This is a genomic window from Streptomyces sp. 5K101 (assembly GCF_046506645.1).
Lineage (GTDB): Bacteria > Actinomycetota > Actinomycetes > Streptomycetales > Streptomycetaceae > Streptomyces.
In genome coordinates, this window is record NZ_JBKFFO010000024.1 from 1 (window position 1) to 57,671 (window position 57,671).

General features: G+C 68.8%; 47 protein-coding genes and 2 pseudogenes (1 of these 49 running past the window's edge). 30 read left to right on the top strand and 19 right to left on the bottom strand.

The window, feature by feature from the left end; all coding sequences use genetic code 11:
- Positions 1-493: 493 nt before the first annotated feature.
- The 4 genes from ACLB9X_RS30050 to ACLB9X_RS30065 all read right to left on the bottom strand — a co-directional run bounded on the left by ACLB9X_RS30050 (position 494) and on the right by ACLB9X_RS30065 (position 4,074).
- Positions 494-1,174: a phospholipase D-like domain-containing protein gene (locus tag ACLB9X_RS30050; protein ID WP_410363582.1), complete on the bottom strand. Its 681-nt coding sequence runs from the start codon at positions 1,172-1,174 to the stop codon at positions 494-496.
- Between the two features lie 23 nt (positions 1,175-1,197).
- On the bottom strand, positions 1,198-1,683 hold the full coding sequence (locus ACLB9X_RS30055; protein WP_410363583.1) for a hypothetical protein: 486 nt from the start codon (positions 1,681-1,683) through the stop codon (positions 1,198-1,200).
- 124 nt (positions 1,684-1,807) lie between these two features.
- Complete coding sequence (locus tag ACLB9X_RS30060) at positions 1,808-2,143, bottom strand: helix-turn-helix domain-containing protein (protein WP_410363584.1); 336 nt, start codon at positions 2,141-2,143, stop codon at positions 1,808-1,810.
- 1,061 nt (positions 2,144-3,204) lie between these two features.
- A complete protein-coding gene (locus ACLB9X_RS30065; RefSeq protein WP_410363585.1) occupies positions 3,205-4,074 on the bottom strand; it encodes an IS5 family transposase in 870 nt (289 codons plus the stop codon).
- A 418-nt stretch (positions 4,075-4,492) separates the two neighbouring features.
- Here ACLB9X_RS30065 and ACLB9X_RS30070 point away from each other — a divergent pair, with 418 nt between their 5' ends.
- From ACLB9X_RS30070 to ACLB9X_RS30160, 19 genes are all read left to right on the top strand, one after another.
- Positions 4,493-5,140, top strand: a complete 648-nt coding sequence (locus tag ACLB9X_RS30070; RefSeq protein ID WP_410363586.1) for a GntR family transcriptional regulator — start codon at positions 4,493-4,495, stop codon at positions 5,138-5,140.
- Between the two features lie 302 nt (positions 5,141-5,442).
- Positions 5,443-6,663 (top strand): amino acid ABC transporter substrate-binding protein, encoded by a 1,221-nt coding sequence (locus ACLB9X_RS30075; protein WP_410363587.1) that lies wholly within the window; start codon positions 5,443-5,445, stop codon positions 6,661-6,663.
- 48 nt (positions 6,664-6,711) lie between these two features.
- A complete protein-coding gene (locus ACLB9X_RS30080; protein WP_410363588.1) occupies positions 6,712-7,596 on the top strand; it encodes a branched-chain amino acid ABC transporter permease in 885 nt (294 codons plus the stop codon).
- Positions 7,593-9,422, top strand: coding sequence for an ABC transporter permease subunit (locus ACLB9X_RS30085; RefSeq protein ID WP_410363589.1), 1,830 nt, complete (start codon positions 7,593-7,595; stop codon positions 9,420-9,422). Before ACLB9X_RS30080 ends, ACLB9X_RS30085 begins: the two co-directional genes overlap by 4 nt.
- On the top strand, positions 9,419-10,150 hold the full coding sequence (locus ACLB9X_RS30090) for an ABC transporter ATP-binding protein (protein ID WP_410363590.1): 732 nt from the start codon (positions 9,419-9,421) through the stop codon (positions 10,148-10,150). Before ACLB9X_RS30085 ends, ACLB9X_RS30090 begins: the two co-directional genes overlap by 4 nt.
- Positions 10,147-11,097 carry an NAD(P)-dependent oxidoreductase gene (locus tag ACLB9X_RS30095; RefSeq protein ID WP_410363591.1) on the top strand — a complete coding sequence of 317 codons (951 nt, stop codon included), beginning with the start codon at positions 10,147-10,149 and terminating at the stop codon, positions 11,095-11,097. Before ACLB9X_RS30090 ends, ACLB9X_RS30095 begins: the two co-directional genes overlap by 4 nt.
- Complete coding sequence (locus tag ACLB9X_RS30100; RefSeq protein ID WP_410363592.1) at positions 11,097-12,833, top strand: dihydroxy-acid dehydratase; 1,737 nt, start codon at positions 11,097-11,099, stop codon at positions 12,831-12,833. The genes ACLB9X_RS30095 and ACLB9X_RS30100 overlap by 1 nt, the downstream gene beginning before the upstream one ends.
- Positions 12,830-13,738: a fumarylacetoacetate hydrolase family protein gene (locus ACLB9X_RS30105; RefSeq protein WP_410363593.1), complete on the top strand. Its 909-nt coding sequence runs from the start codon at positions 12,830-12,832 to the stop codon at positions 13,736-13,738. The genes ACLB9X_RS30100 and ACLB9X_RS30105 overlap by 4 nt, the downstream gene beginning before the upstream one ends.
- A complete protein-coding gene (locus ACLB9X_RS30110; RefSeq protein WP_410363594.1) occupies positions 13,735-15,342 on the top strand; it encodes an FAD-dependent monooxygenase in 1,608 nt (535 codons plus the stop codon). Before ACLB9X_RS30105 ends, ACLB9X_RS30110 begins: the two co-directional genes overlap by 4 nt.
- A gap of 56 nt (positions 15,343-15,398) precedes the next feature.
- The gene (locus ACLB9X_RS30115; protein WP_410363595.1) at positions 15,399-16,187 is read left to right on the top strand and encodes a hydroxypyruvate isomerase family protein; all 789 of its coding nucleotides are present in this window, start codon (positions 15,399-15,401) and stop codon (positions 16,185-16,187) included.
- 624 nt (positions 16,188-16,811) lie between these two features.
- Positions 16,812-18,062, top strand: coding sequence for a hypothetical protein (locus tag ACLB9X_RS30120; protein ID WP_410363596.1), 1,251 nt, complete (start codon positions 16,812-16,814; stop codon positions 18,060-18,062).
- Between the two features lie 276 nt (positions 18,063-18,338).
- Positions 18,339-18,962 carry an NADPH-dependent FMN reductase gene (locus ACLB9X_RS30125; protein ID WP_410363597.1) on the top strand — a complete coding sequence of 208 codons (624 nt, stop codon included), beginning with the start codon at positions 18,339-18,341 and terminating at the stop codon, positions 18,960-18,962.
- 59 nt (positions 18,963-19,021) lie between these two features.
- Positions 19,022-20,053, top strand: a complete 1,032-nt coding sequence (locus ACLB9X_RS30130; RefSeq protein ID WP_410363598.1) for a Rid family hydrolase — start codon at positions 19,022-19,024, stop codon at positions 20,051-20,053.
- The gene (locus ACLB9X_RS30135) at positions 20,007-20,360 is read left to right on the top strand and encodes a RidA family protein (protein WP_410363599.1); all 354 of its coding nucleotides are present in this window, start codon (positions 20,007-20,009) and stop codon (positions 20,358-20,360) included. The genes ACLB9X_RS30130 and ACLB9X_RS30135 overlap by 47 nt, the downstream gene beginning before the upstream one ends.
- 19 nt (positions 20,361-20,379) lie before the next feature.
- A complete protein-coding gene (locus tag ACLB9X_RS30140; RefSeq protein WP_410363600.1) occupies positions 20,380-22,131 on the top strand; it encodes an FAD-dependent oxidoreductase in 1,752 nt (583 codons plus the stop codon).
- Positions 22,128-23,768 carry an ABC transporter substrate-binding protein gene (locus ACLB9X_RS30145; RefSeq protein ID WP_410363601.1) on the top strand — a complete coding sequence of 547 codons (1,641 nt, stop codon included), beginning with the start codon at positions 22,128-22,130 and terminating at the stop codon, positions 23,766-23,768. Before ACLB9X_RS30140 ends, ACLB9X_RS30145 begins: the two co-directional genes overlap by 4 nt.
- A gap of 43 nt (positions 23,769-23,811) precedes the next feature.
- Positions 23,812-24,765 carry an ABC transporter permease gene (locus ACLB9X_RS30150; protein WP_410363602.1) on the top strand — a complete coding sequence of 318 codons (954 nt, stop codon included), beginning with the start codon at positions 23,812-23,814 and terminating at the stop codon, positions 24,763-24,765.
- Between the two features lie 184 nt (positions 24,766-24,949).
- Complete coding sequence (locus ACLB9X_RS30155) at positions 24,950-25,678, top strand: ABC transporter permease (RefSeq protein ID WP_410363603.1); 729 nt, start codon at positions 24,950-24,952, stop codon at positions 25,676-25,678.
- The gene (locus tag ACLB9X_RS30160) at positions 25,675-27,309 is read left to right on the top strand and encodes a dipeptide ABC transporter ATP-binding protein (RefSeq protein ID WP_410363604.1); all 1,635 of its coding nucleotides are present in this window, start codon (positions 25,675-25,677) and stop codon (positions 27,307-27,309) included. Before ACLB9X_RS30155 ends, ACLB9X_RS30160 begins: the two co-directional genes overlap by 4 nt.
- Positions 27,310-27,844: 535 nt before the next feature.
- Here the strand turns inward: ACLB9X_RS30160 and ACLB9X_RS30165 are convergent.
- Positions 27,845-28,480: a GntR family transcriptional regulator gene (locus tag ACLB9X_RS30165; RefSeq protein ID WP_410363605.1), complete on the bottom strand. Its 636-nt coding sequence runs from the start codon at positions 28,478-28,480 to the stop codon at positions 27,845-27,847.
- 120 nt (positions 28,481-28,600) lie between these two features.
- On the opposite strand from ACLB9X_RS30165, the pseudogene ACLB9X_RS30170 reads away from it, so the two are divergent.
- Positions 28,601-28,793 (top strand): annotated as a pseudogene (locus tag ACLB9X_RS30170) (IS256 family transposase); the annotation flags it as partial.
- A gap of 40 nt (positions 28,794-28,833) precedes the next feature.
- On the opposite strand, the gene ACLB9X_RS30175 reads toward ACLB9X_RS30170, so the two are convergent.
- Positions 28,834-29,802 carry a hypothetical protein gene (locus tag ACLB9X_RS30175; protein ID WP_410363606.1) on the bottom strand — a complete coding sequence of 323 codons (969 nt, stop codon included), beginning with the start codon at positions 29,800-29,802 and terminating at the stop codon, positions 28,834-28,836.
- 119 nt (positions 29,803-29,921) lie between these two features.
- Between ACLB9X_RS30175 and ACLB9X_RS30180 the strand changes: the two genes are divergently transcribed.
- Positions 29,922-30,416, top strand: a complete 495-nt coding sequence (locus tag ACLB9X_RS30180) for a MarR family winged helix-turn-helix transcriptional regulator (RefSeq protein ID WP_410363607.1) — start codon at positions 29,922-29,924, stop codon at positions 30,414-30,416.
- A 380-nt stretch (positions 30,417-30,796) separates the two neighbouring features.
- Positions 30,797-31,382, top strand: a pseudogene (locus ACLB9X_RS30185) (IS6 family transposase); the annotation flags it as partial.
- Between the two features lie 330 nt (positions 31,383-31,712).
- Here ACLB9X_RS30185 and ACLB9X_RS30190 read toward each other — a convergent pair.
- From ACLB9X_RS30190 to ACLB9X_RS30215, 6 genes are all read right to left on the bottom strand, one after another.
- Positions 31,713-32,564, bottom strand: a complete 852-nt coding sequence (locus tag ACLB9X_RS30190) for an alpha/beta fold hydrolase (protein WP_410363608.1) — start codon at positions 32,562-32,564, stop codon at positions 31,713-31,715.
- A 443-nt stretch (positions 32,565-33,007) separates the two neighbouring features.
- Positions 33,008-33,583, bottom strand: coding sequence for a Dps family protein (locus ACLB9X_RS30195; protein ID WP_410363609.1), 576 nt, complete (start codon positions 33,581-33,583; stop codon positions 33,008-33,010).
- An 855-nt stretch (positions 33,584-34,438) separates the two neighbouring features.
- Positions 34,439-35,065, bottom strand: coding sequence for a hypothetical protein (locus tag ACLB9X_RS30200; RefSeq protein ID WP_410363610.1), 627 nt, complete (start codon positions 35,063-35,065; stop codon positions 34,439-34,441).
- A gap of 39 nt (positions 35,066-35,104) precedes the next feature.
- Positions 35,105-36,403, bottom strand: coding sequence for an ABC transporter permease (locus ACLB9X_RS30205; protein ID WP_410363611.1), 1,299 nt, complete (start codon positions 36,401-36,403; stop codon positions 35,105-35,107).
- Positions 36,400-37,086 carry an ABC transporter ATP-binding protein gene (locus ACLB9X_RS30210; RefSeq protein ID WP_410363612.1) on the bottom strand — a complete coding sequence of 229 codons (687 nt, stop codon included), beginning with the start codon at positions 37,084-37,086 and terminating at the stop codon, positions 36,400-36,402. The genes ACLB9X_RS30205 and ACLB9X_RS30210 overlap by 4 nt, the downstream gene beginning before the upstream one ends.
- On the bottom strand, positions 37,083-38,525 hold the full coding sequence (locus tag ACLB9X_RS30215) for a peptidoglycan-binding protein (protein WP_410363613.1): 1,443 nt from the start codon (positions 38,523-38,525) through the stop codon (positions 37,083-37,085). The genes ACLB9X_RS30210 and ACLB9X_RS30215 overlap by 4 nt, the downstream gene beginning before the upstream one ends.
- A 226-nt stretch (positions 38,526-38,751) precedes the next feature.
- On the opposite strand from ACLB9X_RS30215, the gene ACLB9X_RS30220 reads away from it, so the two are divergent.
- Positions 38,752-39,432 (top strand): response regulator transcription factor, encoded by a 681-nt coding sequence (locus ACLB9X_RS30220; RefSeq protein WP_410363614.1) that lies wholly within the window; start codon positions 38,752-38,754, stop codon positions 39,430-39,432.
- Between the two features lies 1 nt (position 39,433).
- Positions 39,434-41,218 carry a sensor histidine kinase gene (locus tag ACLB9X_RS30225; RefSeq protein WP_410363615.1) on the top strand — a complete coding sequence of 595 codons (1,785 nt, stop codon included), beginning with the start codon at positions 39,434-39,436 and terminating at the stop codon, positions 41,216-41,218.
- 189 nt (positions 41,219-41,407) lie between these two features.
- Here the strand turns inward: ACLB9X_RS30225 and ACLB9X_RS30230 are convergent, their stop codons facing one another.
- From ACLB9X_RS30230 to ACLB9X_RS30250, 5 genes are all read right to left on the bottom strand, one after another.
- Positions 41,408-42,952 (bottom strand): FtsX-like permease family protein, encoded by a 1,545-nt coding sequence (locus ACLB9X_RS30230; RefSeq protein ID WP_410363616.1) that lies wholly within the window; start codon positions 42,950-42,952, stop codon positions 41,408-41,410.
- Positions 42,949-43,668 (bottom strand): ABC transporter ATP-binding protein, encoded by a 720-nt coding sequence (locus ACLB9X_RS30235; RefSeq protein WP_410363617.1) that lies wholly within the window; start codon positions 43,666-43,668, stop codon positions 42,949-42,951. The genes ACLB9X_RS30230 and ACLB9X_RS30235 overlap by 4 nt, the downstream gene beginning before the upstream one ends.
- Entirely contained in the window at positions 43,665-44,201 is a 537-nt protein-coding gene (locus ACLB9X_RS30240; protein WP_312870161.1) for a PadR family transcriptional regulator, read from the bottom strand. Before ACLB9X_RS30240 ends, ACLB9X_RS30235 begins: the two co-directional genes overlap by 4 nt.
- Before the next feature lie 303 nt (positions 44,202-44,504).
- Positions 44,505-45,158 carry a response regulator gene (locus ACLB9X_RS30245; RefSeq protein ID WP_410363618.1) on the bottom strand — a complete coding sequence of 218 codons (654 nt, stop codon included), beginning with the start codon at positions 45,156-45,158 and terminating at the stop codon, positions 44,505-44,507.
- An 11-nt stretch (positions 45,159-45,169) separates the two neighbouring features.
- Positions 45,170-45,766, bottom strand: a complete 597-nt coding sequence (locus ACLB9X_RS30250) for a sensor histidine kinase (RefSeq protein ID WP_410363619.1) — start codon at positions 45,764-45,766, stop codon at positions 45,170-45,172.
- A 119-nt stretch (positions 45,767-45,885) separates the two neighbouring features.
- Here ACLB9X_RS30250 and ACLB9X_RS30255 point away from each other — a divergent pair, with 119 nt between their 5' ends.
- Positions 45,886-46,509: a VanZ family protein gene (locus tag ACLB9X_RS30255; protein ID WP_410363620.1), complete on the top strand. Its 624-nt coding sequence runs from the start codon at positions 45,886-45,888 to the stop codon at positions 46,507-46,509.
- 166 nt (positions 46,510-46,675) lie between these two features.
- Here the strand turns inward: ACLB9X_RS30255 and ACLB9X_RS30260 are convergent, their stop codons facing one another.
- Positions 46,676-48,661, bottom strand: a complete 1,986-nt coding sequence (locus ACLB9X_RS30260) for a BTAD domain-containing putative transcriptional regulator (RefSeq protein ID WP_410363622.1) — start codon at positions 48,659-48,661, stop codon at positions 46,676-46,678.
- An 85-nt stretch (positions 48,662-48,746) separates the two neighbouring features.
- On the opposite strand from ACLB9X_RS30260, the gene ACLB9X_RS30265 reads away from it, so the two are divergent.
- Positions 48,747-49,679 (top strand): alpha/beta fold hydrolase, encoded by a 933-nt coding sequence (locus tag ACLB9X_RS30265; protein WP_410363623.1) that lies wholly within the window; start codon positions 48,747-48,749, stop codon positions 49,677-49,679.
- A gap of 328 nt (positions 49,680-50,007) precedes the next feature.
- Positions 50,008-52,881, top strand: coding sequence for a helix-turn-helix transcriptional regulator (locus tag ACLB9X_RS30270; protein WP_410363624.1), 2,874 nt, complete (start codon positions 50,008-50,010; stop codon positions 52,879-52,881).
- A gap of 110 nt (positions 52,882-52,991) precedes the next feature.
- Here the strand turns inward: ACLB9X_RS30270 and ACLB9X_RS30275 are convergent, their stop codons facing one another.
- Complete coding sequence (locus ACLB9X_RS30275; protein WP_410363625.1) at positions 52,992-54,278, bottom strand: MFS transporter; 1,287 nt, start codon at positions 54,276-54,278, stop codon at positions 52,992-52,994.
- Positions 54,279-55,171: 893 nt separating this feature from the next.
- Between ACLB9X_RS30275 and ACLB9X_RS30280 the strand changes: the two genes are divergently transcribed.
- The 3 genes from ACLB9X_RS30280 to ACLB9X_RS30290 all read left to right on the top strand — a co-directional run.
- The gene (locus ACLB9X_RS30280; protein ID WP_410363626.1) at positions 55,172-56,185 is read left to right on the top strand and encodes a helix-turn-helix domain-containing protein; all 1,014 of its coding nucleotides are present in this window, start codon (positions 55,172-55,174) and stop codon (positions 56,183-56,185) included.
- 52 nt (positions 56,186-56,237) lie between these two features.
- Entirely contained in the window at positions 56,238-57,098 is an 861-nt protein-coding gene (locus ACLB9X_RS30285) for a helix-turn-helix domain-containing protein (protein WP_410363627.1), read from the top strand.
- Positions 57,099-57,570: 472 nt separating this feature from the next.
- On the top strand, positions 57,571-57,671 hold the 5' end (the start) of the coding sequence (locus tag ACLB9X_RS30290; RefSeq protein WP_410363628.1) for an alpha/beta hydrolase. Its footprint extends 871 nt past the window's final position; only the first 101 of its 972 coding nucleotides appear in the window; the start codon lies at positions 57,571-57,573; its stop codon lies off the right edge, out of view.

A 57,671-nucleotide genomic window follows, 5' to 3' on the forward strand; every position in this document is an offset into this window, starting at 1 on the left:
CGCCACTCCGCGAACGGGCAGCTCAGCCCCGTGGACTTCGAACACCGGCACCAGCAGGAGTCCGCTAGGCTCACGCTGGCCGCATGACAACCCCGAACGCGTGTCCACTTCCGCGGGGGAAGGCCCGAGCGCGACTGAACATAGGGGCACCCGATGAAAGGATGATGAAACGGAATCGACGAATTTGATCACGCCGGGGCGGAATAGCTGGTTCTCGGTTGGTACGCGCGGGCGTTGCCCGAGTTCACCGTGCTGTCCGTCCAGCATGCGGCCGGCGGGCGCCGAGAGCGCCGGGAGCGGGTACAGCAGCGGAACGACCGGGGGTCTGCCGGACGCGGCAGACAGGGCACGGACCTGACGAGGGGGCATACCCCGCGCGCCAGCCCGGGGATTAAAGCCGCCCCGTCTCTTCAGGCTCGGGACAAAGCGGTCGGCGCGGTCTGTCGGCTGCCGGACGGTTAACCGTCCGGCAGCCGACAGACCGTCTGCCCCGCTACTCGGCGTCGCACGCCCGAGGATTCGCCCACATCTTCTCGAACTGGTCGATGTAGCGGTTGGTCACCCAGCCGTTGACGACCCGCAGCATCGTGTCGTTGGCGCTGCGCAGCGAGTTTTGGGTGATGTTGTACGAGCCGACGAACACCGCCTTGCGCCACTCCCCGGCGTACTGCGCGTCAATCAGGAGGAGTTTGTTGTGATGCTGCCCGTCACACCTGACTCCGCCCTGGAACCCGTAGTTTTCCAGCAGCAGGGGATTCGTCAGAGTGTTTACACCAGACTGTTTCTGGAGGATGACCCTGACGTCGCAGCCGAGTGCGTGCAGCCGCTTCAGCTCGTTCGCGATCTCCCGGGAGTATTCGCTCTTGTCGAAGAGGCTGGCTTCCACGAAGACGCGGTCGTTGCCGGGTGCGCACGCGGTGACGTTCTGTAGAACGCCGACCAGCGGCTGCTTCTCCGGCATGGGGTAGAAGTAGACGCGGGAGAGGTCGTTGGTCCCGTAGCGGGCCCTGTCGGCTTCATTCCAGGTTTGCCCGTCCCAGGTCCAGCTGTTGACGTACAGGCGCCGCCAGTGGTTGACGTAGTGCGAGAACAGTTCGGGATCATCTCGGCTGACCAGCAGGTTCTGCGCGTGCTCGCCCTGAGAGTCGGTCAGGTTGGTGGACGTCTGGAGCACCAGTTCGGTGGTGCCCTTCTTAATCAGGAAGAACTGTTGTGATTGGTTCCACCAGGTTCCTCAGTGCAGGAGCCGCTGCACTTCTCGACGTCGATGCCAACGCCCTCGAAGTAGGCCTTCGCCTGGTTCACCGACTCGCCGCTGAGCACCACGCGGACGCTGACACCGTTGTCGTGGGCGGTCTTCAGTGAACCCGCGATTGCCTTACCATAAGTGGAGTTGATGTCCCATTCGTACATGGAGACCCGGATGTAGTCATTGGCGCCCGGCGAGCTGGCCGTCGCGTCGAGCTTGCCCTTGATCCTCTGGTAGATCAGGTTGTCGGGCGTGCCCTTGCCGGCGTATGTGACGCAGACCTCGTAGCTCCCGTACTCGTCGCATTTCCCAGGATTGGCGGGCTCGGCCGCGTTGGCTGGCGGTGTGGTGAGCGCCGTCATCACAAGGGCCATGATGAACATCATCGTGGCCTGTATGGAGCGGCGCGGTGCGATGCGTCTGTTCGTGATCACGGCCGCATGGTAGCGGCCGGTTGGCGCGGAGTTGATCAACAACGGATCGCCGCAGCAGCGACGGTGTCCCGGCGACGCCCACGAGATGGGTCCCCCGTGGCGCTCGACTCGCCGTACCGCGAAATCAGGAGCCCGGCCCTCGATCACATCTGCCGGTCCGAGCAGGCCCTGGCTGCGCGCCCTGCTTGTCGACGGTCGGCTTCTCGGGCAGGCCCACGATCTGCAGGTCGTCACGGACGCCGATCAGGACGGTGCCGCCGTCCTGCGATGCGAAGGCGGCGATGGCCTTGAGCATCTTTTTCCGTGATTCGCCCTCCGGGACCTCCTGTTTGCACTCCAGGTGCTTTCCCTCTCCGTTCGCCAGGAGGATGTCCAGCTCCGGGCCGGGCTGCTCCCAGACGACCGAGGCATCGCGGGCGCGCCCGTACGTGGGAGCCGGGAGGTGGCGCAGTCCAGCCACTGATCCTCGCGGCGGAGCATCAGCAGGCTGTCGTGCGCGAGGCCGTTGGGCAACGCGAAGCGGTAGGCGCCGGTGCCGTCGACGGACTGACGCTCGTTGCCCGCCGCCCAGCTCAGCTCGAGTACCGCGCCGTCCAGGGCCTCGTCGTCGACTCAGCAGGTCGGGCCCGATGGTGATCTGTGAAAGCCAGCCCGCGCGCTGCGGCAGGACGATGCGCCACAGGTCCGAGCGGCCCGCGTTGCTGTCGTGGGGGCGCTGGTAGAGGAAGGCGCTGAGGGCCTGGTCGAAGTTCAGGAAAGAGGCGCCGTCCCCGACCAGCAGGTCGTGGCCGGGCTGGAGCGTGTTGGCGTCCCGGTTGATGGTGCTCGGTGCGCGGCCACGGCGTGGTCACCCGGTTCCACTCTTGCTGGCCGCGCAGCCGAGAGGTGGAGGCGCTGGAGGGCGGCGGGCCGGGGGCGACGACGTGGAAACCGTGGATGTCCTGGTCGCCGCCCTGCAGCAGCGCGGCGACCGTCGGGCCGGGCAGGGGCAGTTCCAGGAAGCTCGCCGTGCTGTAGCGCCAGGCCCGCTCCGCGGGGTGTCGTCGTCCAAGGTGACCTGGCCATGGTGCAGTCGCCACTGCCTGTGCGTCCGCGACAGTGCCAGCCGAACGTTCACAGCGGCGCGCTCGCTGAGCATCGCCACCAGTACGGCCGTGTCCGTCTGCCCGTTGTTCGCCATGTCCGGCTTCCCTCTCCCCCGCAGCGTGTGGAGCCGAACCAGGCGCACCGTCACGGCCCGTGCTTCCGAGCAGGCTACGCCGGAGGCGCGTGAACGGGAGGCCAAGTGCTGCTGCTTCAGCTCAGGCGGTAGCCGAGCATCGCGAGGCCGGCGGCCGCGGCGCAGTGCGGCGTTGCCCACCGCGTGCGTTCGAGTCCGCGCGTCCGATTCGAACGATCTGACTCGAATTCGAGTCACGCGGACCCGGCTTTTGTGAGGACGCCAGTGCGAGGACGTTCCCATCAGCAAGATGGTCTTGTTGGGCGCAGTTGCGGCTTGAGAGGTCGTTTTCTCCCGTTGTTTCATCCCGGGATCGGGTGTTTGGTCTGCGGTGTCGGGTCGCGCCAGGAGATGGTGTTCTCGCCGGTGAGGCGGCGGGCCATGAGATCTGTCATGGCAATGTGGATCACGGCTTCGGAGCGAGTGGGCAGGGTTTCGTAGTCGCGGGCCAGTCGGCGGTGCAGCATGAGCCAGCCGTAGGTCCGTTCGACCACCCACCGCTTCGGTATCGGGGTGAAGCCCCTGGTCCCGGGCTTGCGGGCGGTGATTTCCATGTCGATGCCGAGAACGGCGGCATGCTCGACGAGGTGCTGGCGGTAGCCGCCGTCGACCCACACCTTGCGGATTCCAGGATGGTCAGCGGCGACCTGGTCCAGGAGCTGGGCGCCGGTGGCGGAGTCCTGCACACTTGCCGCAGTGACCAGCACGGCAAGCAAGAGTCCGAGCGTGTCGGTGACGATGTTCCGCTTCCTGCCCGCGATCTTCTTGCCGGCGTCGATGCCCTGGCCGGCGGCGGGGACGCTGGTGGAGGTCTTGACGCTCTGCGCGTCGATTACGCAGGCCGACGGCTCGGCGTCCCGTCCTTCCTTCTCCCGTAGAAGCTGCCGGAGAAGGCCGTTGAGCTGAGCGAACACACCCTCCTCCGTCCACTTCGCGAAGTAGCCGTAGACCGTGTTCCAGTGCGGAAAGTCGTGCGGGAGGTAGCGCCACTGCACTCCGGTGCGGTCCACGTACAAGATCGCGTCCATGATGTCGCGGAGGTCGCGCTCGGGCGGCCGGCCGAAGGCCAGGGCCCTGCCGCGGCGCTCGAAGCGCCAGGCGGCCAGCACCGGCTCGATCAACTCCCAGCGGGCATCGGACAGATCACTCGGATACGGGCGTCGCGTCGGCATGCTTCAGGCGTACCGCCGCGGACCGAGTGCGCCCAGGCGCCCAGCGACGACAACGGAAGCACGCGGCCGCGAAGGCCGGACGTCCTGGGATGTCGGCCTGTCCGTCACGGACGTGGCCGCCGTGTGCCCGCCCGGGCCGCGTGGACGGTGTCCGGGGCCGGGCATCGTCGCGCGAGCCCAAGCGCCGATTATGGCCCGGGCCTTCGCACGGCGCCGGACGGGCAGCGCTGGTGCGTACGATTGCCCAGAACAGGCACTGGCATGACAGGATGGTCGCCGAGCGGGGCCGTTCCTCGCGCGGGCCAAAGAGGTACGGTAGGGCGGTCGTGGCGCCGAGCACCCGTTGCCGCACACCCTGCACTCAATGTATACATAACGTATGGCGTCGCCCACAGACCGCCCCCACGAGCGCCCCGGGATGCACAACCAGGCCGAGCTCGCCTACCGCAGGCTCCGCGAGCGGCTCATCGCCAGCCGCTACAACCCCGGAGACAGGCTCACCGAGCTTGGCATCTGCGAGGACCTGGGCATGAGCCGCACCCCGGTACGTGAGGCACTGCGCCGTCTGCAGAGCGACGGCCTCGTCGCCTCCACGGGGCGCGGCGTGGTCGTCAGCTCCCTGTCCGAAGAGGACATGCGTCACGCGATCGATCTCCAAGGAGCCCTGGAAGCACTGGCTGCCCGGCTGGCGGCCACAGCCCAGCGCGATGGGCACCTTTCTCCCGCACAGATGCGGCAGTTCGAGGCAGCCGGCCGCCATGTCGAGGAGCGCGGGGCTGCCGGGGACGTGGAAGGCACCTGGAAAGCCAACCTCGACTTCCACATGATGCTGGCCCGCCTCTCGGGCAATCCGCTGCTGGAGGATGCTCTTGAGCGCATCTGGGCGCGGTTCTCCATCGTCAGCCGCAGCAACATCAGCCGGCGCACCCGGCTGAACGCCGTGCATCACGCGATGATCGTCCGAGCCATCAGCGAGGGCGATCCGGAGGCCGCCGCACATGCGGCGGCCGACCACGCCCGCGAGGCCTCGGTCACCTACAGCCGCAATCTCGCATCAGGCGACTGACCTGCACAGCACCTGAATCGCGCGAGCAGAATCTTCACTCCGACGCCTTGTCCCCCCCATTGCCTTCAATGTATACATTGAATATGAAGCCTGTGGGGCATGCCACACAGCCGACTGGGGCCGCTGTCACCGCAGCGGCGGCAGTTGATCTCTGCGTATCCGGACACGCGTGCCCGAACCGCTTGCACCCGCCACAGGGGGCAGGAACAACATCACCACCACGCCGAAAAGGGCCGGCAGCGGAGGTGTTGGGGCCGCGGTCCTCTTCACTCGCAATCACGATCACCGACTTGAGGTGAGTCATGCTCAGGTACAGCCGCAGCGGGCGACGCACGGCACTCTTCGGAGCGGTGGCCGCGCTTGTCGCCGCAAGTGCGTGCGGAACAGGAACAGGCGCGGGCAACGACACGGTCCTGATCGGCGCCTCGCTGCCGCTGTCCGGACCGGTCGCCGACTCCTCCAAGCCCGCTTATCAGGGCTACAAGCTCTGGCTCGACCAGCTGAACAAGAAGGGGGGTCTGCTCAAGCGCACGGTCGAACTGAAGGTCCTCGACGACGGTTTCGACCAGAACACCGTCATCACCAACTACAACCGGCTGATCGCCCAGGACCGTGTGGATCTGCTGCTCGGGACCTTCTCCTCAAAGCTCAACCTTCCGGCATCCGCGGTCGCCGAGCGGAACAAGATGCTCTACGTCGAGCCGTCCGGCGGGGCAACGGAGATCTTCGAGCGCGGCTTCGAGTACCTGTTTTTCGCGCAGCCCAGCACGTCCGTCGACATGCCGGAGCAGTTCGTCTCCTGGATCACGTCACTGCCGCAGAAGGACCGTCCGAAGACGGCGGCGTACCCCACGCAGGACGATCCCAACACCGACGTCGCCATCGCTGCCTTCCGTGAACAGCTCTCCGCACTCGGCGTGAAGACCGTCTACAGCGAGAAGTACGCACCGGAGACGGTGAACTTCGACACGATCGCAAACGGCATCGCGAGCACAAAGCCGGATCTGGTGGTCCACGGCGCTGTCGGTGCCGACGGCGCCGGCTTGGTCAAGGCTTTCCAGAAACAGCAGTTCAGCCCTTCCCTGCTGTTCCAGACGAACAGCCCCAGTCTGGTCGAGACCTACCCCAAGGCCGTGGGTGCCCGCAATACCGAGGGCATCCTCACCTCGGTGGCCTGGAGTCCCGAAGCAAACCATGCGGGTAACGCCGAATTCGTCCGGGCGTACACGAAGAAGTTCGGCACGCCGCCTACGGAGGACTCCGCCAACGCCTACACCGCGGGCCAGGTGCTGGAGGCGGCGGTGACCGCTGTCGGCAGCCTCGACCAGGACAAGCTGGCTGACTGGCTGCACACCCATACCGTCAGCACCATCGTGGGACCGCTGCGCTGGGACAAACACGGCGTGCCGGACGGCGACCTGCTGCTGGCGCAGTGGCAGAGCGGCGCCTTCGAGATCGTCGCTCCCGCCGAGCAGAGGACCACCCGGCAGTTCGTCAACCCCAAGCCGGCGTGGTCGTCGTGAGCCGGCATCCACAGCGGACGAACGCATCTCGCAGCCGAAGGGGATGCTGTGACTGAGCTGGTTCAGACTCTGGTGTTCGGCGTGCTGGTCGGCGGCGTCTATTCGCTGGTGGCCTCCGGCATGAACCTGGTCTTCGGGGTCATGAAGGTGGTCAACCTCGCGCAAGGCGCCATGCTCATACTGAGCGCCTACCTCACCTACTCCCTGTGGAAGGCCGTCGATCTCGATCCCCTGCTGCTGGTGCTCGTCACCGCACCGTCGATGTACGTCGTCGGATGGGCGACGTACTACCTGTTCATCGAGCGTGCCCGCACAACCGATCCGGCCATGGCTCTGGTCACCACCTTCGGCCTGGCCCTCATCGCCAAGGGGATCATGGCCCTGCTGTGGGGCAACGACCAGCATGCGGTGACGCCGGCGTACGCCAACAGGTCATTCACCCTAGGCAGTCTGCACGTTCCCCAGGCGCAGCTCTACGCCTGCCTGGTGGCGGTGGCCATCCTGGCAGGTCTGTACGCGCTGCTGCGGTACACCTGGCTCGGACAGTCGGTGCAGGCCGCCGCGTCGAGCTCGGACGGTGCCCGGCTGATCGGCATCGAGGTGCGCAAAGTGTGGGCCGCCGCCTTCGCGCTCGGTGTCGCGGCCGCAGGCGCCGGCGGTGCACTGCTCAGCGTTCTCTACCCGTTCACGCCGAGCTCCACCGACCACTGGATCGGACTCATGCTCAGCATCATCGTGCTCGGCGGGATGGGCAGTCTGCCCGGCAGCGTCCTCGGAGCAGTCCTCATCGCTCTGGCGGAGTCGCTCACGGCGACCTACATAGCGCCCGACTGGGCCACCGCCGTCCCGTACCTCGTGATCATCCTGGTGCTGCTGGCCCGCCCGCAGGGCCTGATGGGCATCCGCCTGCGAGAGGACATGAGCCGCGCATGACCACCACGCACGTACGGCGCAGCGTCATCGGCGCTGCGGCGGCCATCCTGCTGCTGTTCCCGGTTCTCTCGGACAACGCCTACTACCAGAACATGGCCATCATGGCGTTCCTGATGGCCATCATGGCCTCGGGATGGAACATCATCTCCGGGTACACCGGCTACATCTCGCTGGGGCAGAGCGCCTTCTTGGGCATCGGTGCCTACACCTCCGCGCTCCTGGCCATCCACCTGGACATCTCTCCCTTCCTCGCCGCTCCCGTGGGCGGAGTCGTCGCCGCCTTCTTCGCCGTGGTCCTGGCCCTCACCGGCCGCCGTACACGGGGCATCGCCTTCGTCATCGTCAGCTTCGCCTTCCTGGAACTGACCGGTCTGCTGGCTTCCAACTGGACGGGACTGACCGGAGGCAACCACGGCCTTCCGCTGCCTCTGCCCACGTGGGACCGGGACGTCCAGAACTGGCCGTTCTACTACTCCTTGCTCGTCCTGCTCGCTGTGACGGTGTGGGGCTCGTGGGCCATACGCCGCTCCAAACTGGGCATCGGCCTGCTGGCCATCCACGACGACGAGGCGAAGGCCGAAGGCGTCGGCGTGCGGGCAGACCGCTACAAGATGCTGGCCTTCGCGGCCAGCGCCTTCCCGATCGGGATCGCCGGAGGGATCTACGGCTACTACGTCTCCTTCCTGGAGCCTGCGGCCATGTTCGACATCGTCATCGCCATGCAGATCGTGCTGGCCGCTCACCTCGGCGGCGTGGGCACCCTGTGGGGCCCCGTCCTCGGCGCCTTCCTCCTGGAACCGCTGACACAGCTGACCAACCAGCAGCTCAGCGGCCCCGACGCGGGCGCATGGCGTCTGGTGATCTATGGTGCTCTGCTGGCCGCCGTCGTCCTGTTCTTCCCCAAGGGCGTGCTGGTGGAAGGCGCGAAGTGGTGGCGCCGGATCCGCGGAGGTGAACCGCAGGCAACCGCGGGGCGCCGGCTGCCGGACCTTCCCGCCACTCTGCCCGCATCCGTGAGCGAGCGGCTTCGTCCCTCTGCCGGCGACGGCGCCTTGGCCCGGCCGCTCGTCACGGTGGACGGCCTGCGCAAGTCCTTCGGCGGTGTGCACGCGGTCCAGGACTGCTCGTTCACCGTCGAACGCGGTTCCATCACCGGATTGATCGGCCCGAACGGATCCGGGAAGACCACCGTCTTCAATCTCCTGGACGGCAGTCTGCGGCAGGATGCCGGCACCATTCAGCTGTCCGGACGGATGGTTCACAATCTGGCCCGGTGGCAGCGCGCCCACGCGGGGCTCGCCCGCACCTACCAGGCCACGCGTGTCTTCCCCCACCTGACGACGCTGGAAAACCTGGCGGTTGCCAGTGACGCGTTCTCTCTGGGCCGCCTGCGCGCCAGCGCCATCAGCGGCAGCGAGGCCAAACGAGCCCGCGAGTGGCTGGACTTCGTCGGGATGGGCGCGTATGCCGACCATCCGGCAGGACAGCTCTCCTACGGGCAGCAAAAGCTCGTCGAGCTCGCCCAGGCGCTGATGCTCGAGCCGCAGCTGCTGCTTCTGGACGAGCCCGCGGCTGGTATCAATCCCGCTCTGGTGGAACGCCTGAGCGCCATCATCCGGCAGCTGAACAGCTGCGGCATGACCGTGCTCATCGTCGAACACAACATGCCCATGGTGCTGTCGTTGTGCGACCGCATCCATGTCCTGGCGCAGGGCAGGGTCCTGGCCAGCGGCGCGCCCGGGCAGATCGAACGCGACCCGGCGGTCCTGGACGCCTATCTCGGCGGCCATTCCGCCCACGGTGCAACATCCGGAGCCACTTCGTGATCACTTTCAAGGGTCTGGTCGCCGGTTACGGCCGCGCCGGTGACATCCTGCGCGGCGTCGACTTCGCCGTGGCCGAGGGCAGCATCACCTGCATCGTCGGACCCAACGGAGCCGGGAAGTCGACGGTGCTCAAGACCTGCAGCGGGCTGTTGCGGCCGCGCAAAGGCCAGATACTCCTCGGCAGTCAGGACATCGGTGGACTGACCCCGGCCGCCATCCTGCGGCTCGGTGTCGTCCAGGTGCCCCAGCACCACGGCCTGTTCCCCACCCTTACCGTTCGGGAGAACGTCCAGCTGGGCGCCTATGTCAACCGGCGTCAGCGCGAGCGCAACCGCGCCCGCTACGAGGAAATCGCTCAGATCTTTCCTCTGATAGCCGAGCGTGCCAACGACCGGGCCGCGTCCCTTTCGGGCGGACAGCGCCGCACGGTGGAGTTCGCCCGGGCTTTGATGCTCAACCCCAGCGTGGTGTTGCTGGACGAGCCGTCGCTGGGGCTGGACCCCAAGGCGTGCCGACAGCTCGCCAGCTCGGTGAAGGCGCTCAACCAGCAGGGCGTCACCGTGCTCATCGTCGAGCAGAACGTGCGCTTCGGACTGTCCATGGCCGACAACGGCGTCGTGCTGGAAGGCGGACGGGTCCTGCATACCAGCGGGGCCGCCGAACTGCTGGCCGATCCCGACATGGGAGCTTTGTTCTTCGGCGGGACGACGCGGGAGACGCAGCCGTGACCGCGACCAGGAAACCCCGCATCGGTTTCGCCGGCGCAGGCGTCATGGGACGGCCCATGGCCCATCACCTGCTGGCCGCCGGCTACCCCCTGACCGTGCACGCACGCACTCCCAAGAAGGTCTCCTCCCTGCTCGAGGCGGGTGCAGCGCTTGCCACGACCCCGCGCCAGCTCGCCGCCCATGCCGACATCATCATCGGCTGCCTGCTCGACGAAGCCGCCTTCCACGCTGTCTACTTCGGCGACGACGGGCTGCTGACCGCAATCCGCGAGGGTCAGATCCTGATCGAGCACGGCACGCACGCCCCCCGGCTGGCACGCGCTGCGGCCGCCCGCCTCTCAGCCTGCGGTGCGGAACTCCTCGACATCCCCGTCACAGGAGGACCGCGACGTGCCGACGAGGGAACGCTGACCGCAATCGCCGGCGGGCAGGCGGACCACCTGGACCTCGTGCGCCCGCTGGTGGGGATGTACTGCTCCCAGATCGTTCATGTGGGGCTGGTCGGGGCCGGGCTCGAACTGAAACTCGTCAACCAGCTGCTGGTCAGCATCCACGTCGCGGCCGCCGCCGAGGCAGCCGCGCTCATCGACCGGTTCGCGCTGCCCGCCGAGCAGAGCAAGGCGGTGCTGATGTCCGGCTGGGCGGCCAGCACCATGCTGGACTATTGCCTGCCTGCGGCCCTGACACCATCCGATGCACCGTCCGGATCCACCGTCGGCGGACTCCACGCCGTGCAAGACCTGGTGGCGGATGCGGCGCGTGCCCTGGAGCTTGACCTGCCGGTCTTCGCATCCGCGCAGCGCCTGTTCGACTCCCGCCTCCAAAGCGGCGCGGCGTACCACGACATCGCCCAGCTCGCTCGGGCGTATGACCGGCACGGCAGTACCGGCGCTGAAGGCCCCGGCCAGCCGCTGTCTGCCGGCGCAGCCTGCAAGGAGTCGCCCTGATGTCCCAGAACGGAACGAAACCGACCGGTGGTGAGGCCTTCTCCTCAGGTGACCGGGACGGGTTCATTCATCGCGCGTTCATGCGCGGCGCCGGGCACTCCGCGGCGACGGTGCGCCGCCGGCCCGTCATCGGGATCTGCAGTGCATGGAGCGAGCTGAACCCCTGCAACAGCGGTCTGCGGGATCTTGCGGAGTCCGTCAAGCGCGGAGTGACGGCGGCCGGGGGGTTCCCACTGGAGTTCCCCACCATCTCCCTGGCCGAGCCGTTCATCCGTCCCAGCACCCTCTACCTGCGCAACCTCATGGCGATGGACGTCGAGGAAATGGTCACGGCATCGCCCATCGACGGGGTGGTCCTGCTGGGCGGCTGCGACAAGACCCTGCCCGCGCAGCTCATGGGCGCGTTGAGCGCCGGGAAGCCCGCCATCGCCCTGACGGCCGGCCCGCGGGCAACCGCACGGTGGGAGGAGGCCCCGCTGACCATCGACGATCTGTGGGCGTTGTCGGACCGGCGGCGCGCCGGTGAGCTGGACGATGCCGCATGGGAATCGCTGGAAGGCAGACTGGTCCCCGGCATCGGCACGTGCAACGTGCTGGGCACCGCAGTCACCATGGCCATGCTCGCCGAGACGCTCGGGATGAGCCTGCCGGGCTCCAGTCTGCTGCCCGCGGCCGGAGCCGCCCGCAAGGCCATGGCGGAGGAAACCGGCAGGAGAGCGGTCGAGCTCACCCGCTCGGGACAACCGCCCAGCGCATACGTCTGTGCCCGGTCACTGGAGAACGCCTTCCGGGTGCTGTGCGCAGTGAGCGGATCGACCAATGCCGTCATTCATCTCGAGGCCATCGCCGGCCGCGCGAACCTGCGTATCGGGCCGGAAACCATGGACGAGTGGAGCCGCACCACCCCGGTCCTCGCCGATGTGCGGCCATCAGGGCCTCATCTGCTGGAGGACCTGGAGGACGCCGGCGGGCTGCGTGCGGTCATGACCGAGCTGCGGCATTTGATCCACGGCGACGCTCTGGCCGGCACCGGCGAGCCCTGGGCTCGTGTTCTCGACCGCTTTGAAAGACGGGCCAGTCCCGCCCTGCGCAGTGCGGCAGACCCGGTTTTCCCCTCGGGCGGGCTGGTGATGCTGAAAGGCACGCTCGCTCCCGACGGGGCGGTCATCAAGCGGTCCGCGGCCGATCCGCGGCTGTGGCGCCATCGCGGACGTGCTGTGGTGTTCGACGGCGTCGCCGACCTGAACGCGCGGATCGACGATCCCGGTCTGGACATCACCGCGGACTCCGTCCTCGTCCTGCGCGGCGCCGGTCCCGTGGGCGGCCCCGGTATGCCGGAGGTCGGCCAGTTGCCGATTCCCAAACGGCTGCTGCGTCAGGGCGTCACCGACATGGTGCGTATCTCCGATGCGCGGATGAGCGGCACCGCCACCGGCGCAGTGGTCCTTCACGTCGCTCCCGAATCCGCCGTGGGCGGGCCTTTGGCCCTGGTCCGCGACGGCGATCCGATCGTTGTGGACACCGAGACAGGCCGCCTCGACCTGGACGTCGATTCGGCCGAACTCAAGCGGCGTACTCCGACAAGCCCTCCCCCGCGCCCTGCGCGCGGTTACGCATCGCTGTACGACCGGCACATTCAACAAAGCCCTGAAGGCTGCGACTTCGACTTTCTGTCCGCAGGCCCCGGTGCGCCTGTCATCTCTTCGCCTCTCACGTGCCAAGGAGACTGTTCATGAGGATCGTCAGTTTCGGACCTGCGCGCAGCGAACAGCCCGGTGTGCTGCTGGACGATGAGCACATCGTGCCGCTGGCGCCGGTGCTGATGCGTGCGGGGCTGCCCGCTCTGGACATCAACAGCATCCTCGCCTTGCTCGACTATCTGCAGCCGCTGATCGAGGAGCAGTTGCGCAGCGACGTCGAGGCGGTGCCCGTCTCCGCGACCCGTCTGGGCGCTCCGGTCCCCCGCCCCGAGAAGATCATCGTGGCGGGCGGGAACTACCAGTCGCACGTCGATGAGGCCGTCGGCATGAAGGACGCGCCGTCCCCGTCCGAGCCGCTGATCATTTTCAAGCCGTCCAACACCGTCATCGGCCCGCACGACGCCCTCGTGCGGCCGGCCCAGTCGCAGCAGTTGGACTACGAGACCGAGATCGCTGTCGTGATCGGGCGCGGCGGACACCACATTCCCCGGGGGCGCGCCTTCGACCATGTCGCCGGCTACATGATCGGCAACGACGTCACAGCACGCGACATGGCGTTCAAGGACATCGAACTAAGCCCTCTCTACTCGCAGATCACCCGGGCGAAGGGCATCCCGACCGGGGCGCCGTTCGGCCCCTGGCTTGCCACCAAGGACGAGATCCCCGACCCGCACAACCTGCGCCTGCGGTGCTGGATCAACGACGAGCTGCGCCAGGACGGCTGGAGCTCGGAGATGATCGTCGATATTCCCGGACTGATCGAGGACTTCAGCAAGGTCCTGGAGCTCTCGCCGGGCGACATCATCTTCACCGGCACGACGACCGGCTGCGGCGCGTTCCAGGATCCCCCGCTGTTCCTGTTCGATGGCGACGTCGTCCGTATGGAGATCACCGGCCTCGGCGTCATGGAGACGCCCGTCATCGACGAGGTGGTCCGATGAAGCGCACCGAACTCCTGGTGATCGGCGGCGGGCCCGTGGGTCTGAGCGCTGCCCTGCTCGCCGCGCGCTACGGCGTCGCCTGCACCCTCGTGGAGCAGTTCCCCGCGCCCTACAACCATCCCAAGGCGCGCGGCGTGCGCAACCGCGCGATGGAGCTGTTCCGCTCATGGGGACTGGAGCAGGAGATCCGCGCCATGGCGCCGCCGGATCCCGCCTACGGGTTCATCTACTGCAACTCCCTCAGCGGCGAAGAATACGGCCGCACCCCCGCTGGGCCGGAAGAGACCGCGCTGAGTCCGACGGGATCCTGCCGTGTCCCGCAGGACGATCTTGAGCGGCTGCTGCGGGCACGCGTCAGTGCCACACCTGGCATCGACACGCGCTTCGGGCTGCGTCTGGAACAACTGGCCCAGGCCCCCTCCCAGGTGACCGCGACCGTGGTCGACCAGGACAGCGGCCGCGCGGACACCATCGTCGCCGACTACGTCATCGCGGCCGACGGCGCCGCCAGCGCCGCCCGCGCTGCTCTCGGCGTGCAGATGACGGGGCAAATGCTGGGCTACTGGCAGAGCGCGTACTGGCACGGTGACATCTCCCACCTCGTTCAGGAGCGCTCCGCCATCCAGTTCCTGACCGCCGATCCATCCGGCGGGTTCGTCACGGTCGCACCGGTCGACGGCAAGAAGCGCTGGCTCACCTTCCGGATGCCGGGCCCGGACAGCAACCATCCGGGAATTCTGTCCGAGGAACAGGCGAAGGCACTGATCCACACCGCGGTCGGTGTCGCGTGCGAGGCGGATGTCGTCAGCGCTGCCACGTACACGGTGGAGGCGAAGGTCGCCGACCGCTACCGCGTCGGGCGGGTCTTCCTGGCGGGTGACGCGGCGCACGTCTTTCCGCCCACCGGTGGGTTCGGGCTCAATACCGGAGTGCAGGACGTGCACAACCTGGTATGGAAGCTGTCGCTGGTCCGCGCTGGTGCTGCCGGGGATGCGCTCCTGAACAGCTACGAGACGGAGCGCCGGCCCATCGCTGTGTCCAACGCGCAGTGGAGCACCACCAACGCGGCCCGCTTCCGGGAGGTATGGGATCGCATGACGGCCGGGAAACCGGCCGGGGACGTCATGGCCCGCCAGCGCGCCCACGTGGCCGCGATCGAACGGGACCTGGCCTTCCGTTACACCCAGGGTGCGCTCGACGCCGGCAGCGGGGAGCCCTGCGCGGACCCCTTCGTCGCCGCGGTGGGCCGCCGGGCACCGCACCTGTGGCTGAGCGATGCTCAGGGCCGTCGGACATCGACGTTGGACCTCTTCGACGGCCGACTGACCGTGCTGCACGGCCCTGACGGGCAGGGCTGGGCCAAGGCAGCGCACGCCGCCGGCTCCGTGTATGGGGTGTCCCTGCACACCGTGTGCCTGCCGGAGGGTGATCTTCACTGCGACGCGGCAGACTTCGACCGTCTCTACGGACTGGCAGAGGCGGATGCCATGCTGATCCGGCCGGATGGTCACGTCTCCTTCATCGGCAGCGCGAGCGAGGGCAGGGACGTGGAGGAGCAGATGCTCGAAGCGGTGCGGCTGACGTTGTGCGCGGCTCGGGAGTGACACCTGGGCAGCCGGCCGACGGCTACGCGCTGAATCTCTCACTGGCCCTGGCCCAGGTGCCGGAGCAGGAGCGGCTTGCCGTGGCGCGAGAAGCTGGATTCCGACGTGTGGAGATGTGGTGGCCCTTCGCTTCACCTGAGGCTTCCGCTGATGAGATCAGCCGGCTGCGCGCTGCGCTGCAGCGGTCGGGCACCCGGCTTGTGTGCCTCAACATCGATGCGGGTGACTTCGCGGCCGGCGACCGGGGCATCCTGAGCGACGCCGGGCAAGTGGCGCGCTGCAGGCAGTCCATCGACACGGCCGTCGACTTCGCCTCGGAGGTGGGGTGTACACTGCTCAACCTTCCCTACGGCAACCGCCGTGCCCATCAGACGGAGGCGGCGCAGCACGAGGTGGCGTACCGCAACCTGCTGTATGCGTCTCAGCGAGCTCGTGCGTCAGGCGTTTCGGTGCTGGTGGAGCCCCTCAACGCCGAGGACAACCCCGGCTACCTTCTGCCTGACGTAGCAGCAGCATCCGTTGTGGTGGGCCGGGCGCGAAAGGAGGGAGCGGACAACGTGGGCATCCTGCTGGACCTCTACCACGTCGCCCGTTCCCGGCAGGACCCCTGCGACGTCATCGCACGCTACGGAAAGCAGATCCTGCATGTGCAGTTTGCCGACGTGCCCGGCCGCGGTTGCCCGGGCACGGGCATGCTCGACTTCCCGGCGATCATCCGTTCCTTGGTTGAGGCGGGCTATGGAGGCTGCGTGGGCTTGGAGTTCCACCTGACGCGTGGCCTTGAGGAACTGTCGGATGCGTGCCGCTTCGCCGACACGCATCCGCTGCCCCGCCCGTCGGCGTGACCAGACGCAACCATGAGCTTCTCTGCCTGAAGAATGCGTCTTTCACCTCCACGCGGGGCTTACCCCCGAAGCATGAACACCGTTTGCTATGCGGCGGCAAGTCAGCGTAACCAATGGCCGTTCGAAAGCGATCGGCTGATCTGACCGAGCAGTTGACGCGCCATCCGAGCCTATCTATAGCGGCTCCTGAAATATCAGGGGTACATCTTGCGCATCTCTCAGCCGTCTGACAGCCTTTCAATCACCCGCAGGCAGGAGTATTTGCCGGTTGTGTCGGGGCCAGGACGGATACGCCGTCCGTGCTCGGCCAACTCCTGCATCAAGAGCTTTTCTCACGTGGGTGATCTTCGCGGGCTTCTTGTAGCAGATCAGGGCGGCTGCGAGTCAGGAAGGCAAGGCAGTGAGATTCTCTTCGCTCGTATCGGGCGGTGAGCCGGCGGTAGGCGCGACCAACTCCCATAGACCGTCAGGAACCAGCCGCTGCGGCAGATCGACGGCCACAGCCGCACATCATGCCGGCAGGCAACCACGTGAGACGAGCACTGAAGGCTGCGTCCGTCAGCAGGTGGGATCCGTTGCTCGGTTCGCCGCCGAACCCGACCTCACCCAAGAGAAGGAGTCTCGATGTTCAGGTTCTGGCTCATTGGTGCCGCCGTCCTCGTGCTTGGTTCGCAGGCGTACGCTGCCGGCGCTGTCACGCCTGACCGGAGCAGCAGGGACGGCGTTGTCTCGGATCGAACCGCAGCCACCTCAATGCAAAGCAGCCGGGGCCCGTCGGATGAGGTGCTCTTGCGCTTGAAGGCCAAACTCGGAGAACCACGTCGCTATTGCGTTGACATCCCCGGCTATCCGTCGTCTCGAGACATCGCGAACCATCGCGAGGCGCAATGGGCGCTTGAAGCGCATACATGCAAGGTCGGCGTTCCGAACCAAGACGCGGCCATTCTCGACCAGGTGATTTCCCGTAGCGGCCTGGCCGACGGAGAGATTCGCTTCTCGAGGACTGCCGCCTGTGTGGACGTCACGTTCCTGGGCAACGGCTTCCTCCGAGAGGACGCCCCCATGGTCGTCAACGACTGTTCGGATGCGGCCAGTCAAGACATCATGTTCGGGGACGATGGAAGGATTCGGCCCCGCAATGCTCCCGACAAGTGTCTGACGATCGGAACCCGGGCACTGGAAGCGGGAGACCGTGCCTCGGGCGAGCACTGGTACCGGCGTCCCCTGACATTCAGCACATGTGACGATTCGTCGCCGCGTCAGGTCTGGGAGACGGGGCGGGTTCCGGTCGAGGCGAGGCCCTACCGGCCGGCCGAAGACCGCCAGGCACCCAGTGCGGAGCAGCAGGAATGGGCCGTCGCTCCCATGCCAGGGGACGCAGGCGGCGACGAGGTTCTCATCCAATTGGCGACCGAGCTAGGGGAGCCAAGGCACTACTGCGTCGACATTCCCGGCTACCCGTCCACACTCGACATCCATCAGCACCGCGAGGCGCTATGGGCGCTGGAGGCCCACACGTGCAAGACCGGGATCCCGAACGAGGATGCGGCACTGCTGGATCAAGCCACCTCGAGGAACGCCATCGCAGCAGGCGAGATCCGGTTTGCCCGGCTCGGCGCGTGCCTGGAGGTGAGCTTCTACCGCGACGGCATCGTGCGCGAGGACTCTCCGATGGTCGTCAACGATTGCTCCTCGGAGCCGAAGCAGGACATGATCTACGGCACCGATGGACGCATTCGGCCGGCGCTGGACCCAACCAAGTGTCTGACGGTCCACGGGGAGGCGTTCGAGGCCGGGGACCGTTCTGCCGGGGAGCCGTGGTTCCGCCGTCCGATGACGTTCACGACCTGCACTCCAGCGCGCGGGCTCTCCTGAGGCCTGGCAGATGACCAGGCCACATGGGATCCCGACCGGTGCTCGTCCGGGGCCGGGGTTGGTGACGAAAGACAAGGCTTCCGCCCCGCACACGCCGGGCTTGCAGTGGTGTCCTCACGGTGAGCCCCGTCAGGTTGGCAGGAGCGCGGAGACGATCAGCGGCTACACATGCCTGATCCAGGACTTCGGCAAGGTACTCAAGCCCTCGCCAGGTGAGTTGACCGTGACCGGAACGACGACGCGATGTGGGGCTTTCCACGAGGAGGTGCGACGGTGATGAGGGTTCTCGGCATCTCCGGCTCATTGCGGGCCGGCTCGTACAACAGCCTGATCTTGAACAGCCTGCCTCAGCTGGCCCCGGAAGGGATGAAGATCGAGAACTACGACGGTCTCTCCTCCCTCCCCCCCTACAACGAGGACCTGGACACCTCGACGCCGCCCGACGAGGTGGCGCGGCTGCGTGCGGCAGTCCAGTCGGCCGATGGTCTGGTCTGGGTCATACCGGAGTTCAACCACTCGGTTCCCGGGGTTGTGAAGAATGCGATCGACTGGCTCTCGCATCCGATTTCGCGGGCGGTCCTGCGCGGTGCGACGTCCGCCGTGATCGTCGCGACCCGGGGTCGGGGCGGATTCAGGGGAATGGCGGACCTGACACGGATCCTGCGGGACCTCGGTGGGTTCGTCGTTCCCGCGCCCGAGGTCTGCGTCCAGTTCGTCGATACGCGGATCAGTACCACGGAGGCAGGCGACATCCGCTATGCCGACCCCGCGACCGAGGGCCTGATCAAGGTGCTCCTTGCTTCGCTTGCCCGCGCCGCCGATGCAGGCCTCGGCGAGCACGCGGGTCGGGCATGGCTCGACACCTTGCATTACCTGCAGGGACGGGGAGGTGCCAGGTGACCTCGGGGAGGGGTGAGACGCCGGGACGTGGCGCCCGCCGCGTCATCGTGCCTTCGGAGGTGCCGGTGCTGCCGGGCAGCAGCGCAGCGGTCGCCGCTGGGGAGTTGGTGTTCACCGGCTCGATGCTCCCGATGGACGCGGACCATCGGTTGCATCCCGCTGCGGTCATCGATTCCGATGCCGTGCCTGGATCTGACCCACTGGAGCTGCAATCCGAGGTCCTGCTCGGCCATCTGCGCGAGACGCTCGCCGCAGCAGGATGCAACGTCGGCACCGACGTCGTCCGCATCTACCAATGGGCGCCTGCCCGCTACGACGCGAACCTGGACGTGCTCAGCGACGGAGCCTGGCCACGGTTTCATCCGGCCGACGGCTACGTCCGGGCGGCGTCACGGGTGCTGGACGGTGTGCGTACCTCCACCGGGATCGGGGTACGGCAATTGCCGGTAGCCGACGCTTTGTTCGCGGTCGAGGTGGTAGCGGTCCAGCCACAGCCCGGCGTCGTCAAGCAGGGATACGCCGAAGGAGACTCAGAGCGAGTCCTGCCCTTCGTGAGCACGGTGGGCGCCGGCGACTGGGTCACGCTGTCGGCCGGCCCGAGCGACTTCAAGGGCGACTGGATGTCCTCAGTGTCGATGGGAGAGCCGAGCTTCCTCGCACCACAGGCCCGCCCCAACCCCTACATCTGGCTCGGGTCCGAAATCGAGGCACAGACGGAGTACACCCTCCAGCGCCTGGCCAGAGCAGCCGAGTCCGCGGGAACGAGCCTGGACCGGTGCGTCCACGCGGACGTGACACTTGCTCACGCCAGTGACTTTGCAGGCTTCGAGCGGGTGTGGCGCCGTTGGTTTCCCCACCGGCCGCCCGCGCGGAATCTGGCCACCGGCGCACGATTGGTGATCAAGGGAGGCCGTGTCGAGGTGGGGGCGACCTGCCTGACGCATGACGCCAAGATCGAACCGGTCCGGATCGAGGACCCTCCCCCCACACGGGCACGCGCCAGATGGCGTTCGCGCAGGCGAGCTGCTGTTCATATCGACACGCATGCCCATCGATGCTTCCGGGCGTGTGCCGCCTCGAATGCGACCTGACCCCGCACGGTCATGGTTCAACCGCGCGCCCGCACGCGACCAGGTCCGGCAGGTGCTCGACGAACTCGCTGTCGTCTGCGCGGCGGCCGGTACCTCGCTCAGACACGTGTGCAAGGTCCAGGCATTTCTCAGTGACCTGGAGCATCTGCCGGAGTTCCTCGATTGCTGGCGGGACGCTTTCCCGGAACGACCCCCTGCGCTGGCCGTGATGAGGATGGGCGGCGCCCCAGCACTTCTCGCACCCCACGCGATCGTGATGGCCGGAGCAATCGCCTGGGTGCCGGCGACCAACTCGGACCACGACTGACAAGGACAGGGCAGCAACGATGCAGGAGACATACGACGTCGTCGTGATCGGTGCCGGCCCGGTCGGCCTGGCCACGGCGCTGCAACTCGGTCGGCGGGGTGTCGCCACCCTCCTTGTGGAGCGCCGCGACACGTTGTCGCACCATCCCAAGGCAGGCGGGATCCACGCCCGGACCATGGAGATATTCCGGCAGTGGGGGGTAGCCGACGCCATTCGAGAGGCCGGTCGCGGCGTCTTGCCGCCCTCCGCGAGCGGCCCGACGGGGTTCGGCTGGATGACGCGCCTGTCCGGGACCGAGATCGGCAGGATCTCCTTCGGTGCCTCTGCGGAGGACCGCGCGCGCTTCGCACGTCACTCACCCGAGTTTGCCTGTGGCTGCGGGCAGGACCTCTACGAGCCCATTCTGCTGGCCGAGGTACACAACCACCCCGCCGTGACGGTCCGATTCGGCTTGCGTGCCACCGTCGTCGAGCAAGACGACGTGAGCGTGCTGGTGGCGCTCGACGACCCCGGGGCGGACACCCTCATCGGCACCGTCAGAGCACGCTACGTCGTGGCATGCGACGGCGTGCGCAGCCCAACCCGCCGGACGCTGGGGATCGGGGAGCAAGGCGAGCCGGCATTCGGCAACTCGATCAACGTCCGGTTCCGGGCCGATCTCGAGCGGCACCGCGGCGGCCGGCGCTACGGCCTCTTCTGGGTGATCAACCCGGAAACCCAGGGGGCGTTCGGCTGGCGCCGCCGGCAGAACGAGTGGACCTACAACTTCGAGGCGGCACCCGGCGAGGATCCGGCCACCTACACCGCCGAGCGATGCGTCGAGATCGTGCGTCAGGGAATAGGCGATCCCGACATCGAGGTCGACATCGTCAGCATCCTCCACTGGAAACACGACCAGGCCGTCAGCGACAGCTGGCGCGCCGGCCGCGTTTTCCTCGCCGGTGACTCGGCCCACCGCTTCCCGCCGCATGGCGGGTTCGGGATGAACTCCGGTGTACAGGACAGCGTCAACCTGGTCTGGAAACTCCAACTCGTGCTGCAGGGCCTCGCCGATGAGTCTCTGCTGGATAGCTACCAGGAGGAACGCAAGCCCGTGGCGCTGTTCAACGGGGAACAGTGCCTGCTCAACACCAAGCGGATGGAGGAAACCGGCTGGCTGCTGCCCGACGCCACCAGCATCGCCCAGATCGAGGACCCGGGCCCGGCCGGACAGGCAGTACGCGACCGGATCGCTGCCGCGATCCCGCGGCAACGAGAGCAGTTCTACTCCCACGGCCAGCAGTTCGGCACGATCTATGCTTCGCGCGCTGTCATCGACGATGGAACCGAGCCCGAGTTGTCGACGATCAGCGAGTACCGGATGACCGGACAACCGGGTGCGCGTGCGCCGCATCTGTGGCTCAGCGCAGCCGACGGCAGCGAGATCCCGACGATCGACCTGTTCTACGACGGCTTCGTCCTGCTCCACCGCGGAGACCACCAGGAGTGGAGTGCCGCCGCGCGTGCGGTCACCCGAGCCACCGGCGTACTGATCGACGGGCACGCCATCGGCCCCGGCGGGCGATGGTTCGAGCGCAACGATCAACCCCGCTTCGCGGATCTCTATGGCATCGAGACCAGCGGCGCAGTGCTCGTACGCCCCGACGGCCACGTCGGGTACCGATCGGTCAAGGGCGAACCCGATCCCACCGTCGCGCTGGCCGATGCTGTGCGTCGCCTGCTCGGCAAGCACTCAAGACAGGCACCCAGTCCAATCAGGAGGAAGGCGTGAACGGACGACGACATCGCTCCGAGGCGCGGATCATAGCGCGCATCGCAGTGCTCACAAGCGTGGCAGTCTTGGCGAGCGGCTGCTGGGCCGCCGCTCCCCCGCAGTCGTCGAATGCCACAGGCGAGCGTCCGCCTGCGGGCGGTCCCCAGCGCGGCGGTCCCCAGCGCGGCGGTACACTCCGCATCGCGCTCGACCTCGACGCCGGCTGCCTCGACCCCGCGGTGCCGAGCTTCGTCCCCAGCATCACTCGCAACATCGCCGACTCTCTGACCGACCAAGACCCGGATACCGGCAAGATCGTGCCATGGCTCGCTACGTCGTGGACGGTGAACAAGAACGCGACGGCGTTCACCTTCACCCTCCGCACAGACGTGACCTTCAGCGACGGCACTCGCTTCGACGCCGACGTGGTCAAACGCAACTTCGATGTCGCCTCCGAACTGGGGGCACAGCTTCCGGCCGCTGCGACCGCGCTCGCCGGCTACTCCGGCACGACGGTGCATAACGACAAGAAGCTCACCGTGCGCTTCAACCAGCCCAACATCGGGTTCCTGCAGGCGAGCTCCTCGCGCGCCTTGGCGATCCTTGGGCCTGCGACCCTGGAGAAGTCGCCCCAGCAGCGATGCCAGGGCGAGCTGATCGGCACCGGCCCGTTCGTACTGAAGTCCTACGTCCCCGACCGGGGTGCGACACTCGTGCGGCGAAAAGGCCACACCTGGGGGTCGGCCGCGCGCGCCAATCGCGGGGCGGCCTACCTCGACAGCATCGAGTACCAGGTCATCGCTGAGGCCGGAGTCCGGTCAGGATCCCTCACCTCCGGCCAGGTCGACATCATCGACGTCGCCCCCCAGGACGAGGCGCGGTTCGAGACCGGCGACACCTACCTCGCCTCACACGTCCAAGCCGGTGTCGTGTCCACTTTCCACATCAACCACGACCACCCCATCCTGCGTGAGAAGGCCGTCCGCCGCGCGATGCTGATCGGAATCAACCGCAAACAGATCGTCGACACGGTATTCACCCCCCGGCATCCTGTCGCAACCAGTGTGCTGTCTCACACGCAGCCCGAGTACCTCGACCTGAGCGCCGCGCTGCGGTTCGACCCCGACAGCGCGAACGCACTGCTGGACAAGGCCGGATGGGTGCGCGGCCCCGACCGGATCCGCGAACGTGCCGGGCAGCGCCTCGAACTGGACATCATCCTCCGTGGCATGGCGCCGGTTGCCGAGCTGGCGCAACAGCAACTGCGCCGCATCGGGATCGCCCTGTCGATCCGGCAGCTGACCTCGGCGGAATACCGAGAAGCCGAAGACAACGGTCGATTCGCCCTGTCGTTCTCACAGCAGTCCCGCCCCGACCCCGACATTCTCCGCGCCATGTACTCCAGCCGCGACATCAACCCGTACGGCGTGGCGCCGAGCAAGCTTGACGACATCCTCGAGGCGCAAGCTGCCGAGTCCGACCCGCAGGCCCGCACCGCCCTCGTGCACAAGGCGCAGCGCTACCTCATCGAACAGGCCTACACGATCCCCCTCTACGAGGGCGTTCAGGTCCACGCCGCCTCCACGCGGGTGAACGGACTGATCTACGACATGTCCAGCACACACATCTTCACGGAGACCTGGTTGTCGTCGTGAGCCGACGATACGGGCCGGATCAGATGGAGGGGAGCGAACCGACGTGATCTGGTACCTCTTGCGGCGAGTGCTGCAGGCTGTGTTCGTCGTGTGGGCCGCCTACACCCTGACCTTCACGGTTCTCTTCATGCTTCCCAGCGACCCAGTGGCGATCATGTTGGGGGCCTCGAGCGGTGGCGAAACCACGGGAATCGATCCAGTCCAGATCGCCGCGCTCCGCGCCGAGTACGGGTTCGACCAGCCCGTCGTCGTGCAGTACCTCACCATGCTCGGAGACGCGCTGCGGGGGGATTTCGGCCAGTCGATCCTCACCGGTGCAAGGGTCGCGGAGCGGATCGCGACCGAACTGCCGCACACACTGGCCCTTGGGGGCCTCGCCCTGGTCCTCGCCGTCACGCTCGGATTCACGGTGGGCATGCTGTCCATCTATCCACGCATGCGGGTCGTCCGCTCGGCCCTGACGGCGCTGCCACCGCTCGGAATCGCGGTCCCCAGTTTCTGGCTCGGTATTCTGCTCATCCAGCAGGTGTCGTTCGGATGGGGGCTGCTGCCCGCAACCGGGAACGAAGGCTTCGCAAGCCTCGTCCTTCCCGCTCTCACGATGGCCGTACCCACCGGCGCCATCCTCGCTCAGGTCTTCGCCGCAAGCCTACGAGCGACGCTCGCCGAGCCATACATCGACGTCGTGCGTGCGAAGGGCGCCAGTCGCGCACGCATCTTCTACGGTCACGCCATCCGCAACGCCACCTTGCCCACGATGACGCTGGTCGGCCTGCTGGTCGGCAACCTCGTCGGCGGCGCGGCCATCGCCGAGACCATCTTCGGCCGATCCGGAATCGGCCGGCTCACGGTACAGGCGGTGAGCAACCAGGACATCCCGATGGTGCAGGGAGTTGTGATGCTGGCAGCGGTGGCCACGGTGACAGTCACCTTGGTGGTCGACCTGATCTACCCACTCATCGATCCCCGGGTGCGAACACGCTCGGCAGCGCAATGAGGACGGCAGCATGTCGAAGTTGACCACCGCGGCACAGGACGCCACCCCGTCAGCCGACTCAGCCCCCGGGGCCCCGCGAGCCGGCCGAGGACCCTACCGTTTCCCCAAGCCGATTCGCAGAGCGTCGACGGCACTCGCGACGGTCGTACTCGTCATGATGCTGGGCTGGGCCTTCTTGCCCGAGATGTTCGCAACCCATGACCCGGTCGCCGGTGTGCCCACCGAAAAGCTCCAACCGCCGGGCGCCGAGCACTGGTTCGGCACCGACAACCTGGGCCGGGACATCTACTCGCGCGTGGTCCACGGCTCCGCCCTCTCCCTGCAGGCCGCACTCATCGCCGTGCTCGTAGCCTCCACCGCCGGCTCGCTGATCGGCTTGCTCGCCGGTTATCTCCGCGGCTGGGTCGACGACGTGCTGATGCGGATCGTCGATGTCGCCATCGCCGTTCCGGGTATGGTCCTCTCGCTCGCGATCGTCACGGCACTCGGGTTCGGAACCGTCAACGTCGCCGTCGCCGTGGGACTGGCCGGCGTCACGACATTCGCAAGGGTGATGCGGGCGGAGGTACTGAGAGTCACCACGGCGCAGTATGTGGAGGCGGCTGTCGTCTGCGGTGTCCGCCGGTGGGCCGTATTGGCCCGCCACGTCCTGCCCAATGCCCTCGGACCGGTCGTCGTGCTCACCGCCTTGGAGTTCGGCACCGCGATCCTGTCCGTCTCGGCGCTGAGCTTTCTCGGCTTCGGTGCCGCGCCACCCACGCCCGAGTGGGGAAACATCATCTCCGAGGGCCGCAACTACCTCGCCACGGCCGGCTGGATGACCACCCTTCCGGGCGCCATCGTGGTGGTTGTCGTCCTTGCCGCCAACCGCTTCGCACGCATCCTCGAGCGCCCCGTAAGGAGCGAGCAATGACCCGCCCGCCCAACCACGAGCCAGTACTGCGCGTGCGCGACCTGACCGTCACCTACCACGGCACCGACAGCCCCATCACTGCAGTGCGCGGCGTCGACCTCGACATCATGCCGGGAGAGGTAGTCGCTCTGGTCGGCGAGTCAGGATCGGGCAAGAGCAGTACGGCACATGCGGTGGTCGGCCTGCTTCCGCCGGGCAGCAGAATGACCGGATCGATTCGCGTCGACGGCGTCGAGATGAGTACGCTGTCCCAAGCGCGGCTGCGTGACATCCGCGGGCGGGTGATCGGATTCATCCCGCAGGACCCTTCCCAGTCGCTCGACCCGACGAAGCGCGTGGGTGACCAGGTCGCTGAGGTGCTGCGTATCCACGATGCCACGTCCAGACGCGCGGCCCGCAGTCGCGCCGTCGACCTGCTGGAGGCCGCGGGACTGCCGGATCCCGCTGTCCGTGCCAAGCAGTACCCGCACGAACTGTCCGGCGGCATGCGTCAACGCGTCCTCATCGCGGCAGCGCTTGCCTGCCGGCCCGCGCTCGTCATCGCGGACGAGCCGACCAGCGCCCTCGATGTGACCGTTCAGGCCCAGGTCTTGGACAGCCTCGACCAGCTCACTCGCGACATGGGCACGGCGGTGCTGCTCGTCACCCATGACCTCGGCGTTGCGGCGGACCGTGCTCGACGCGTCGTCGTCATGTCCACGGGCCGGATCGTCGAACACGGCACACCGCAGACAGTTCTACGCTCCCCGGCACACTCGTACACGCAGCGGCTCATCGCCAGCATTCCCACGCTGAACACCGCCATGGCGCGAGGCCGGCCCGAACCACGCGAGGCCACCCCACTGCTCGTGGCGCATCGCCTGGTCAAGGAATACCGCCACCCCGGGCGCAGCGGCCGACGGCGGTCGCGATTCCGCGCAGTCGACGACGTGAGCTTCACCATCGGGAAGGGCGAAACCTTCGCGATCGTGGGCGAGTCCGGATCGGGGAAATCGACCACCGCACGGCTCATCACTCGATTGACCTCTGCCACAGCAGGCGACCTGACTCTCGGGGGGCTTGACCTCGCACGCGCCAAGGGGAAGGCGCTCCGGCAGATGCGCAAACGAATCCAGCTCGTGCATCAGAATCCAGACGCGTCCCTGGACCCCCGCATGACGGTGGAAGCCATCGTTGAGGAACCCATGTGGGCGTTCGGCGTGGGCACCGCACCGTTGCGCAGAGCCCGCGCAGCCGATCTCGTCGACCAGGTCGCCCTGCCGAGATCGGTGTTGCAGCGGCGGGCCCGAGAGCTCTCCGGTGGGCAGCGACAACGGGTGGCAATCGCCCGTGCCCTGGCACTCCAGCCCGAGCTTCTCGTGTGCGACGAGCCGGTCTCGGCACTCGATGTCACAGTCCAGGCGCAGATTCTCGACCTCTTGACGGGTCTCCAGGCCGAGCTCGGGCTGAGCTACCTGTTCATCTCCCACGACCTCGCGGTCGTCGGGCAGATATCGGACCGGGTGGCAGTGATGCGCAACGGCAGAATTCTCGAGCTCGGAACCACCGAAGAGATCTTCTCCGCACCCCAATCGGCCTACACCCGACAACTGCTGGATGCGATCCCCGGAAGAGGCGTCTTCTCGGCCTGACCGCCGCCGGTCAGGATCACACAGACGATGTTGCTCAACCCTCCGGGCGAGTTCCTGCATGCGAGATCGGCTCAGCCTGTCCTAGCGGTGATTTGTTGACTTCACTTCGGGCTGAGCCTGGCGGTAGGTGGATGGGCAGCAGGTGGTGGTGACTGTCCGGCCGTTTCCGCCTGCGCCGGGCCGCTGGAGGGAGCTGCGGTCCGGTTCGACAACCTGTTCTCCTCGTGCGCCCCGAGCGGCGAACTGCGTGGCGGTGCCCGCGCGCACTGTCGTGGTTCTCCGTCCGTGTGGAGCCGGCCTGCAGACATGGCGCGGACCTGTGGCCCCGGCCCTGCCGAATCCTCGCTGCGGGCGTCCCCGTTCCTTCGCCCAGCTCACGGAAACCATCGGTCCTGCCTTCCGCCGCGGGGGCCTGGCTCACCTGCACCTGTTCACGCCAGCACGGCCAAAGGCGCGTCAGCCCCGAGCTGGAGCGGTAGGAAGGCGAGACCCGGACGGCACTCCGGACGACCGCACCACCACGGGGGCGTCCCCTTTAGACCCCCGCGAAGCCGTTGACCAACGTCCGCGCGACTTCGCTGAGATGCGAGTGCATGAGTTCTTGGACAGCCTCGCAGTCGCGGGCGCGTAGGGCATCGATGACGTGCCGGTGCGCTTCAAGCTCCTCCTCGGAGGTGATGTGGTCCTCGACGTTGGGGAGCAGGTAGTGCAGTCGGCGTACCTCGTCGATGAGGTCTTCCAGGATCCTTCGGGTACGTGCGCTTCCGGTGACGTCGGCGAGGGCGAGATGGAACAGGCGTGCTGCGCCCAGCGCGGCCTCCAGATCTGTACCTGCGTCCACCTGCTGGGAGACCAGGCGCTCAAGTCGGTCGAGCTGTTCGGGTGTGGCGACCTTGGCTGCCTCGGCGGCCAGCGCGGGCTCGAACATGCGGCGGATCGCGAAAATGTCCCGCACATCGCTCAGCTCCACGGGACGCACGAGGTAGCCCTTGCGGGGCAGAACAACCACCCAACCGGTGTAGGCGAGGAGGCGGAGCGCTTCGCGCACCGGCGTCTTGCTGACGCCGAACTCCGCCGCAAGATCCGCCTCGTACATCACAACGCCAGGTGGCCTCTCCACCCGCACGATCTGGTCTTTGAGTCGTTCATACACGCCATTTGTGAGCGACACTGCACGCCTCCCCGCTGCAAATATGTCACAGAAACTCTTAAGACATGTGAAGCATGTATCAGCGTCAGCGTGGACTGTCCATCACAGAGAGATCCGCAGGGTGATCGGCAGCGCGGACGCGATCGCGTCAACGCCCGTGGCCGCAAAGCCGTCCGCGCCCGAGGCCGCTTTCCGAACGAGACCGCGGCGCTCAAGTGCGTCTACATGACGCCGATGCGCCTCGACCCGACTGGCAAAGGGCACCCGCCGCTGGACCATCCGCTGGACGGCGCCGCTGAACGCCTTGCAGATCGCCTTCGAAGGCCGGGTCACCCTGCCTCCACGTGACCCACCTCGACAACGAAGATCAACCGTCAGGTTGACGCACGCCGGCGCGCGGCGAAGGTGAACAAGGCGGCCGCTGCGGCGATCCAGCCCAGCAGGGTGAGCAACGGCCGGACGGTGTCGTGTCCGCCGAAATACGCGGACGACCGCACCAGGTCGATGAACTGGCCGAAGGGCAGCATCTGGTGCAGCGCCCCCAGGGCGGCCGGGAGCATGTCCGGCGGCACACTGCCGCCCGCCGTGGGGATGCCGAGGATGAGCACGAAGGTCATGGCCACCGGCATGAAGTGGTGCTTGGCCAGCAGGGCGACTGCCGTGGTCAGCCAGCCGATCGCCTGAGTCAGCAGGAAGGCGTAGACGATCAGGACGGGCTTGGCGGGCACGACGTCCATCGATACTGCCACCGCGTAGACGGATACCGACGCGAACGCGCCTGTGGCGGCGATCGCTGCGGCCTTCTTGCCGGCTGTCCACGTGACCGCCTGGAGCAGCACGATGGACGTGATCATTCCGACCAGCAGCAGCGGCATGGCGTAGAAGAACAGGCCGACTCCACTGACGTCGCCTCTCGCCGCGGGTACCAGGTCCACGCTCGTTGCCGGGGCGCCGCTGACCTGCTGGGCGACTTCCCGGCCTATGGCCTCCTTCAGGTAGTCAGCCCGGATTGCGCTGGAGGCCGAGGCGAGGAGCAGTTCGGGGTTCTGCGGGTCTCCCGCGACGTAGGCGCCGGCGAGCTCGCCCTGGCGGACCAGGCGCTCGGCTTCCTGCCGGTCGGATAGCCGCCGGATCTCGACACCGTCTCCGGCCACCTGTCGTACGGCCTTCTCGACCGCCGAGATCTGGGCGTTGGTACCGGTCACGCCGAGGTTCATGTCATGCGGAGCGGGGCTGGCGAAGGCCCCGAGGAACATGACGGCGAAGGCGGCGGCGAAGAAGAAGGGGAACCACACGACGGCGGCGAAGCTCTTGCCCGTGGGACGGCCCTGGGGTCCAAACATGTCTGTCTCCTGCTGATCGAGAAGGCCCCGATGCGCCGAGACCCTGAGTTGATACGTCAAGTCGCTACCGTAAGCGCACCTGACTTGACACGTCAAGTCGCGTAGGAGACAGTGGTGCCATGGGTCATCCCGGCAGCTACCTCAGCCCGCACGAGCGGGACCTCTGGCGCGGTTTCCTGGCCTGGAGTGAGCGTGTTACCGCCTCTGTCGCGCGCGCCCTGACCGAGCAGAGCGGCCTGTCCGTGCCCGAGTTCGAGATCCTCGTGCGGCTCTGGGAAGCCCCCGGGCACAGTCTCGGGCAGCAGACTCTGGGCGACTCGCTCTCCTGGTCGGCCTCCCGGCTCTCCCACCAGCTCAGCCGCATGGAGAAACGCGCACTACTCAGCCGGGAAGGCGCGGGCAGCGGGCGCTATATGACCATCCGCCTCACTCCCGCGGGAGCCGAGGCCGCCCGCCGTGCGCTCCACGTTCACGCCGAGGCGGTGCGCGCCTTCTTCCTCGCCCCGATCGGCGACACCCAGCGCGGCGCGCTGGCGGCCCTGCTTGCTTCCGCCACCCCGGCGGACGGACACACCGCCCAGTCCGAGAGTCGGGGCACCCTTGGCGCTTCCTGATTGACAGAGTCGTACGCATGGCACGAAAGGGCGCGGACGTCCGGGCTATCGGTGGCCGGATGCGCCGCGGCTGTTGCGACACGGAGCTCCGGCGGGTCACGTCCCGCCATGCGTTGTAGCCGGCCGACCCGTCCGGATCGGCGCGTCCGGATGGCTGCACCACTCGGTGGGACGCCCCCTCCCCCGTCCCCGGGTCAACGCGTTCACCGTGTGGAGATCGCCCAGGGGCACTCCACCACGCGGCCTGTCTTTGACCCGGATCGCAGTCATTTGACAGGGCGCTGTCACGTTGCCTGGCAGGATGGGGTGATCTTCTGGTTGATCATGGTGGAGGGGGATCGTCCGTGGGGAGCGCGTCGCCGTCGTACAGGGGTCACCGGTACCCAGTCGAGGTGATCTCCCGCTGCGTGCGGCTGTACTTCCGGTTCCCGCTCAGCTTCCGCGAGGTTGCGGAGCTGATGCTAAAGCGCGGTGTGATCGTCTCGTATGAGACGGTGCGGCGGTGGTGTCGGAAGTTCGGGCAGGCCTACGCCGACGGACCAGCTTGCGCCGCCGCGGGCCCCGGCCTGGGGACAAATGGCACTTGGAGAGGTCTTCATCAAGGTCAGCGGAGAGCTGAAGTATCTGTGGCGGGCTGTCGACCAGGACGGCAACGTGCTCGACATCCTGGTGCAGAACCGCCGGGACAAGGCCGCGGCCAGGCGTTTCTTCCGCAGGCTGATGAAGAAGACGTGTTCGGTGCCGCGGGTGGTCGTCACCGACAAGCTCAGTTCCTGCGGCGCCGCCCATCGCGAGGTCATGCCCTCCGTCGAGCATCGCTCGCACAAGGGACTGAACATCCGGGCGGAGAACAGCCACCAGCCGACGAGGCAGCGTGAACGCGCGATGAAGGGCTTCCGCAGCATCGGCGCGGCCCAGCGGTTCCTGTCCGCGTTCAGCGGTATCTCACCCCCACTTCCGCCCCCGCCGCCACCTGATGACCGCCACCCGACACCGCGCCGAAATGACAGTCCGCTTCGCCATCTGGGACCAGATCACCGGCGCTGCCGGCTGGCCCACCACGGCCTGACCACAGGCCCGGAACCCGGCACCACCACACCCCTGACACGCCGTCACCCCACACACTCAACAACGTGACAGTGCCGGATGAACTGCTCGCCGCCTGGGCAGCCGCTCGGCGAGTTGGGTTTCGAGTCCGACGAGGATCAGAAGACAACGGCCGTAGGCGGGCCTCAAGGGGGAGGCCGCCTACGGTTCGTCGGCTGCGGCGCGTCGTCGGCCACAGCCTGCGATGGTTCAGCGAGTGTCGCGGGCAGCGCGGAGGATGAGGTCGGTTACCGCCGCCGGGTGCGAGACCGCGACCGCGTGCGAGGCGCTGTCGACGGTGACAGTTTGAGCGTGGGCGCGCTCGGCCATCCACTGCTCGGCCTTGGGCGGGATGTTGTAGTCCTCGCCGGCGATCAGGGCGTAGGAGGGGACGTCCTGCCAAGCCGCCTTTGAGGCCTTCTCCTCCAGGGCGAGAGTGGAGACCGGCCGCTGGGTGGCCGCCATGATCGCGGCGGTCGTGACGGGTACGTCGGCGGCGAACTGCTGGTGGAATCTGTCCTGCTGGATGGTCAGCTCTGTGCCGGTGCCGCCGCCGGGAAGGGGGTAGGAGGCGGTGTTGACGGCCTCGCCCAGGGTGCTGCCGGGGAACTTGGTGGCCAGCTCGCCGGCGCTTTCGCCGACGTTCGGGATGAATGCAGCGATGTAGACCAGCGCCTTGACGTCGGGGTCCCCGGCGGCGGCCTGGGTGATCACCGAGCCGCCGTAGGAGTGGCCGACCAGGACCACCGGCCCCTTCACGGTGTCCAGGACACTGCGCAGGTAGGCGGCGTCGCTGCTCAGACCGCGCAGCGGGTTGGCCGTGGCGATGACCGGGTAACCGTCGCGCTGCAGGCGCTGGATCACGCCGGACCAACTGGAGGCGTCGGCAAAGGCACCATGGACGAGCACGATGGTCGGCTTGGCCTTGCCCGCCCTGGCCTTGTGTGAGGCGGCGCTGCTGCTCACTGTGCTGGCGGCAAGCAGGGAGCCGGTCACGATCGAAGCGAGCGTCACGGTGGCGATGGTGTGGACAGTTGAGCGGGCGCGAGAGAAGCGGAACATGATGGTCTCCTTGGAGATGGTCGCAGTGAAACTTCTTGCGGGGAAGGTCGCGCGGCGTGCCACGGGTGTGCCGCGTTCGATTCGTTCTGTCTGCGCTTGAGGAAGCGCTCTCCCAGCTCATCCCTCCCGTGAAAGACAGGGTCATGCGGTTGGGATGGGCGAAAGAAGACTCGGCTGGCAAGGGAGGTCACGCTCTCGCCTGCCGGCCGGAAATCCGACGGCCGCGGCGGGACCGGGGCACAGGCACCGCACACCCTGAAGAGCGCGTACGATCCGGTGCCCCTCCCCCTTCCGGCGTGAAGACCTGGGCTGCGGCCAAGACGGGGCAGGTGCAGCCAGGTTGGAGTCTGCCACCCGCAGATTTCGACACTTCCAGGAACTGGCAGCGGCCCGCTGCCACCTCTGTGGAGCGGCCGATTGCGGCGTCGGCGGTCCTGATGCGCTCAGACGCGGACGAGAGGAGTGTCGACCAGGTGTTCGGCAAGGAACCAGGCCTGCAACTCACCCGTGCGGATCACCTGCGAGACCAGAACGTCGTTGGTACCGTCATCGCCCAACTCGGCGCTGCGGGCCGCCACGTCATGGGCCTCGACCAGGATCGTCTCGTGCGCCTCCAGCAACCGCCCGAGCATCCCCGGGACTTCCTCCACCCCATCAGGCGGACGTGGAATCGACGTGATCTCGGCGACGTGCCGGGGATCGCCCACCGCGACGCCGCCCAGGGTCTGAACCCGCTCGGCGATCGTGTCGACGAGTTCCAGTTGCTCTCCCGCATGCTTGTCCAGCAGCACGTGCAGCTGGTAGAAGGTCGCGCCCCGCATGTTCCAATGGTGCTTCTTGTAGAGGCTGTAGAGGATCTGCGTGTCCGCCAGGACCTTGTTCAGGCGCTGGCAGGAGTACATGCGCGCGTCGTAGGACAGGCCGAGAGGGAACTGCTTGACCGTCCCGAACTCCTGGATCACCTTGCCTTTTTGATGCAGCCGCGGCTGGCTGCTCAGGGTGTTGGGGCTGGTGGTCATCAAGCGCCTCCTGCGGTGCCGTGCTTGCGATACGTGAGGGACGCTAGGCGCTGACATCGGCAACGCGTTGACCATGAGCGCATGCGGTGATGCTCATCAGCGCACCGCCGCGTACGGCGCCGGTTCCAGGGCATTCCTTCCCGGCGGGCGGCCGTGCACTCAGCCGGACGGGTTTGACGCCTTCGACGCCGGTCGTGAACCCGCCCACCGCGACACGGCTCGGGTCCGCCCTCGCCAGGCGAGCTGTGCCTGCTTCGCCACGACGCCGGGGCCCAGCCGATGCACCGGCATGTCCCGCCAGCGCCCGGATCCTTCGTTCATGGCGCACTGAACTTTAGCGTGCGCCTCGGTCACTTCGGGTGAACCGGCCGTCTTCCTGTGCGCTTAGACCAGCAGTGGCGCTCACGGTCAATTACCGCCTGCTCAGTGGTCTTGGCGTGACGACGCCCAAGAGTCCGCGCCTGATCAGTGTCCGGTTGCCGGTAGGGCCGGCCGGCGTTCCGCCCCCACCTCAGGAGAGTCCCATGTCCGGTGTGGTCGAGCGGGTTCAACCGGTGCTGGAGCCTGCTGCAGCCCCCTTCAGGTAGGCGACCGCCAGGCCGCCGTACCTGTTCGACCTGCCGCCCGCCGAGGGGCCGCATCACACCGTCGCCCGCTGGATCGTCACCGACGGTGCCGACCACCACCTCGCCTTCACCTGCATCGCCGTGGCCGGGGACTTCGCGCGCGGGACTGCCGTGCACCGCCTCTTCTTCTTCACCTCGGCAAGGGGACGTACGACGACGGTCGGCTCGGCTCGGCTCGCCGAGCGAGTCCGGCCGGCCACGGAGTCGCAGGGGCTCCAGATGGCGCTTCCTACTTGAACGCCTCGATCTCGCAGTCCCGGATGATCTTCTCGGCCCGTGCCGATCCCTTCTCCTCCTCCGAGACGCTGCTGTCATAGTTCCAGCCGCTGCCGTCGGGCAGAGCTTTGACCGGCAGTCCGCGGTGGTTGATGCACGTGACCCAGGCGCGGAAGTCTTCGGCGTAGTTCGGGTTCTGCTGGGGGTCGGTCTCCGGTGCGGGGAGGGGATTCTTGTTCTCGCAGGCCTTGACCGCCTCCGCCGGCTGCTGCTCGTCCTCGGGGCCGGTCAGCACGTACTCACCTCCCGATTTGGATCCGGTGACCTGCTCCACCTTTCCGCCGCGCTGCTTGAGGCAGGAGTAGTAGGCGTTGTACAGGGCGCGCACCTCGTCCTCCGTGCTGTCCACACGAAGGCGTGGCCGCCCCTCGTCCGCGTCGGCGGAAGACGCCGACGCCGACGGCTTCTTGGCGCCCTCCTCCAGGGACGCCACTTCGTCCTTCTTGCCGGAGCCGCCCGAGTCACCGGACCCGCCAGAGCCGCCGCAACCGGTGAGGCCCAGGACGACGGCGGTCACCACGGCGAAGGGCGCCACGGCACGGCGTGCCGCGAGCAGACGGTTTCCTTTGATCGTGAGCATTGAGTGCACCTGTTCGTGAGTGTGCGTACGTGGTCGGTTTCAGGTCGAGGCCAGCGCCTGGGTGGGTGTCAGACGGGAGGCTCGTACGGCGGGGTAGACACCGGCGACGACGCCGATGAGGACGGCGCCGCCCAGACCGGCGCCGACCGCGGTGGCGGGGATGACGGGCGGCCAGTCGCGGAGGGACGCGTAGCCGATGGCGGCGGCACAGCCGAGCAGGACCCCGGCGGCGCCGCCGAGCCCGGACAGGACGACCGACTCGGTCAGGAACTGGCCGCGTACCTGGCCCCGGCTGGCGCCCAGAGCCCGCCGCAGGCCGATCTCGCGACGGCGTTCGAGCACCGAGATGACCATGGTGTTGGCCACGCCGATGCCGCCGACCAGGAGGGCGATGCCGGCCAGGCCCACGAACAGGGCGGAGAACGTGGACTCGGTCGCCCGCTTGGCGGCCAGGGCGTCGGAGGGCCGGCTGACCTGCACGAGTCCGGGCGTCTGCGGGTCGATGGTGGCGGGCAGCACGGCGCGGACGCTTTCGACCGCGGATTCCTCGGCCCTCGTGTACACCACGGTCGGGCGGCCGTCGAAGTCCAGCTCGTTGACGGCGGCGTCCCAGCCGACGAGGACGGCCCGGTCGAGGTCGTCGGCCAGCGGGACGGGGCCAATGATGCCGATGACGGTGAACCAGCGGTCGGCGATGCGTATCTGCGGGGCGGGCTCACCGGCGCGCAGGGCGCCGAAGCCGAGGCGCTTGGCCGCCGCGGCACCGAGGACCACGGTCGGGAACCGGTCGTTGTCCTCGGTCAGGAACCGGCCGGAGACCACCGTGCCGCCGACGGTCCGCAGCAGGTCGCGGTGGGCCGCCAGCACGCTCAGGCCGGTGTAGTCCGCGGGGTCCGCGCGGTCCGAACGGTGCACGGTGGCATGGGTGTTGGCGACCGCGCTGGCCCTGATGACCGGGCCGACACGCTCGACCATGTTCACCGATTCCGCCGGCAGGGAGACGGGCTTGTCGCTGCCCTGGTTGGACACGGGCTGGGCGCGCAGCAGATTGGTGCCCAGAGCGGACAACTGCTGCATCAACGCCTTCTGGCTGGACGCCGGGATGGCTGTCACGATGATCATCGTGGCGATGCCGATGGAGATCCCCAGGGCGGACAGCGCCGCCCGCAGCTTCCTGGTGCGGATGCCCAGCAGGCCTAGCCCGAGCAGGTCGAGCGGCGTCAGGCGGACCGGGCCGGTGGGCGCGGCCCTGCGCCGTCCGGGCGCGGCGGTGGCCGTTCCCTGGAGCGCCCGTGACTCGGCGGCGGGTGACTCGGCGGGCGGCTTCAGATCGGTCATGCGCTGTGTCCGGTGTGTGTGTCGGTGACGATGCGGCCGTCGAGGATCTCGACGCGGCGGGGCATCTGCGCGGCGATGCTGCGGTCGTGGGTAATGAGCGCGATGGTGGTGCCCTCCGCGTTGAGCTGCAGGAACAGGTTGAGGACCGCGGCGCCGTTGGCCGTGTCCAGGGCGCCGGTCGGCTCGTCGGCGAGGACCAGCGCGGGCCGGTTGACGAGCGCCCGGGCGATGGCGACGCGCTGGCGTTCACCGCCGGACAGCTGGTCGGGTCTGTGGTCGGTGCGGTGGGCGAGCCCGACCCGTCCGAGGGCTTCCCGTGCCAGGGCGTGGCGGCGCCGTCGGGGCACGCCCGCGTACAGCAGGCCGGTGGCGACGTTCTCGGCGGCGGTGAGTCCGTCGGTGAGGTGGAACTGCTGGAAGACGAACCCCAGGCGCCGTCCCCGCAGGGCCGACACCTGGCGGTCGGACAGCCGTGAGATGTCGTTGCCGTCGAGTTCGACGGTGCCGGAGGTGGGCCGGTCCAGGGTGCCCATGATGTTCAGCAGGGTCGACTTGCCGGATCCGGAGGGTCCGACGATCGCGAGGATCTCCCCGTCCCGCACGCTGAGGGAGACTTCGTCGAGGGCGCGGACGCCGCCCGCGTAGGCCATGACCGCGTCGCGTACGGCGATGACGGCGTTCACGAGGCGGTCTCCACACGCAGTCCCTCGCGCAGGCCGGAGCCGGTGACCTCGACCATGCCCCTGGCGAACATCCCGGTCTCGACGGCGACCAGTCGGCCGTCCTCGGTCCGCAGCGCGTAGCCCCCTTCGCTCAGGGCGAGCAGGGCTCCCACGGGAACCGCCAGCACGTCGCGCTTCGTCCGGCCGGGGAACTCCACCTGAACGGGGGCCGAGTCGAGTCGTCGTGCCTCGTCGTCGCTGTCGAGGCGGACGGTGACGGTGACGCGTCCCGCGGTGGCGCTCTGGCCCGGGTTGTCCCCCTCGTCGTCCTGTACGACGCTCCCGACAGACGTGACGGTGCCGTTCACCTGCCTCTGGTCGGGGAGCGTCACGCGGACGCGGGCGTCCTCGTGTACCGAGCCGGCCTCCGAGGCGTCGACAGCCAAGGTGACCTGTTTGCCGGTGGAGGTGACGGAGATCAGACCGGTGCTCGTGTCGTCGCCGACCTGCGCGAGCACCTTGCCGACGCGTACGGCTCCGGACGTGACGAAGACGTCTCCCGGCTGGATCACTCCCGAGGGGTCCATGTCCTGGCTGCGCTGCCATCGCCCGATGGCGGCGATGAGGCTCTCAGTGAGCACGGCGTCGCCCTTGCGCACCTTGGTCAGCGTGGCGGAGGGCTCTGCCCGACCGTCCTCGGCCTGCGTCCCGGATCCGCCGTCCGACGTCCCGGATCCGGCGTCCGACGCCGAAGGACCGGGCCCTGTGCCGGGCTGTGCCGTGGCCGCCGCGTCCGCCTCCCCGGCGGAGGGACCGCTCGACGAGGAGGCCGCGGTGCTGCGCACCCAGGTGCCCTCGGCGGGCTGCGCGCCGATGTCGTAGCCAAGGCTCCGGAGATGGTCCGCGACGACGCGCACGTCCCGGCCCACCAGACCGGCCCTGTCCAGGGGGCGGAACACCGGAGTGTCACCGTGGAGCAGCACGACCGGGCGGTCGTCGATGCGCCAGATCGTCTGACCGCGTTTGATCGTGGCACCCGCCTCCGGCAGCCAGGTGACCCGTCCGCCGCCGTACGGGTGCAGCGTGCGCTGAGCGCCGTACCCCAGGTTGCCGGGCAGCGAGAGGCTCTCGGAGAGGGTGGTGCGGCTCACCGTGGCGAGCTCGACCTGCTGGGGCTCCGCCGCGGCCCGTTCGGCGCCGCCGTCGGGCCACATGACCGTGCCCGTCGCGGCGCCGCCCGTCGCGAGGAGGACCACCGCGACGCCGACCGCCGTTCGGCGGCGCCGTGCGGACCTGCCCCTGGACGCCGGAGCCGGGTCGGCCGGCGACTCGGTCACCGCGTCCTCCCCGGACCTCCCGGTATACGGCTCCTCGTCACCCAACGGCCGCACGGCGGCCAGGCGCATCGTCTCCTCGGGGCTGACGTGGGCACTGTCCGTCCCCCTGCGGTTGTCACTCATGCTTCGCAGACTCTTCTCGTGCACATGGCTCGTTCCGGACTGTCGGGCGACGGCGATCGGGGTGCGCGCGGAGCACGGCATCCGGCAGACCTTCCGCGGGCCGTTTCCCCTGCCGCGACAAGGCCGTACCGCAGAGCCTGGCGTACGGATATCAAGAAGTGGTCAGCGTGCGAGTTTCCTCTCAGTCGTGCCCATGCCATGGCGAACCGGACTTAGCATCGGCCCGATGAGCGCACATATCCTGGTCGTTGAGGACGACGCGAAGCAGGCGGCGGTGATCCGCCTGTCCTTGGTCCCGGAGGGACACGTCGTCTGCGTCGTGCACGACGGGCCGGCCGCCCTCGAACAGGCGCGGCGGTGGCCCCCGGACCTGATCGTCCTCGACGTGATGCTGCCGGACATCGACGGCTTCGAGGTGTGCCGCGTCCTGCGCGCGGAATGCGACGCGCTCGTGCTCATGCTCACGGCGCGCACCTCGGAGGACGACATCCTGACCGGCCTGGACCTGGGTGCGGACGACTACATGACCAAGCCCTACAGCCCGCGCGAGCTGACGGCCCGTGTCCGGGCGATGCTGCGGCGCAGCCGCAGGGAACCCGACGACGACGGGGCGCTGCGGGTGGGCACGCTCGTCGTGCACCCAGACCGGCGCGAGGTGCTGTGCGACGGGCGGCGAGTGTCCTGCACACCCGGCGAGTTCGGGATCCTCAGCGCCATGGCGGCCTCGCCCGGGCGGGTCTTCACACGCCGTCAGCTCCAGCGGTGCTTCGGCGACCAGCGGATGCAGAGCGAGCGGGTCATCGACATGCACATCTTGAACCTGCGCAAGAAGATCGAGGCCGATCCGCGGTCGCCGGCCCGGCTGGTGACGGTCTTCGGCGTCGGGTACAAGCTGATCGGCGGGTAGCGTGGCGAACAGGATTCCACTGCGCCACAGCCTCCTCGCGCGGCTCCTGGCCACCTCGGTGTTGATCGCGATGTGCTCGATCGCGGCCACCACGTGGCTCGCGGTGCGCATCACCACCCGCGCGATCGAGCAGGAACAGGGGCAGGTACTGGCGGACGACGCGGCCATCCGGGACGAGCTCACGGGGTATGCCGCCACCCACGCCGACTGGAACGGTGTGGGACCGGTCCTCGATCGACTGGCCCGCAGGACGGGTCAGCGCATCGCGTTGACCACCGAAACCCACCGGGTGATCGCCGACACCGCCGCGGAGGCGGCCGCGCTCCCCCGGCGTGCCTCCGCCGCCATCGATCCGCTGCGTGCGGAGTCCGTTTCGGGCGCCGGCCGGGTGGAGGGCTATCGCATCGACCCGCGTGCGGTGGGGCCCTACCGTCTTCCGACCGAGGAACGCTCCGCGCTGCACCAGGTCGCGAAGAAGATGTCGCTCTGCCTGCGCGACTTCCGTATAGACGTCCGCGTGGCCGAATCCCCCAGCGGGCGGCCCTCGCTGGAGTCTGCGGAGGACGACGGCCCGCTGGACATGGCCGAATGCGACTACGGCGAGCTGAGCCAACCCACCCCGACGGAACAGCGGGCCCTGAAGCGGCTCGACACGCTGGTGGAGCAGTGCCTCGCCGAGCAGGAACCCCCGGTGACCGGGATATTCCAGATCCAGCCCGATCTCACCTGGGTGAGCAAAGAGATAACGGACCAGAAGTCCAAGAAGGCCGTGGACGAATGCGTCGACGACAGCCGCAGAAAGCAGCTCGACCCGTATGTCGCGCCGCCCGCGCTGCTCTACCTCGCCTCCGCGGACGGAGACACCGCCCCCCGGTTCGACCTGTCGAAGGGGAACACGATCCGTCTCGTCGGTGTGACGGGCGCCGTCCTCGCGCTGACGGTCGCGGTGACGGCGGCCATCGCGATCCGGCTGGTACGGCCCTTGCGCGCGCTCACGGACGCGGCGCAGCGCTCGGGCGAGGAGTACGTCACCGTACCGGTCACCACTCGTGACGAGACCGGTTACCTGGCGGCCGCCTTCAACGACCTGTCCGAGCGTCGGTCCCGTATCGAGGCGCAGCGCAAGGCCATGGTGAGCGACATCGCGCACGAACTGCGCACACCGCTGACCACCATGCGGGGCTGGCTGGAGATCGCGGACGACGGGATCGTCTCCCCGGACCCCGAGTTCGTACGCTCCCTCCTCGAAGAAGCGGTGCTCCTGCAGCGCATCGTCGACGACCTGCAGGTCCTCGCCGCCGCCGACGCGGGCGAACTGCGGATCCATCCCGAGCCGCTGCGCGTGGCGGACGTGCTTTCCCAGGTGGCGGCCGCCCACCAGGCGCAGGCGGCCGCATCGGGGGTGGCGCTCCAGGTGCACGCCGCCCCGGACGTCGAACTCACCGCCGACCCGGTACGCCTGCGTCAGGCCGTGGGCAATTTGGTGGCCAACGCCGTCCAGCACACTCCTGCCGGAGGCTTCGTCACGCTCGCGGCCCGCCGCGGCGGTGACACCGTCACCCTTCAGGTCACCGACACCGGCTCCGGTATCGCCCCGGACGACCTCCCCAGCGTCTTCGACCGGTTCTGGCGCGCGGAGAAGTCACGCAGCCGCCGGACAGGCGGCAGCGGTCTGGGCCTGTCCATCGTCCGCAAGCTGACAGAGGCCCATGGCGGGACGGTCAGGGCCGAGAGCACGCCGGGCGTGCGGACGGTGTTCACCATCGAGATGCCGACGGGCGAGTAGCTGTCGGCGGTCCCGAGCGGAACCGCCCCGACACAAGAGTGATCATGAGCGTGGGGACGGTCGTGCGTCCGGGACCTCAGTGTGCGGCCCGGGCACCGGCCCTGTCCGGGCGGCGACCGACACGGTGGAGTACTGGTCCTTGATCCACATCTTCCCCTTACAGCTGGTTCCCCGCATGCGCGACCCGGCTCACTGCACGCGCAGTTCCGTGGCCCGAGTGTTCAAGCGGAGGAAAAGCAGGCCGACGAGGGTGATCGCGACGGTGGCGGCGACGGCTCCCCCGGCGAGCAGGGCGAGCCGGTCCCAGGGAACGTGTACCGTGACCGGCACCTTCTCCGCCGTGAGCAGCACGGTGTGTGCCTGCTCGTAGGCGGGGTCCTGACAGGCGTCGGCCGGATCGCCCGGCAGCGGTGTGCAGCGGCGCACCTCCATCCGCGCCGCTTCGCGGGCGTCCGGTACGGCGAAGCGCGGCAGCAGCGCCCCCACGGTCACCGACAAGGCGACCGCGGGAATGACGGGCGTGAGGACCTGCCAGCCGAGCGAGCGGGCGAGGACGCCCCGCTGGGTGCCGGCGGCGACGAGGGAGGCGAGCGTGCGCCTTCTGGCCGCGACCCCGTCGACGAGCGCCACCAGCAGGCCCATGGCCGCAATCGCCATCGCCACCAGAACCGCGTATCCCACCAGTGCGTACGCCCGCTCGTAGAAGCCCGTGCCGGACGGGTCGTACGGTTCACCGAGGAGCCGTGCGAACCGCCGCGTGTTCTCCTCCTGGGCCGCGACCGTCGCCACGGTCAGTGCGGAGAGTCCGGCGGCTGCGGACCCGGCGATGAGCGCGACCAGCATCGCGGAGAAGGTACGGCTGCCGGACCACGGGTCGGCCATCAGCCGCCTGCCGGCCAGGAGCGCGGCGGGACGACGGGCGAAACGGTGCAGCACCCGGCCGACGGTGTACGCGATCCAGCCGGTTCCGGACACGACGCCGACGCTGACGGTGAGAGCACCGACCGCGATCAGTCCTCCGATGACCAGCAGGGGCACGTCGTCGTTCCGCGGATGGTCGGTGAAGTACCGGTGGACCGGTTCGACGAGCGCGCACGCTCCGAGACCCGCGAGGACGAGCACGCCCGGCGTCCTGCTCGGGCGGCCGCGCGAGATGCCGCGGACCACGCCGAGCGGGGTGAGCGTGACGCGGCGCAGGGTGAGCACCGCCAGCAGTGTGACGAACAGCGGCACGCCCGCGACGATGCCAGTCATCAATGCGGGTCCGGGCAAAACGTCCGTCGGCAGGGGCCGGCGCCCGTCGGCACCGGGTGCGTCGAGCAGCGCACGGCCGAGGAAGTACACGCAGTAGCCCGTCGCGACACCGAAGGCGGACGCGAGGGCGGTCTCGGCCGCCGCGATCCGGACCACCTGGCGCGGTGTCGCTCCCGCCATCCGCATCGCCGCGAGCCGGCGCTCCCTGCCGGGAGCGCCGAGTCGGCTGCACTGCGCGACGAACGCCAGGACCGGAATGGTCAGCAGCAGCATCCCGAACGCGACACCGGGGCGCAGCCCTTCGTCGTTGAGCAGGTCGTTGGTGTACGTCGCCGCGTGCGGTCCGGTCACGGCGAGGACCGTTGCCGCGGCGAGCAGGGTGAGTGTGCCGAGAGCGGCGCCGAACGCCGTCAGTGCGATGCGGATCCGGTCCGCCCGCCCGCCGGCCAGAGCGAGCCGGAGCGTGGTGAGCGGGCTCACCGGGAGGTCCCCGCGGTGCCGGCGGAAAGCGCTGTGCCCGCACCGAGCAGAGCGAAGTCGTGGGCTTCCACCGCTCCGTCGCGCAGCCTGATCTCCCGGTCCGCGTACGCGGCGACGGTGGCGTCGTGCGTGACGAGCACGACGGTGGTGCGCTGGGTGTGGGCGGCCTGGACCATGTGCTGCAGTACGGCCTCGCTCGCAAGAGTGTCGAGTGCACCGGTCGGCTCGTCGGCGAAAAGGATTTTCGGCTCGGTGACCAGAGCCCGGGCGAGCGCCACCCGCTGCTGCTGCCCGCCGGACATCTCACCGGGCAGCCTGTCCGCCAGTTCGGCCACCCCGAGCCGGTCGAGCCACTCAAGTGCCGTCGCCGCCGCCCGGCGCCGGCGGACACCGCCGAGCAGCAGCGGCAACGCCACGTTCTCCGCCGCGGACAGCTCCATGACGAGCTGTCCGAACTGGAACAGCACCCCGAAGTCCGTACGCCGCATGGCCGAGCGCTGGGACTCGCTCCACTCGTCGACACGCCTGCCCTGGTACCGGACGGTGCCGGCGTCCGGGCTCAGGATGCCCGCCAGGATGTGTAACAGCGTCGACTTGCCGCACCCGCTCGGCCCGGTGACGGCGATGATCTCGCCCTCCCCCATGCCGACCGAGATGCCGCGCAGAGCCTGTGTCGGCCCGTAGGCCTTCACCACGTCACGGGCTTCGATGATCATTGGTGCACCTCCTGGTGCAGGTCGGTGACGCGGTCCACGGCGGTCTGCATCCACCGCAGATCCGCGTCGAGGTGAGCGATCGCCAAGTCGGCGGCCAAAACGTGGGCGATGGGCAGCGTTCCCGAGGATTTCGCCGCTGTGAGTGCACGCATCCGTGCGAGATGGGCGGCCCGCTGAGCGGCGAGATGGCGGCGGGCGGTCGCCTCGTCCGCCACCAGCAAGGTGATCACGACCTTGGCCAGCAGCTCGTTCGACAGGTGGGGCGCCGGCGGTTCGATCCGCGAGATCCATGCGGCCAGCGCTTCCCGCCCGCGGTCAGTGACCTCGTACACCGTGCGGTCAGGGCCTCCCACACGGTCGTGCCCGGCCTCGGCGGCCAGGCCGTCGCGGTCCAGGCGCTTGAGGGTCGCGTACACCTGCCCGAAGGGAAGCGGCTTGGCACCCGGCAGGTGCGAGTCGTGGGCGTGCTTCAACTCGTACCCGTGCATGGCGCGCGGGGTGAGCAGACCGAGGAGGACATGGGGCGTGGACACGGCCCTAACTATTCACTGAGAGAATAGAGTGTGTCAACCGTGTCCGTCGTCGGTGCACTGCCGGGCGGGTGCGGCGCACCAGGGGCGCCACTCACAAACACCCTCGGCTCTCGGATCGAACGCCGGGAACGGTGGGCTCACCACCACGTCCAGGGACGGCTTGCGTTCGTCGCCGGGCGAGCACCAAACGCCTGCCCCCGACCCAAGGTCTGGTCGCCCTCCCGCACGCGCCCGCCCACCGAGCCGCGGCGGAGGCGGCGGAGTACGCGCCGCAGGGATACCGGCCTGCGTCCCGGTCTCGGATCAGCTGTTCATCAGGCCTGACTCCCACGCCCAGGCCGCGATCTCCACTCGGTTGCGCGCCTCGATCTTGTTCTGGATCCGCGTCAGATGCGTCTTTACCGTGCCGACGGTGATGTGGAGGCGCGCCGCCACCTCGGCGTTGGTCAACCCCCTGGCGACGAGCGTGACCACCTCGGTCTCCCGGGCAGACAACTCGGCCCCCGGAGCAGCCGCCGGGGCGGCCGCCGACGTACGGAAATGGCGCAGCAGCCGCACCGTGATGGCCGGACTGATCAGCGCCTCCCCGGACGCCGCGGCCCGCACCGCCTCGACCAGCAAGGCGGGGCCGGAGTCCTTGAGCAGGAAACCGCAGGCACCACCGAACAGCGCACGGTGGACGTACTCCTCGTCGCCGAACGTCGTCACGACGATCACCTGTGGGGGCTCGGCCACGCCCGGCCGCCGCAGCAGCCGCAGCGCCTCCAGGCCGTCGAGCCGGGGCATCCGGATGTCCATCAGCACGACGTCCGGGCGGTGGCGGGCGGTGAGTTCCACGGCCTGGACCCCGTCCACCGCCTCGGCGACGACCTCGATGTCGTCCTCCGCTGCGAGGATCAGGCCGAAACCGGTGCGGACCATCGCCTGGTCGTCCGCGAGCAGCACGCGAATGGTCACACGGTCTCTCTCTATGTCCGGTCGTGGCCCCGGCCGAGCGCCGCGGGATCGATCGCATTCGTAGGTGCGGTGCTGGCCGGCAGGACTGCCTCGACCAGCCAGCCGTCCCGGGCGGCCGGGCCCGAGCGCAGCGTGCCGCCGATCATCGCGACGCGTTCCTCCAGGCCTGTGAGGCCGAAGCGCCCGCCGGTGCTCCGGCGCCGACCGCCGTCGTTGCTCACCCGTATCCGTACGGTGTCCTCGGTGTGGGTCAGCGAGACCTCGACACTGGTGCAGTGGCGGGCGTGCTTGCGGACATTGGTGAGGGCCTCCATCACCACGTGGTGCGCGGTGGTGGCGACCTCTGCCGGCAGTGGGCCGGGCTCGCCCTCTTCGACCAACTCCGTCCGGGCACCCGGCAGCTCGAACCGCTCGACCAGCCGGCGTACGGCACCCCCGAGGTCGGCGACCGGCCGCGGGGCGACCCTGTTGTCCGGCTCGCGCAGCATCCCGACCATGCGGTGCATCGACTCCAGCGCCTCGGTCCCCGCCTGCTCGATCCGCTCCAGCGCGGGCGGCAGGAGTTCCGGCTTCTTCGCCGCGACGGCACCGGCGCCCTGCGCCAGCACGACGATGCCGAAAGTCGTAACGGGCGGTCGCGGAACCTGTCGTGCGGAAGATCCGCGAGGGTGTGCGAGGCGGTGAGACTCCGGGCGAGACGACGGCAACGGGCTATCACGACAGGGAAGTGTTCATACGCATGGTCAATCTCGACTTCACGGTTTCCGCGGCCATGGTGCTGGTGCCCGCACTGGTCCTCTTCGCCGTCCTGGTTCTGCTGCGTGCCCGCGCCGGCAGCCCCGGCTGGACCGGCAGGCATGCACTGCTGCGGCTGGGCGGCGCTCTCTACGCGGCGGCGGTCCTCCAGCCGACAATCTTCCCGCTGCACGTGGTGTTCGGGACGTACGCCAACCAGACCCCCTGGTACGAGATGGTCCAGTGGGTGCCGCTGATCATCGCGGACTTCAGCTTCGTCCCCAATGTGATCATGATGCTGCCGCTGGGAGCGCTGCTGCCCCTAGTGTCCGTCCGCGTGTCCTCCGCGGGACGGGCCGCTCTGGCCGGTGCCGGGATCAGCCTGGCCATCGAGCTGACACAGATGCTGTCGTACGTCCTGTTCAGCAACGGCCGCTCCGTGGACATCAACGACGTCATCGCCAACACCCTCGGCACGGTCCTGGGCTTCCTCGCCCTGCGGTGGGCCGCCCGGGCTCGGTCGCTGGCCGGGCTGGTGCAGGAGCTCGCCCTGCCCTCCGCGAGCCCGGTCGGCATCCCCGCCACCGGACACGGGCACGCCGGGTCGGCGTCCTGACCGATGACGTCCAGGAAGGGCACTGTCATGTTGGCTGACGGGTGAGAGCGCAAGAGCGTCGTCTCGTACGAGACAATCCCCCGGTGGTGCGCCCGGTCCGGCACGCCCACGACGTCGGCCCCTGACCACATACCAGGTGAGAGCCACGCAGCCGGATCCGAGCACGTCAGTCGAGCGCATCGGTGATGGCAGTGAGCCACCCGTCCACAGGACCGAGGGTGACCAGGCCGCTGCCCGCGCCCGCGAGTTCGCCCGCGGCCGGCAGCAGGCGGGTGTGGAGTCGCTCCAGCGCGACCCGGTCGCCGAGTTCCAGGGCGACTGCTGTCTCCAGGCAGCACAGCGCCTCGTACATCAGGTCCGCGGGCGGCTCCGGCAAGGCGCGCAGCATCCCCCGGGCTTCGGCGCGGCGGCCGGTGCGCAGCGGGACGAAGGCCTCGGCCCAGGGACGGTACGGCCCCCAGTCCGCCCCCGCGTCGACGTGCTCGGCGGCCTCCGCTGCGGACGTGCTGGCGCCGACCAGATGCAGGCACAGCTGGGCGAAGCGCAGCAGGCCGTGCTCAACGCCGGGCATGCCGGCACCGTCCAGCCGTGCGGAGGCCGCCCGGTACGCGGCCTCCGCCTGTGCGGTCTGCCCGGAAGCAGCCAGACGCAGCGCCCGATACCACTGGGTGAAGACGCTCGCCAGCGGCCGTTCGTGGCGCTCGGCCAGACGGTCCGCGGCGGCGGCGTGCTCGTCGGCCGCCCGGAAGTCGCCGAGCGCGCTGCGCGCCTGCACTTGGATCAGGTGGCCGAGGACTTCGAAGGTCACCAGGCCGTGGCGGATGGCCAGCGCGACCAGCTCCGCGCCAAGCGCATCCCGTCTCGGCGCGAGCCCGGCCCGGGTGCAGGACTGCATGAAGGCCCCGTTGAGGGCGAACGCCAGCAGCGTGGGATCGTCCAGGCGCCGGGCGATCTCCTCCGCCTCGTGTGCGGCCTGCGGGCCGCGTGCGGAGCGGGTGCCGCGCATCTCCAGTGCGACTGTGGCCAGTAGGCGGCAGCGCGCCGACTCGTGTGGGCCGCCGCTTGGCAGGGCGGCCAGGGTGCGCTCGGCGGCCGCGACGATCTGCTGCGCCTGCTGCGGGTCGTCGTTGCGAGTCCAGATCGCGGGGACGTCGTAGGCACCGATCACGCGGGCGGTCAGCTCCGGGTCGCCGAGCTCTTCCGCCGCGGTGATGGTCGCCAGGCGGTGTTCCTGGGCCGCCTGCAGCCCGCCGCCTCCGGTGACCGCGAGAGTGCGGATGAGTCCGACTGTCGCCTCCAGCCGGGCCCGCGGGCCTGCGGCGACCGTGCGGTCGTAGGCCGCGGCCGCCCGTGTCCAAAGCCGGGCCGCCGCCGTCATCGGTTCGTCCGGAAGGTCGAGGCGCGGGTCCTGGGTGAGGATGTCCGTCTCCAGTCGGCGCAGCTCCGGGCCGGGGTCCAGGCCCAGCTCGTCGGCCAGTACGGTCCGGGCCCGGCGCAGCACCGCGAGTGCATCCGCCTGTCGGCCCGCGCGGTAGAGCGCCAGGGCCAGCAGCCGCCAGCCCTCCTCACGCCAGGGATGCTCGGCCAGGTGGGCATCCAGGTCGGGTACCGCCTCGGCGGCCAGCCCGAGGGCCAGCCGGGCCTGCGCCTGCTGCTCCACCGCTTGCAGCCGCAGCTCGGCCAAGCGGGAGCGCTCCCCGCGTACCCAGGTCTCCTGGACGAACTCCGCGTACGCCGGGCCACGCCACATGTCCAGCGCAGCCTGCAGTTGTTCCAGTGCCCGCTGGGGCGGTAGCTGCGCGGCGGCACCGACGGCCGCCTCGAACCGCCAGGCGTCCACGGCATCCGGTGCTGCCCGCAGCGCGTACCCGGGGCCCTCGGTGACCAGCAGGCGCGCTGAAGCCCGGGCCGGACGGTCCGGCTCCAGGACACGGCGCAGCGCGGCGACGAAGGTCTGTACGGCACCCACGGCGCCCGGCCCGGGCTCGTCCCACAGGTCCTCCACGAGGTGGGCGACCGGAACCACGCGTCGGCGCGCCGTGATCAGCCGAGCGAGCACCGCCCGGTGCCGCGGTCCCTTCAGCCCGAGAACGCCACCGGCCGCATCCCACGCGACCACTGGCCCGAGCACACCGAAGGTGATCCGCTCCATCCCCGCCTCCCGACCTTGCCCTGCCCGCCTGCCTGCCTGCCACGGTACGCGCTGACCGGATGCTGATTCGCGCGCGGCAGTCTCGATGGTGTCCGCCCGACCGCGGACCCTCCCGCACCGACGAAAGCAGCACACCGTGGCAGCACCGACCATCCCCGGCTTCGACTACCAGCGCGTCCAGGTCGCCGACGGCATCGCCCTCAACGCCGCCGTCGGCGGCTCGGGCAGCCCGATCGTGCTCCTGCACGGCTTCCCTCAGACCCACTTGATGTGGCGGCACGTCGCCGCCGACCTCGCGGCGGACCACACGGTCATCTGCCCCGACCTGCGCGGCTACGGCGCGAGCGACAAGCCCGCCGAGACCGGCCCGGACATGTACTCCAAGCGCACCATGGCCGCCGACATCGTCGCCCTGGCCCGCACGCTCGGCCACGAGCGGTTCGCCCTGGCCGGCCACGACCGCGGCGCCCTGGTCGCCTTCCGCGCCGGACTCGACCACCCCGCCACCATCACCCACCTGGCCTGCCTCGACGTTCTGCCGACCCTCGACATGTGGCAGGTGATGCGCGGAACGAAAGCCGCCATCGGGTTCCACCTCTACCTGATGGCCCAGCCCCCGGGCCTGCCCGAGCAGATGATCGCGGCCGCACCGGACGCCTTCTTCGGCCATTTCCTCGACATCTGGACCCGCGACCCCGAGGCCGTTCCCGCTGACATCCGCGCCGCTTACCTGGACGCCTGCCGCGACGCGGTGCCCTCGATCGTGGCCGACTACCGCGCCTCCGCCGGCATCGACGTCGACCACGACCAAGCCGACAGGAACGCCGGCAGCCGACTGGACATGCCAGTCGCCGTACTCCAGCAGGACTGGGGCGCCGCCCTCGGCTTCGACGCCCGGGCGCTGTGGTCCGCCTGGGCACCGAAGCTGGCCCACACGACCGTCGACTGCGGCCACTTCATGGCCGAAGAAGCCCCCGACCAGATCGCCTCGGAGCTCCGCCGACTCGTGGCCCGCTGAGCACCCGGCACCGACGGCGCCCGGAGCGACTTACTCGCGGCTTTCTGACTGCAGATCCGAGGGAGTTTTCAAATCCTGCAGCGGCAACGCGACCCATGACAACATCACGCATTCGAGATCATCAGTCAGGTCTCGACTCCCTCAGGGCGTGTAAGCGCTCCCTCACCGCATTCCAGGTTTTACCGTCTCATGGCACGGAGCGGCTACGACAGTACGCTTTCTGTGTCGGAGATGGGTGAAGCGGCGGGAAAGCGGTCACATGAGGACGGGCACAGGAGATACCACTCGTAGACCCCGGATATCCCCTGTCCGGCGGGGGGACCCGACGATGTCGTCGGGCCTCCCGACTCGTCTTGTCGGACGCGAGGCCGAGCTGGCGGTGCTGCGGGACGCCATCGCACGGCTGCGAGCCGGCACCGGTGGCGTGGTCCTGGTCGAGGGTGAGCCCGGTATCGGCAAGTCGTCGCTGGTCGCCGCGGCGGCCGCGGCCGGCAAGGAGTCCGGCTGCACGGTGCTGCACGGCACCGCGGACCAGGTCGCGCACCCGTTGCCGCTGCGATTGCTGTGCGACTGCCTGGAGATCAAACAGCGGGCGGACGATGCCCGCCGCGCCGAGATGCTGCGCTTCGCGCGCGCCGAGCGGCCCGACCTCCTCCTGAGCAACGCCGTGCACGCCGTGCTGATCGAGATGCTCCACACCCTGGTCGAGGAGGACTGTGCTACCGCGCCGACCATGATGGTGCTCGACGACATGCAATGGGCCGACGACGCGTCGCTGGACGTGTGCCGACGCCTGGCGTCGACCGCCGCGCACCTGCCGTTGTTGTTGGTCCTGTCCTTCCGGCCGGTGCCTCGCGGAGCCGGGATGCGGCAGCTACTCGCCGCGCTGCGCGGCCACGCCACGACAACGATATCGGTGGGGCCCCTCGGCCCGGACGCGATCCGTGATCTGCTGTCCGATGTCGCCGGTGCGCCGCCGGGTCCCGCGCTGGTCGAGCTTGCCGCCCAGGCCAGCGGCAATCCCCTGTACGTGCGGGAGCTGGTCGAGTCCCTGGCGCGTGAAGGCGTCGTGACGGTCGGCGAGCGTGCCGAGCTGCGGGACACCTCGTTGAGCACCGTCCGGAGGTCGTTGGCCGCGGCGCTGGACAGCCGGCTGAGCTTCGTACGGGCCGACGCGCTCGACATGCTGCGGGTGGCCGCGCTGCTCGGCAGGGAGTTCGCGGTCGGGGAGGTGGCAGCGCTCCTGGGCCGGTCCACCATCGACATCTCAGGTGATCTCCACGAGGCGGTCGCAGCCGGGATCCTCGTCGATACCGGTCACCAGATGGCGTTTCGGCATCCGCTGATCCGCCAGGCGCTGTACGACGGCATACCGACGGCGCTTCGCGTTGCGCTGCACCAGGACGCGGCCAGGGCGCTGGACGGTATCGGCGGTGTCGAGCCCCAACGGGTGGCGCAGCAACTGCTGGAGTCGGGTCGCGTCGGCGACCGCTGGGCCCGGCGCTGGCTCGCCGACACCGCTCCTGTGCTGGCGGTCAGGGCCCCGAGCCTCGCGGCCGAGTTGCTGGACCGGGAACTGGAACACGGGGTCGCGGACGAGCGTGACCGTGCCGCGTTGAGCGCGGCTCTTGCCCAGATCCTGGTGGGCGCGGGCGAGCACGAGAAGGCCGCGGGCCGCGCCCAGCAGGCCCTGGCGGTGTCGGGAGAGCCGGCCGACCGTGGGCGGATGTACTGGGTGCTGGCCCGCGCGCTGTTCAGCGGCGGTGACAACGACGCGGCGGTCGCAACGCTGGATCAGGCATTGGAGGAAGATCTGCCCGACGCCTGGCGCGCACGGTTGCTCGGCTCCTTGGCGATGTTTCAGCGGGCCGGATCGGGCGCGCTGGAAGCCGCGGACGCCAGTGCGCGCCGCGCACTGGAGATCGGTGAGAGGGCCGAAGACACGTTCGCCATCGCGTATGCGCTCACCGATCTGTGGCTCACCCACTCCGTACAGCGGCAGTACCTGTCCGCTCTGGACTGCGTGGACCGGGCGCTGGAGATACTGAACGCCGCCGACGACCACGCGGACCTGCGGTGCTATGCACTGCATGCCCGCATCTTCACCCTGCAGAACCTGAGCCGGTGGTCGGACGCCGAGGCAGCCCTTCGGCAGGCGCGGCAGTTCCTGCTCGACGACGACCGGACCGATGACGCCAGGTTCAGCGTCACCGCCGCAGTCCTCACCTACTGGCTGGGCCAGTGGGACGACACGCTGGCGGAGCTCGAATCGGTCGACCAGAGTGTCTCCGCGATGACCTACCGGGGTCTGCGCGAGCGCGGCCCCATGTGGCTGTGGCACGGCTTGGCCGCCCTCATCGCCGTCCGCCGGGACGATCGCGCCGCGGCCGAGGGGCACTTGCGGGCCGGGCTGCGTCAGCCACCGGTCACGGTCGCCGATCGGGAGAACACCGACTTCCTGCTGTTCGCGCGGGCGCTCTCCGCCGAGCAGAAGGGGGACCCGCACCTGGCTCTCTCGCACCTCGGCGGTCTCCTCACCCGGGAGCCGGGCGAGATGACGCTGATCCACCAGTGGCTGCCCACGGTTGTCCGCCTGGCACTCGCCGTGGACGACGACTCCGCCGCCGCGGCCGCGCTGGCCGCCTGCCGGGCCGAGGCAGCCGCCGAGCAGGTCCCGGCCCGCGCCACGGCCGCCGCCGACCGGTGCTCAGGACTCTACGAGCGCGATCCGGCGCCGTTGCGGTCGGCGATGGAGCACTACCGGGCCGTCGGCGTGCCGGTGGAGCTGGCGGGAACGTTGGAGGACCTGGCCGTCGTCCTCGCTGAACACGGGAACGCGGGTGAGTCCAAGCGCCTGATCGGCGAAGCGCTCGACCTCTACGGCGGATTCGGCGCGGTCTGGGACATCCGCCGTGCCGAGGCGCGGCTGCGCCGGCACGGGATCCGCAGCGGCGTGCGCGGCGCCCGGACCAAGCGGCCCGCGCACGGCTGGGACGCCCTGACCCCGACCGAGCACAAGGTCGCCCTCCTGGTCGCGGCCGGCAGCTCCACCTCCGACATCGCACAGAGCATGTTCCTCACCCGGCGCACCACGCAGACGCACATCTCCCACATCCTCGCCAAGCTCGGCTTGCGCAGCCGCGTGGAGATCGCCCGGGAGGCCTTCAACCGCTACCCCGCAGCCATTCCCACCGATCTCTGACACCTCTCCCATACCAGCCGTTGTCAGGTCGCGGCGACCAGGCGTCGGCGCCGGTGAGCATCTGACGTTGGTGGTGGTCCGGGCGGCGTGGGGTGAACCGTGGACACGGATCAGCGCACCTTCCTGATGGGGATGACGGCCAGGGCGCCGACCACGCAGACCGCGGCGGCGACGCCGAGCAGCAGGTGGTATTCGTGGCCGCCCGCGGTGTTGACCAGCAGCGCGCCAATGGCGGGAGCGATGGACTGCGGTGCGGCATTGGCGATGTTGAACACGCCCAGGTCCTTGGCCGAATCCTCCGGATCGGGCAGGACATCGAGGACGAGGGCGAGGTCCACGCCCGCGTAGACGCCGAAGCCGAGGCCGAGGACCGCTTCTGCGGCGTAGAAGCCGGCGACGGAGTGAGTCGTGATCAACATGGCGGTGCCGACACCGAAGACGAGCGCCGAGATCCCGACAAAGACCTTGCGGCGCCGCAAGCGGTCGGACAGCCATCCGGCCAGCTGGCCCGCAGCTATCAGGACCAGGGTGTAGACCAGCACGCCGGTGGCCATGACGGACACTGCCCGCTCGTCCGACAGACCCAGCTGGTCCTGAAGGAACAGCAGCCGGAAGGTGGTGAACATGAACATCGCCAGGATCACCATGAAGCGGGAGACGAAGGTCCAGGCGAAGTCCGGGTGCCTGCGGGGGTTCACCCAGAACGTCCTGAGCACCATGCGAAGGCCGCCGCCGGACGGCGGACGCTGCGGCAGCACCTTGTCGGGCAGGGCGATCACGTACAGCACGACCAGGGCGAGCCCGACCGCCGCCGGAGCCATGAACAGCAGGAGCACGTCCGTGCCGAGGATCCTCGCCGCGTAGGCGGCGCCGAGGATGGCCAGGTTCTGCATGACGCCGATCAGGCCGGCGACCTGGCCCCGCTGGAAGACCGGTATCTGGTCGGCAACCGACGCGGTGAACGCGGCCAGGGCGGCGTTGGCGAACATCTGGCTCAGGAACCAGGCAACGGCGACGACCGCCAGACTCTGCGCGGTGGCGATGACGGCGAGGCCGACGGTCAGTCCCAGGGCGCCGATCACCAGCCAGGGCCGGCGTCGGCCGAACCGGCCTGTCGTCCGGTCACTGATCCGGCCGAAGACCGGGTTGGCGAGGAACGCAGCCAGTGCGCCAAGGCTGCTGACCATGCCGAGCGCGGAGACCTCTCCGTCTTTGGGGACGATGTCCTGCACCTTGATCGCCAGGCTGGAGAAGACCGGGGTGAGCAGGGCCAGGAAGAGTCCCAGTTGCGCCAGGGCCATCGTGGTGACGACCCAGGGGCGGGCGCTGCGCTCGGGCGGGCGGCGTTGCTCCGTGTACGGAGGAGCGTGGTCGGGGCGGGGAGGGGTGGTGGTCATGCGACCGCCTTCGTACTGGGAGACGCGAACGGGGATGCGGCGAGAGGCGTCTCGAAAGAACGCTGACACAGGTACTCACACGTGGTATGGACACGTGTGAGTAGCGGCAAAGGTAAGCGCGGGCCGGTGCGTAGGCAAGGGACGGACGAGGGCTTCTTGATGCGGAGCGACACACGCGGGGGAGGTGACGAGCGCCGGAGTCGCCCGTGAGGCCGGAGTCTCCCGTACCGCCTCTCAGCAGCCATTCGCGCCCACCTGTGACGCCGACCGCTGTCATTTGACAGATGTCTCGCGGCCTCGGGCACCGGAAACTCAGGCGTGCCGACCACCCGATGTGCAGGCGTTGGTCGGCCACACCGACATAACCGGAGCCAGCCATGCCCCACGTCCGGATCAGCACGGACAATCGTGCCGATATCTCCACATACATCCACGCTTACGGCCAGGGCCAACCGCGTCCCGCCTCTCCGCGCGACCGCATACGGGCCCGTGCTGATGCAGAAAGCGAGCTTGATCCCGGTTTAGGCAGCCTGCACAACGTCGCCTGAACGACCCCGAGAGGTCAACGAGACGCCGCACGTCTTCCTCAGCGAGCGAGCGACCGAGCCCGGAAGTGGGCCGGCACGGCAGCGGATTCTCCGATACACACGGCGACAGTGGGGTCGTCCGGGACGATCCGGTCGGCCGTCGCGCACCACGCGGCCCCATCGCGACATGGGCGACCAGCGGACGGGGCGGCCTCGTGCGCCACACAGTCGGTCGGGCGGTGACTCTGCAGATGCGGAGTACGTGCCGCACCGGTGCAGGTGGCAACGAGCGCAGACATCGCAGCGGTCCCGCGAGCTGGGCCTGCGCGGACTCATCCATGGCAGAAAGGATTCGACGGAGTCACCATGACCGTCATCGTCTCAACGGACCAGGTAGCACCACGAGACCGGCACGCCTTCTTCGCTGACCTCGTGATGCAGACCCACTTCCGTCACAACATGAACTTCCTCGAAGGGCCGAGACCGTTTTCGGCCTCCATCGCCAGCAACCAGCTCGGTCCTCTGCGGATCAACACGGTGCTGTCCGGTCCCGCTCATGTCAGCCGCACTCACCGCCTGTTTTCACATGATCCCGAGGAATACGTGCTCGTCGGCCTGCAGCGCCGCGGAACACCGAGGGTGGTGGCACAGGACAGCGGGCAGGAGGGCGCGATGCGGCCGGGCGACATGGTCATCCTGACCTCGTACCGCCCCTATGCCTCGGTGTACGCGGAGCCGGTCGAGATCGTGTCGGTCATGCTGCCGAGGCCTGCCCTGCTCGTGCCGGATTCGGATCTGCACAACCTCACCGGAGGGGTCATCCGCGGTGACGACGGACTGGGGCGGCTCCTGTCGCCGTTCCTGTCGCGCCTCGCCGACGCCTCCGCCTCGTACTCCCCGGAGATCGGCGAACAGCTCGCGCGCAACGTGACCGACCTGCTGGCCACGCTGTGCGCGGAACGACTCGGTCACGACAGGATCGACGCCGAGACCGCCCAGCGCGCCCTGCTTCTGCGGATCCGGTTCTTCATCAACCGCAACCTGGCCCATCCCGGCCTGTCGCCCGAGTCGATCGCCCGGGCGCACGGCATCTCCACGCGCTATCTGCACAAGCTCTTCCAAGGCGAAGGCATGACCGTGAGCCGGTGGATCCTGCGGCGCAGGCTCGAGGAGTGCCGCCGCGAGCTGGATCGCCGCGGCCTACGCATCCCGACGGTGGGTTCGGTCGCACGGCGCTGGGGGTTCACCCACCTGGCCCACTTCAGCCGGGCGTTCCGCGCGGCCTACGGGATGTCGCCGCGCGAGTGGCAGGAACGCAGCAGCCTGCCTGCCCTGGGGCGGCCGCTGCCCGACATGCCGGAGCAAGGGACTGCAACGTAAAGGCGGACACACGTGCCGTCTGTGATCCAGCACAGGGCAAACCATGGATGTCTTGACCAGTGGCCCCGGCAGCGGCGCGACGACCGGCCGCCTCGCCTACGTGGAAATCTTCACGGTGGACGGCGAGGCGGACCAGCCGGTCGGCGGGCCGAGCCTGACGGCGGGCGGCCGGGAGAAACACCTGGCCATCGCCCTTCAGTGCGGCGGGCCTGGGACGCTCACCCAGGACGGAAGGGAAGCGGTCCTGCGGGCGGGAGACTTCACGGTCTTCGAGGCCGCCCGTCCATGCCGGCTGCGGTCCGAAGGACAAACCGTGTGCTTTGTCGTCCCGCGCCATGCCCTGGGACTGAACAGCGCCGAACTGAGACGGATCACCTGGGTGACCGTCCGCGGAGACCAGGGGCTGGGCGCGCTGGTCTCGTGCTTCCTTTCCGGGCTCGCCACTCAAGCGGCGGACTGCGGACCCGAGGTGGGCGAGCGGCTCGCGGGCCACGCCATGAACCTCCTCGCGAGTCTCTTCGTCGGGCAGCTCGGCCATGACGGGGACGGGAGCGCCGAACCCGATGCTTCCCATGCGCTGCTCCTGCGGGTCAAAACGTTCATCGAAGAGCACCTCGCCGACCCCGGCCTGACACCGGGGGCGATCGCGAGCGCCCACCAGATCTCCGTGCGCTACCTGCACAAACTGTTCCAAGGCGAAGCCACGACCGTGAGCCGCTGGATCAAGCAGCGTCGCCTGGAGAAATGCCGCGAGGAACTCCACCGCGGCGGGCGATCCGCTCCCAGCGTGTCGGCGATCGCACAGCGTTGGGGATTCCCCCATCCCGCCCATTTCACCCGGGCGTTCCGGGCCGCCTATGGCATGTCCCCGAGCCAATGGCAGGCGGCGCACACTGCCGCCCCTGCTCGCTGAGGGGGCGGAAAAGAGCCACGCCAGGAGGGCGCATACAGCTTCCAGCGACGTGCTGGCGGCATGCGGGCCCTCGCCGGCTCCCGCCTCGACAGGCCGCGCACCGGCGCGGCGGCCTCTGGGTGATCAACCAACGTGAGTTGCGGCGCCTCGGATCGGCGTGACCTCGGCGGCGTGCCAGGATCACCGACCGCGATATCGCCTGGAGCCTGAACCCACTGAGCGTGTCGACATGCGCCGACCGTCTCGGCCAGAGACGGACGGCTGATCACGCTGAGCAGAACCGCTCAGCGGCGGGTGACGGTCGGCGACACCTGCCGTTCGCTGAAGAACAAGCAGCGGTGCGCGCGCCGTCAATCACCGCCCAGGCAGTGGTCTTAGCGTGACGATCAACACACACCGGGAGATCTGCGCATGATCCGTGTCATGTCGCCGGAAGGGCCGGTGTACCAACCCAACACCCCAGGAGATTGACATGTCTGACGCCATCGAGCCGGTTCAGCCGGTCCTGGAGCCCGCTGCAGCTGCCTTCGCGGAGGCGACCGCCAATCCGCCGTACCTGTTCGATCTCGGTCC

Excerpts from the sequence above, each read along its gene's own strand:
- ACLB9X_RS30065 (WP_410363585.1), bottom strand. The coding sequence starts at position 4,074 with ATGCCGACGCGACGCCCGTATCCGAGTGATCTGTCCGATGCCCGCTGG.
- ACLB9X_RS30070 (WP_410363586.1), top strand. The coding sequence starts at position 4,493 with ATGCACAACCAGGCCGAGCTCGCCTACCGCAGGCTCCGCGAGCGGCTC.
- ACLB9X_RS30075 (WP_410363587.1), top strand. The coding sequence starts at position 5,443 with ATGCTCAGGTACAGCCGCAGCGGGCGACGCACGGCACTCTTCGGAGCG.
- ACLB9X_RS30085 (WP_410363589.1), top strand. The coding sequence starts at position 7,593 with ATGACCACCACGCACGTACGGCGCAGCGTCATCGGCGCTGCGGCGGCC.
- ACLB9X_RS30100 (WP_410363592.1), top strand. The coding sequence starts at position 11,097 with ATGTCCCAGAACGGAACGAAACCGACCGGTGGTGAGGCCTTCTCCTCA.
- ACLB9X_RS30105 (WP_410363593.1), top strand. The coding sequence starts at position 12,830 with ATGAGGATCGTCAGTTTCGGACCTGCGCGCAGCGAACAGCCCGGTGTG.
- ACLB9X_RS30110 (WP_410363594.1), top strand. The coding sequence starts at position 13,735 with ATGAAGCGCACCGAACTCCTGGTGATCGGCGGCGGGCCCGTGGGTCTG.
- ACLB9X_RS30120 (WP_410363596.1), top strand. The coding sequence starts at position 16,812 with ATGTTCAGGTTCTGGCTCATTGGTGCCGCCGTCCTCGTGCTTGGTTCG.
- ACLB9X_RS30125 (WP_410363597.1), top strand. The coding sequence starts at position 18,339 with ATGAGGGTTCTCGGCATCTCCGGCTCATTGCGGGCCGGCTCGTACAAC.
- ACLB9X_RS30135 (WP_410363599.1), top strand. The coding sequence starts at position 20,007 with ATGCCCATCGATGCTTCCGGGCGTGTGCCGCCTCGAATGCGACCTGAC.
- ACLB9X_RS30140 (WP_410363600.1), top strand. The coding sequence starts at position 20,380 with ATGCAGGAGACATACGACGTCGTCGTGATCGGTGCCGGCCCGGTCGGC.
- ACLB9X_RS30155 (WP_410363603.1), top strand. The coding sequence starts at position 24,950 with ATGTTCGCAACCCATGACCCGGTCGCCGGTGTGCCCACCGAAAAGCTC.
- ACLB9X_RS30160 (WP_410363604.1), top strand. The coding sequence starts at position 25,675 with ATGACCCGCCCGCCCAACCACGAGCCAGTACTGCGCGTGCGCGACCTG.
- ACLB9X_RS30175 (WP_410363606.1), bottom strand. The coding sequence starts at position 29,802 with ATGTTTGGACCCCAGGGCCGTCCCACGGGCAAGAGCTTCGCCGCCGTC.
- ACLB9X_RS30180 (WP_410363607.1), top strand. The coding sequence starts at position 29,922 with ATGGGTCATCCCGGCAGCTACCTCAGCCCGCACGAGCGGGACCTCTGG.
- ACLB9X_RS30190 (WP_410363608.1), bottom strand. The coding sequence starts at position 32,564 with ATGTTCCGCTTCTCTCGCGCCCGCTCAACTGTCCACACCATCGCCACC.
- ACLB9X_RS30195 (WP_410363609.1), bottom strand. The coding sequence starts at position 33,583 with ATGACCACCAGCCCCAACACCCTGAGCAGCCAGCCGCGGCTGCATCAA.
- ACLB9X_RS30200 (WP_410363610.1), bottom strand. The coding sequence starts at position 35,065 with ATGCTCACGATCAAAGGAAACCGTCTGCTCGCGGCACGCCGTGCCGTG.
- ACLB9X_RS30205 (WP_410363611.1), bottom strand. The coding sequence starts at position 36,403 with ATGACCGATCTGAAGCCGCCCGCCGAGTCACCCGCCGCCGAGTCACGG.
- ACLB9X_RS30215 (WP_410363613.1), bottom strand. The coding sequence starts at position 38,525 with ATGAGTGACAACCGCAGGGGGACGGACAGTGCCCACGTCAGCCCCGAG.
- ACLB9X_RS30220 (WP_410363614.1), top strand. The coding sequence starts at position 38,752 with ATGAGCGCACATATCCTGGTCGTTGAGGACGACGCGAAGCAGGCGGCG.
- ACLB9X_RS30235 (WP_410363617.1), bottom strand. The coding sequence starts at position 43,668 with ATGATCATCGAAGCCCGTGACGTGGTGAAGGCCTACGGGCCGACACAG.
- ACLB9X_RS30260 (WP_410363622.1), bottom strand. The coding sequence starts at position 48,661 with ATGGAGCGGATCACCTTCGGTGTGCTCGGGCCAGTGGTCGCGTGGGAT.
- ACLB9X_RS30265 (WP_410363623.1), top strand. The coding sequence starts at position 48,747 with ATGGTGTCCGCCCGACCGCGGACCCTCCCGCACCGACGAAAGCAGCAC.
- ACLB9X_RS30270 (WP_410363624.1), top strand. The coding sequence starts at position 50,008 with ATGTCGTCGGGCCTCCCGACTCGTCTTGTCGGACGCGAGGCCGAGCTG.
- ACLB9X_RS30275 (WP_410363625.1), bottom strand. The coding sequence starts at position 54,278 with ATGACCACCACCCCTCCCCGCCCCGACCACGCTCCTCCGTACACGGAG.
- ACLB9X_RS30280 (WP_410363626.1), top strand. The coding sequence starts at position 55,172 with ATGACCGTCATCGTCTCAACGGACCAGGTAGCACCACGAGACCGGCAC.